Annotated in this window: 48 protein-coding genes and 1 pseudogene (2 of these 49 only partly in view); 27 read left to right on the forward strand and 22 right to left on the reverse strand. The window is 37.4% G+C overall.

Going from position 1 to position 57,671, the window contains the following annotated elements; translation table 11 throughout:
- Nucleotides 1-329, forward strand: the 3' portion of a protein-coding gene (locus M2R48_RS07015; RefSeq protein ID WP_262085566.1) for a hypothetical protein. The gene continues 106 nt to the left of window position 1, outside the view; 329 of the gene's 435 nt are visible here — the last part of the coding sequence; its start codon lies beyond the left edge, outside the window; it ends in the stop codon at nt 327-329.
- Nucleotides 330-438: 109 nt separating this feature from the next.
- On the opposite strand, the gene purN is transcribed toward M2R48_RS07015, so the two are convergent.
- A complete protein-coding gene (purN, locus tag M2R48_RS07020) occupies nt 439-1,071 on the reverse strand; it encodes a phosphoribosylglycinamide formyltransferase (protein WP_262085567.1) in 633 nt (210 codons plus the stop codon).
- A 9-nt stretch (nt 1,072-1,080) separates the two neighbouring features.
- Nucleotides 1,081-2,151, reverse strand: coding sequence for a phosphoribosylformylglycinamidine cyclo-ligase (gene purM / locus M2R48_RS07025; protein WP_004721761.1), 1,071 nt, complete (start codon nt 2,149-2,151; stop codon nt 1,081-1,083).
- A 135-nt stretch (nt 2,152-2,286) separates the two neighbouring features.
- Between purM and cxpE the strand changes: the two genes are divergently transcribed.
- The 7 genes from cxpE (at nt 2,287) to M2R48_RS07060 (ending at nt 11,729) form a co-directional block, all read left to right on the forward strand.
- Nucleotides 2,287-3,489 carry a chloramphenicol efflux transporter CxpE gene (cxpE, locus tag M2R48_RS07030; RefSeq protein ID WP_262085568.1) on the forward strand — a complete coding sequence of 401 codons (1,203 nt, stop codon included), beginning with the start codon at nt 2,287-2,289 and terminating at the stop codon, nt 3,487-3,489.
- A gap of 15 nt (nt 3,490-3,504) precedes the next feature.
- Nucleotides 3,505-4,212, forward strand: coding sequence for a DnaA regulatory inactivator Hda (gene hda / locus M2R48_RS07035; protein WP_004721759.1), 708 nt, complete (start codon nt 3,505-3,507; stop codon nt 4,210-4,212).
- Between the two features lie 171 nt (nt 4,213-4,383).
- Complete coding sequence (gene rbtA / locus M2R48_RS07040; RefSeq protein WP_262085569.1) at nt 4,384-6,195, forward strand: rhombotarget A; 1,812 nt, start codon at nt 4,384-4,386, stop codon at nt 6,193-6,195.
- 10 nt (nt 6,196-6,205) lie between these two features.
- Nucleotides 6,206-8,641, forward strand: a complete 2,436-nt coding sequence (locus M2R48_RS07045) for a CSLREA domain-containing protein (protein WP_262085570.1) — start codon at nt 6,206-6,208, stop codon at nt 8,639-8,641.
- A 208-nt stretch (nt 8,642-8,849) separates the two neighbouring features.
- On the forward strand, nt 8,850-9,632 hold the full coding sequence (locus M2R48_RS07050) for a tellurium resistance protein (RefSeq protein WP_262085571.1): 783 nt from the start codon (nt 8,850-8,852) through the stop codon (nt 9,630-9,632).
- Between the two features lie 9 nt (nt 9,633-9,641).
- On the forward strand, nt 9,642-10,766 hold the full coding sequence (locus tag M2R48_RS07055) for a toxic anion resistance protein (RefSeq protein WP_262085572.1): 1,125 nt from the start codon (nt 9,642-9,644) through the stop codon (nt 10,764-10,766).
- 45 nt (nt 10,767-10,811) lie between these two features.
- Nucleotides 10,812-11,729, forward strand: coding sequence for a hypothetical protein (locus M2R48_RS07060; protein WP_262085573.1), 918 nt, complete (start codon nt 10,812-10,814; stop codon nt 11,727-11,729).
- Nucleotides 11,730-11,831: 102 nt separating this feature from the next.
- Here the strand turns inward: M2R48_RS07060 and M2R48_RS07065 are convergent, their stop codons facing one another.
- A complete protein-coding gene (locus M2R48_RS07065; RefSeq protein ID WP_004721747.1) occupies nt 11,832-12,452 on the reverse strand; it encodes a DsbA family protein in 621 nt (206 codons plus the stop codon).
- Between the two features lie 408 nt (nt 12,453-12,860).
- Here M2R48_RS07065 and ahpF point away from each other — a divergent pair, with 408 nt between their 5' ends.
- The gene (gene ahpF, locus M2R48_RS07070) at nt 12,861-14,426 is read left to right on the forward strand and encodes an alkyl hydroperoxide reductase subunit F (RefSeq protein WP_262085574.1); all 1,566 of its coding nucleotides are present in this window, start codon (nt 12,861-12,863) and stop codon (nt 14,424-14,426) included.
- 177 nt (nt 14,427-14,603) lie between these two features.
- On the opposite strand, the gene M2R48_RS07075 is transcribed toward ahpF, so the two are convergent.
- A complete protein-coding gene (locus M2R48_RS07075) occupies nt 14,604-15,260 on the reverse strand; it encodes an FMN-dependent NADH-azoreductase (protein ID WP_004820284.1) in 657 nt (218 codons plus the stop codon).
- A gap of 153 nt (nt 15,261-15,413) precedes the next feature.
- Here M2R48_RS07075 and M2R48_RS07080 point away from each other — a divergent pair, with 153 nt between their 5' ends.
- Complete coding sequence (locus tag M2R48_RS07080) at nt 15,414-16,271, forward strand: LysR substrate-binding domain-containing protein (protein WP_262085575.1); 858 nt, start codon at nt 15,414-15,416, stop codon at nt 16,269-16,271.
- A 273-nt stretch (nt 16,272-16,544) separates the two neighbouring features.
- Here M2R48_RS07080 and M2R48_RS07085 read toward each other — a convergent pair whose 3' ends face one another.
- The 3 genes from M2R48_RS07085 to arsC all read right to left on the reverse strand — a co-directional run bounded on the left by M2R48_RS07085 (nt 16,545) and on the right by arsC (nt 18,800).
- The gene (locus M2R48_RS07085) at nt 16,545-16,796 is read right to left on the reverse strand and encodes a YfhL family 4Fe-4S dicluster ferredoxin (RefSeq protein WP_004721738.1); all 252 of its coding nucleotides are present in this window, start codon (nt 16,794-16,796) and stop codon (nt 16,545-16,547) included.
- Between the two features lie 9 nt (nt 16,797-16,805).
- Nucleotides 16,806-18,206 carry a tRNA 5-hydroxyuridine modification protein YegQ gene (gene yegQ, locus M2R48_RS07090; protein WP_262085576.1) on the reverse strand — a complete coding sequence of 467 codons (1,401 nt, stop codon included), beginning with the start codon at nt 18,204-18,206 and terminating at the stop codon, nt 16,806-16,808.
- Nucleotides 18,207-18,371: 165 nt separating this feature from the next.
- Nucleotides 18,372-18,800: an arsenate reductase (glutaredoxin) gene (gene arsC, locus M2R48_RS07095; RefSeq protein WP_262085577.1), complete on the reverse strand. Its 429-nt coding sequence runs from the start codon at nt 18,798-18,800 to the stop codon at nt 18,372-18,374.
- 98 nt (nt 18,801-18,898) lie between these two features.
- Here arsC and M2R48_RS07100 point away from each other — a divergent pair, with 98 nt between their 5' ends.
- Both M2R48_RS07100 and arsB read left to right on the forward strand, forming a co-directional pair.
- Nucleotides 18,899-19,222, forward strand: a complete 324-nt coding sequence (locus M2R48_RS07100) for an ArsR/SmtB family transcription factor (protein ID WP_151801968.1) — start codon at nt 18,899-18,901, stop codon at nt 19,220-19,222.
- A gap of 6 nt (nt 19,223-19,228) precedes the next feature.
- A complete protein-coding gene (arsB, locus tag M2R48_RS07105) occupies nt 19,229-20,305 on the forward strand; it encodes an ACR3 family arsenite efflux transporter (RefSeq protein ID WP_262085578.1) in 1,077 nt (358 codons plus the stop codon).
- 442 nt (nt 20,306-20,747) lie between these two features.
- On the opposite strand, the gene M2R48_RS07110 is transcribed toward arsB, so the two are convergent.
- Complete coding sequence (locus M2R48_RS07110; protein ID WP_262085580.1) at nt 20,748-21,152, reverse strand: Cd(II)/Pb(II)-responsive transcriptional regulator; 405 nt, start codon at nt 21,150-21,152, stop codon at nt 20,748-20,750.
- A gap of 171 nt (nt 21,153-21,323) precedes the next feature.
- Between M2R48_RS07110 and M2R48_RS07115 the strand changes: the two genes are divergently transcribed.
- On the forward strand, nt 21,324-21,959 hold the full coding sequence (locus tag M2R48_RS07115; RefSeq protein WP_096733672.1) for a cation transporter: 636 nt from the start codon (nt 21,324-21,326) through the stop codon (nt 21,957-21,959).
- A 72-nt stretch (nt 21,960-22,031) separates the two neighbouring features.
- Here M2R48_RS07115 and M2R48_RS07120 read toward each other — a convergent pair whose 3' ends face one another.
- Nucleotides 22,032-22,880, reverse strand: a complete 849-nt coding sequence (locus M2R48_RS07120; RefSeq protein ID WP_262085581.1) for a hypothetical protein — start codon at nt 22,878-22,880, stop codon at nt 22,032-22,034.
- Between the two features lie 261 nt (nt 22,881-23,141).
- Here M2R48_RS07120 and M2R48_RS07125 point away from each other — a divergent pair, with 261 nt between their 5' ends.
- Nucleotides 23,142-23,723 (forward strand): TetR/AcrR family transcriptional regulator, encoded by a 582-nt coding sequence (locus M2R48_RS07125; protein WP_262085582.1) that lies wholly within the window; start codon nt 23,142-23,144, stop codon nt 23,721-23,723.
- Nucleotides 23,724-24,746: 1,023 nt separating this feature from the next.
- On the opposite strand, the gene M2R48_RS07130 is transcribed toward M2R48_RS07125, so the two are convergent.
- Nucleotides 24,747-25,832, reverse strand: a complete 1,086-nt coding sequence (locus tag M2R48_RS07130) for a hypothetical protein (RefSeq protein WP_262085583.1) — start codon at nt 25,830-25,832, stop codon at nt 24,747-24,749.
- Entirely contained in the window at nt 25,833-26,534 is a 702-nt protein-coding gene (locus M2R48_RS07135) for a hypothetical protein (protein ID WP_262085584.1), read from the reverse strand.
- A 307-nt stretch (nt 26,535-26,841) separates the two neighbouring features.
- Here M2R48_RS07135 and M2R48_RS07140 point away from each other — a divergent pair, with 307 nt between their 5' ends.
- From M2R48_RS07140 to M2R48_RS07150, 3 genes are all read left to right on the forward strand, one after another.
- Nucleotides 26,842-27,486 (forward strand): RluA family pseudouridine synthase, encoded by a 645-nt coding sequence (locus M2R48_RS07140; RefSeq protein WP_004820305.1) that lies wholly within the window; start codon nt 26,842-26,844, stop codon nt 27,484-27,486.
- Between the two features lie 139 nt (nt 27,487-27,625).
- A complete protein-coding gene (gene rapA / locus M2R48_RS07145; RefSeq protein WP_262085585.1) occupies nt 27,626-30,463 on the forward strand; it encodes an RNA polymerase-associated protein RapA in 2,838 nt (945 codons plus the stop codon).
- A gap of 476 nt (nt 30,464-30,939) precedes the next feature.
- Entirely contained in the window at nt 30,940-32,634 is a 1,695-nt protein-coding gene (locus tag M2R48_RS07150) for an AMP-binding protein (protein ID WP_262085586.1), read from the forward strand.
- A gap of 162 nt (nt 32,635-32,796) precedes the next feature.
- Here the strand turns inward: M2R48_RS07150 and M2R48_RS07155 are convergent, their stop codons facing one another.
- The 3 genes from M2R48_RS07155 to fabR all read right to left on the reverse strand — a co-directional run bounded on the left by M2R48_RS07155 (nt 32,797) and on the right by fabR (nt 35,632).
- Nucleotides 32,797-33,813: an AI-2E family transporter gene (locus M2R48_RS07155; protein ID WP_105714264.1), complete on the reverse strand. Its 1,017-nt coding sequence runs from the start codon at nt 33,811-33,813 to the stop codon at nt 32,797-32,799.
- Between the two features lie 248 nt (nt 33,814-34,061).
- Complete coding sequence (dapB, locus tag M2R48_RS07160) at nt 34,062-34,892, reverse strand: 4-hydroxy-tetrahydrodipicolinate reductase (protein WP_262085587.1); 831 nt, start codon at nt 34,890-34,892, stop codon at nt 34,062-34,064.
- Between the two features lie 44 nt (nt 34,893-34,936).
- The gene (fabR, locus tag M2R48_RS07165) at nt 34,937-35,632 is read right to left on the reverse strand and encodes an HTH-type transcriptional repressor FabR (RefSeq protein WP_004721706.1); all 696 of its coding nucleotides are present in this window, start codon (nt 35,630-35,632) and stop codon (nt 34,937-34,939) included.
- A gap of 142 nt (nt 35,633-35,774) precedes the next feature.
- On the opposite strand from fabR, the gene M2R48_RS07170 reads away from it, so the two are divergent.
- The 4 genes from M2R48_RS07170 (at nt 35,775) to M2R48_RS07185 (ending at nt 39,176) form a co-directional block, all read left to right on the forward strand.
- A complete protein-coding gene (locus M2R48_RS07170) occupies nt 35,775-36,842 on the forward strand; it encodes a ferredoxin reductase (protein ID WP_262085588.1) in 1,068 nt (355 codons plus the stop codon).
- A gap of 12 nt (nt 36,843-36,854) precedes the next feature.
- Nucleotides 36,855-37,949: a fatty acid desaturase family protein gene (locus tag M2R48_RS07175; protein ID WP_262085590.1), complete on the forward strand. Its 1,095-nt coding sequence runs from the start codon at nt 36,855-36,857 to the stop codon at nt 37,947-37,949.
- A gap of 105 nt (nt 37,950-38,054) precedes the next feature.
- On the forward strand, nt 38,055-38,690 hold the full coding sequence (locus M2R48_RS07180) for an SMI1/KNR4 family protein (protein ID WP_004820316.1): 636 nt from the start codon (nt 38,055-38,057) through the stop codon (nt 38,688-38,690).
- A gap of 162 nt (nt 38,691-38,852) precedes the next feature.
- Nucleotides 38,853-39,176, forward strand: coding sequence for a hypothetical protein (locus tag M2R48_RS07185; RefSeq protein ID WP_016539042.1), 324 nt, complete (start codon nt 38,853-38,855; stop codon nt 39,174-39,176).
- A gap of 99 nt (nt 39,177-39,275) precedes the next feature.
- Here M2R48_RS07185 and M2R48_RS07190 read toward each other — a convergent pair whose 3' ends face one another.
- From M2R48_RS07190 to M2R48_RS07200, 3 genes are all read right to left on the reverse strand, one after another.
- Nucleotides 39,276-40,046: a sulfite exporter TauE/SafE family protein gene (locus M2R48_RS07190; protein WP_262085591.1), complete on the reverse strand. Its 771-nt coding sequence runs from the start codon at nt 40,044-40,046 to the stop codon at nt 39,276-39,278.
- A gap of 141 nt (nt 40,047-40,187) precedes the next feature.
- The gene (locus M2R48_RS07195; RefSeq protein WP_262087458.1) at nt 40,188-42,392 is read right to left on the reverse strand and encodes a TonB-dependent receptor family protein; all 2,205 of its coding nucleotides are present in this window, start codon (nt 42,390-42,392) and stop codon (nt 40,188-40,190) included.
- A gap of 185 nt (nt 42,393-42,577) precedes the next feature.
- Nucleotides 42,578-43,285: an SIMPL domain-containing protein gene (locus M2R48_RS07200; RefSeq protein ID WP_004721692.1), complete on the reverse strand. Its 708-nt coding sequence runs from the start codon at nt 43,283-43,285 to the stop codon at nt 42,578-42,580.
- A 499-nt stretch (nt 43,286-43,784) separates the two neighbouring features.
- On the opposite strand from M2R48_RS07200, the gene M2R48_RS07205 reads away from it, so the two are divergent.
- Entirely contained in the window at nt 43,785-45,158 is a 1,374-nt protein-coding gene (locus M2R48_RS07205; protein ID WP_004721690.1) for a diaminobutyrate--2-oxoglutarate transaminase, read from the forward strand.
- A 3-nt stretch (nt 45,159-45,161) separates the two neighbouring features.
- The gene (locus M2R48_RS07210) at nt 45,162-46,694 is read left to right on the forward strand and encodes a pyridoxal phosphate-dependent decarboxylase family protein (RefSeq protein WP_004721689.1); all 1,533 of its coding nucleotides are present in this window, start codon (nt 45,162-45,164) and stop codon (nt 46,692-46,694) included.
- A 168-nt stretch (nt 46,695-46,862) separates the two neighbouring features.
- Here the strand turns inward: M2R48_RS07210 and M2R48_RS07215 are convergent, their stop codons facing one another.
- The 4 genes from M2R48_RS07215 to mutS form a co-directional block, all read right to left on the reverse strand.
- Nucleotides 46,863-47,582 (reverse strand): D-Ala-D-Ala carboxypeptidase family metallohydrolase, encoded by a 720-nt coding sequence (locus M2R48_RS07215; protein WP_004721687.1) that lies wholly within the window; start codon nt 47,580-47,582, stop codon nt 46,863-46,865.
- A gap of 140 nt (nt 47,583-47,722) precedes the next feature.
- A complete protein-coding gene (gene fdxA, locus M2R48_RS07220; RefSeq protein WP_004721686.1) occupies nt 47,723-48,046 on the reverse strand; it encodes a ferredoxin FdxA in 324 nt (107 codons plus the stop codon).
- 349 nt (nt 48,047-48,395) lie between these two features.
- On the reverse strand, nt 48,396-48,926 hold the full coding sequence (locus M2R48_RS07225; RefSeq protein ID WP_410004177.1) for a GNAT family N-acetyltransferase: 531 nt from the start codon (nt 48,924-48,926) through the stop codon (nt 48,396-48,398).
- Nucleotides 48,927-49,348: 422 nt separating this feature from the next.
- Complete coding sequence (gene mutS / locus M2R48_RS07230; protein WP_262085593.1) at nt 49,349-52,003, reverse strand: DNA mismatch repair protein MutS; 2,655 nt, start codon at nt 52,001-52,003, stop codon at nt 49,349-49,351.
- A 436-nt stretch (nt 52,004-52,439) separates the two neighbouring features.
- On the opposite strand from mutS, the pseudogene M2R48_RS21610 reads away from it, so the two are divergent.
- Nucleotides 52,440-52,739 (forward strand): annotated as a pseudogene (locus tag M2R48_RS21610) (IS1595 family transposase); the annotation flags it as partial.
- A 556-nt stretch (nt 52,740-53,295) separates the two neighbouring features.
- Here M2R48_RS21610 and M2R48_RS07235 read toward each other — a convergent pair.
- Nucleotides 53,296-53,670 carry a DUF1090 domain-containing protein gene (locus tag M2R48_RS07235; protein WP_262085594.1) on the reverse strand — a complete coding sequence of 125 codons (375 nt, stop codon included), beginning with the start codon at nt 53,668-53,670 and terminating at the stop codon, nt 53,296-53,298.
- 403 nt (nt 53,671-54,073) lie between these two features.
- On the opposite strand from M2R48_RS07235, the gene M2R48_RS07240 reads away from it, so the two are divergent.
- From M2R48_RS07240 to M2R48_RS07250, 3 genes are all read left to right on the forward strand, one after another.
- Nucleotides 54,074-54,616 carry a fimbrial protein gene (locus M2R48_RS07240; protein ID WP_056515326.1) on the forward strand — a complete coding sequence of 181 codons (543 nt, stop codon included), beginning with the start codon at nt 54,074-54,076 and terminating at the stop codon, nt 54,614-54,616.
- Nucleotides 54,617-54,678: 62 nt separating this feature from the next.
- On the forward strand, nt 54,679-55,425 hold the full coding sequence (locus M2R48_RS07245; RefSeq protein WP_262085595.1) for a molecular chaperone: 747 nt from the start codon (nt 54,679-54,681) through the stop codon (nt 55,423-55,425).
- Between the two features lie 17 nt (nt 55,426-55,442).
- Nucleotides 55,443-57,671 carry the 5' portion of a fimbria/pilus outer membrane usher protein gene (locus tag M2R48_RS07250; RefSeq protein ID WP_262085596.1) on the forward strand. Its footprint extends 366 nt past the window's final position, so 2,229 of the gene's 2,595 nt are visible here — the first part of the coding sequence; its start codon is at nt 55,443-55,445; the stop codon falls past the right edge of the window.

Genomic DNA, 57,671 nt, shown 5'->3' on the forward strand with positions numbered 1-57,671 from the left:
AAAAGCCTAAATTTGATGATTTTGCGATGTTGCTTCAATCCGCTGGAAATGTGATAGGAAAACTGACCCAGCAGAAATTAAGTGAACTTCAATCTCAGATTGCTAAAGAACTTACCGACGCTGCTTATATTGATATGGAAGCCGAGATTAGGCATCAGAGTCAACAAGTCTTAAAGGCGCAGTTATGTTTATACAAAATTTGCTTTTTTATCGAAGGCGTAACGAGTTTAATTTTTATTGCGCAAATGGACTATCCTGACTTGTGGATTTATTGTCAAATCAATACAGCGTTTGAAATTGAAGATATAGAGGTTTCTGAACCGCGTTAAATTATCGTTCAACTTTTTGTTTAGATAGCAGATTATAAAATTTCGTTTAGCCATAAAAAATGCATCCGAGGATGCATTTTTTTCGACAGTATTTGAAATCAAGCAATACTTAAAGCTGGCAAAATTGAATTGGCTGTTTAAGTGCTTGTCCCTTAAATAAAACCTGACCATTTTCCAAGTGTTGAATGGTGCCATTACAGATCCATTCAACTGCTTGAGGATAAATTAAATGCTCAAGTACATGTACACGTGCTGCAAGGGATTGCACATTATCATGTAGATCGACTGTTAAAACACCCTGAGTCAACGCTTGTCCAGCGTCTAACTCAGCAGTGACATAATGCACAGTACAACCATGTAAAATATCACCTGTATTTAAAACACGTTGATGTGTATACATGCCTTTGTAATGGGGCAATAGTGAAGGGTGGATGTTGACCATTTTCCCTTCCCATGCTTGGACAAATTTGGCACTGAGAATACGCATAAAACCAGCGAGAATGACTAAATCAACATCCCAATCCTGTAATTGTTGATGCATGACAGCATCAAAAGTTTCACGATCAGGATAGTGTTTATGCTCAATCACCGTGGTTGCAATGCCTGCTTTTGTAGCGCGTTCTAAGGCAAATGCTTCAGGTTTATTGGAAATGACCCCCACGATTTGCCCTGAAAGATTGGCATCAATCAAGGCTTGAAGGTTACTTCCACTGCCTGAGACAAGTACAGCAATTTTAATCATGTGAGAGACTTATGCAAAAATCACACGAATTTTTTCATCTGCACCTTCAATAGAAGCCGCATTTTCTTGAATATGACCAATTGTCCATGCTTTTTCGCCTTGAGCAGTCAAAACTTCAATAGTTTTGTCAGCATCAGCAGCATCAACTGCGATGACCATACCCACACCACAGTTAAATGTGCGGTACATTTCAAATTGTTCTACAGCACCTTCACGTTGTAAAAGTTTGAACAATTCAGGCCATTGCCAAGAGGATTCATTAATTACGGCTTGAGCACCATTTGGAAGGACGCGAGGTAAATTACCAGGTAAACCGCCGCCTGTGATGTGTGCCATTGCATGGACATCAACTTGTTTGCACAGTTCAAGTACTGGTTTTACATAAATACGTGTTGGTTCCATTGCAACATCTGCAAGCGGACGACCATCTACAATTTGAGTTAAATCGACATTTTTTACGTCTAAGATTTTACGAAGTAAAGAATAACCATTTGAGTGCGCGCCAGAAGAGGCTAAGCCGATAAGAACATCACCTGCTTTTACTTTCGTACCATCAATGATTTTACTTGCTTCAACCACACCCACAGAGAAACCTGCGAGGTCATAGTCTTCACCTTCATACATTCCTGGCATTTCAGCAGTTTCACCACCGACCAATGCGCAGCCTGCAAGCTCACAACCTTTACCAATACCCGTCACAACATTTGCAGCAACATCAACATTTAAATGTCCAGTTGCGTAATAATCGAGGAAAAATAGAGGTTCAGCACCACATACAAGAAGATCGTTTACACACATTGCAACCAAGTCTTGACCAATCGTGTCATGACGATTTAAGTTCAATGCTAAACGTAATTTTGTACCGACACCATCTGTACCAGATACAAGAACAGGTTCTTCATAACCTTTAGGGATTCTGCAAAGTGCGCCGAAGCCGCCTAAACCACCCATTACTTCAGGGCGTGTTGTACGTTTAGCGACAGATTTGATTCGATCGACAAGTGCGTCGCCCGCTTCAATATCGACACCAGCGTCTTTATAGCTTAAACCAGTGTTTGGGGTAGAAGTTGAGTTGCTCATAATTGAAGTCTCCGCATTCGCGCGGGGATTATACCCGAATATACGAAACTCTTATGTTATTTCTGCACTAAAATGCTATCTTTATGAAAATATTTTCCCCTCCATAACGAATAAATTTGAAAAAGGCGTGATTCGATGCACGATCGGACTTTAAAACGAATTTTTATCCTTGCTGGAATTGCTTTAGTTTTATGGATTTTATATTTATTAAAACCTGTAGTGATTCCTTTTGTTGCGGCTTTTCTGGTTGCCTATTTATTTAGTCCAGTGGTGGATAAGCTGTCTAAATTTTTACCAAGGTGGCTCTCTATCTCAGTGGTATTTATTGGAATAGGTGTGTTACTGACTTGGGCAATATGGTTTGTCGTGCCCTTGGTTTGGAAACAATTAATTTATGCCCGTGACAGTATTCCTGCGGGAATCCATTGGGTGAATTCTACTTTCCTACCGTGGTTATCCAACAATTTCAATGTTGAACATATGGAATTGGATACAGACCAAATTTCTAAAGTAGTAATGGAGTATGTTCAGACCAACTATAGTGCGGACAGTATCCAAGCGATGGCTTTAAAAATTGCCCAATCTGGACTGAGTTTTATTTCGATCGGCGGAACAATTGTTTTAATTCCAATTATTGCATTCTATTTCCTGCTTGATTGGAATCGGATGTTGGAACACTTAAAAAGTTTTATTCCTCGTCAATATGAAAGCAATGTACTTAAAATTGTTGGAGAATGTCATAGCGTTTTGGGGGCTTTTGTTAAAGGACAGTTCCTTGTAATGATTTTATTGGGAATCGTCTATGCCGTGGGCTTGCAATTGGTGGGGCTAGAGGTTGGATTAATTATCGGTATGATTGCGGGGCTGTGCAGTATCATTCCATATCTTGGCTTTGGTGTCGGAATTATTGCGGCAGTGATTGCCTGTTTTTTCCAGTTTGGTCTAGATCCAAAACATTTATTAATGGTTCTGGCCGTATTTGGTGTAGGGCAGCTCATCGAAGGATATATTCTTCAACCGTTCTTATTGGGTGATAAAATTGGTTTATCTCCTGTAGCTGTGGTATTTGCAGTACTTGCTGGGGCTCAGTTGGGGGGCTTTGTGGGGATGTTGATCGCACTGCCAGTTGCCGCTGTTATTGTGGTTTTACTCAAGCATCTCAAAGATTTATATCAAGAAAGTCAGTTCTTTAAAGCAGAGGATACTTTAGTGACCATACAAAATAATGGCACTACTGAAACAATTTCAGTCGAAAGCGACAAAGTTGATCTTGATATTGAAGTTAAAAACACGCAAGATACTGATCAATCGATTAAAAATGATCAAAATCCACTTTAGGAATGATTTGAATATATGCGTCAATTACAGTTGGATATAGAACCACAACTGGATGCCAGAATTAGTGATTTTTCTGGGCCAGGTTGGGGACCTGTAATTGATGCTGTGCGTCAGCTTCATGCAGGGCTGATGAATCGTTTCTACATCTATGGTGGTGCTGGAACTGGAAAAAGTCATTTACTCACGGCGATTTGCGATTCTTATTTAGAGATTGGCAAATCTGCGATTAAAGTATCGCTCTTAGAATTACTTGATGCGCCCATAGAGGCAATTACCTCATTAGAAAGCTATGATTTGGTTGCCTTGGATGATATCGAGGCCATTAGTGGTGTACCGCATTGGCAAAAAGCGGTATTTCATCTGATTAATAACAATAACGAAGATGGCGGACAGTTGGTGTTTTCATCAAGATTTGCGCCGATAGAATTAAAGCTAGAATTACCAGACCTACAATCTCGCCTTACTCAGGCAGTCAGTGTAAAAGTACCGAGTGGACAGTCCTATGCAGATCGACATGCTTTATTGCATTCTGTGTTGGAACGTCGGGGTGTACATTTTGACCCACAAATAACGGAATATTTGCTATTACATGGGCCACATCAAACGAGTACACTACTTCAGTCTGTTGAACAGCTAGAAAAGTTATTAAAGGGTGAGAAGACTAAATTATCTCATGCAACTTTAAGACAGCTCTATGCATTGATTGATGAATATCGACAATAGTTGATTTTTACTATTGTTGAGTGCGCGTAACACAAGAAGTGAAGTCAATAGATCGGCCGATGAAAATTCTTGAGAATTTTTATCGTGTGTGACAAAGTACGCAAAAAGGACTGATAGCAAAGCGTAATGCTGGCTAATAAGAAATAATTAAAAGAAATCAAGGAGACTATAATGCTCAAACGGGGCATAGGCTTAGGATTATTATGTATTACTGGTCAGGCATTTAGTGCAAATATTACTGTGACTACCACAGACGATATTGTAAAAGCTGATAATCAGTGTTCATTAAGAGAAGCAGTTGAATACGTCAATCAGGGAATGCCTGAAGCTGGCTATAATGGTTGTGGTGGCGGCAAAGAGGTGACTGCAAAAATTATATTACAAGGCAATAAAGAGTATTCACTGAATAAGCAAATCCGAATATTAAAGGATGTCGCATTTGGTTCGACCTATGAAAGTAACGTAAATAATACACAAACGCTTGTAGGTAAAAACAATGCCATTATTAAAATGGTTGGAAAAGAACGTTTATTTCAGATCGAAAAAGATATAGATGAGAAAGCAGAGACACCACCTGCAATGCTGAAGGTTTCATTTGATGAAATTACCTTAAAAGGTTGTGGTCAAGAGCTATGTGCTAAGCAAGGCGGTCTGATCTATAACAAAGAAGCATTGGGGATAAGTAATAGCCAGCTTTTAGATGGTCATGCTGAAGAAGGTGGTGCAATCTATAATGCAGGCATTTATGCTGCGAATACCGCATTAAGTATCGTTGCTATTAACAAGACCTTAATCAAAGGCAATAAAGCAGAAAAAGGTGGTGTAATTTATACTGAATTACCTGCATTTGTTATCACACAATCATTGATTCGAGATAATGAAGTTACTGATGCTACAAGTTCAAACTTTGAAACACAAAATCAATTTTCTGAAGATGCACTAAAAGCCTTTGGTTCTACTGCGCCCTATGGGATTGAAAATAGTACGATTTTTAACAATAAAGGCTATGTGGTTAAAGTCTACGATGCTATGCAGCTCAATAATATCACCATGATCCTCAATAGTATGGGCCTTATTGTAGACGCCCCTCAAAAGAAAGGTTTTGTTGCAAATAGTATTATTGCCAAAAATGGTACACAAGATTGTACGATTGTGTCTGGTGGTGAAGCAGAACAGATCAGTAATAATCTCTATTCTTCAGGATGTACTGGTTTTAAATCTACAGCCTTAGGTAATGCACAACTGATTGCTGGAAGTACCACAGAAGGCAAGTGTGACTATAGTACCAATGGGATTTTATGCCCATTTGCTGAGGCGCCTACGGTAGCTTTAGGTTATTTCTTACCACGAATTTTACCAAGTTATAATTCAGCTGAAGATTCTCTACTTATTAACCATGGCCCAGAACCTCAAGATAAGATAACACTTTGTTCATCTGTTGATCAGCGCGGGAAAAATCGAGATGTTAATTCAGAATTATGTGATCGTGGTGCTATTGAGTTGGTGATTAACACCTCAGATATTTCGACGGTGGGTCAAGATATTTTATATGGAGAAACAGCTAAATTTTCAATTTCAGATCAATTACAAGATGGCGAACTTGTCAGTGCTGAAAAGTGTAAACAAATTTTTAATCGTGAATTGGATGACAATGGTAAGCCTTGGCAAATTGGTTGCTTAAAAGTTATTCAAACCAATACCCCATCTAAAGGCACCATGACGATAAATCAGGCTGGTGATATTGTCTACACACCAAATAGTCGTTGGCAAGGTTCAGATGAATTTAAAATCAATGTAGTGACTTCAACTACAAGTTTTAATAAATCAGATAATCCTTATATTACGATCCCTGCGAGAATTGTACAAAGAAAACCTGATGACTTTAAGGACTATAAAGTAAAGACTTCTGGCGGAAGTTTAGGATTTCTTTCAATCATTGGATTGATCGGTTTAGCAGGCTATCGACGGATCAAATATAAGTAAAGGATTGCACATGAAAAACTATAAAAAAGGATTTCTGACACTTGTTGTATTGTCGACCATGTCATTGATGGCGGCAGATGATAAAACGATTTATGTGACCACCTTTGATGATGAAGATGGGACAAATCTTGATAAGTGTTCGTTAAGAGAAGCATTACGCGCTGCCGCCACACATAAAGCTTATGGTGGCTGTAGTGCAGGACAGGTTTATTCAACAGTACCCAATGTGATTCAGTTAGAAGCAGGTGAATATAAGTTGACTAAAGAGTTAAGACCTAACTCAGATGTTTCCATTGTTGGTAAAGAACCTGGTGACTATAGTCGCCCAGATGTATTGACCAATAATTTCCCTGCGGCAACCCCATTAAAAACCACAATTTCAGGTCAAGGAAACTCGCGTATTTTCAATACCATTTATGAAAATAAGCCGAGTTTAACGCTGAATGATTTGATTCTAAAAGATGGATCAAGTTTAAATGAGACCAATAACAGTGTGGGTGGTGCGATTTATGCTGGTGGTGCGACAACTTTAAATAACGTATCTATTCTGAATTCCAAAGCGAAAATTGGTGGTGCGATTTATTTAAACGATGTATCGAGCTCCCTGACTGTAAGTTATGGTCTATTTGATGGGAATACTGCGGACCAAGGCAGTGTACTTGGAATGACGTGTGCGGATAACTTGGTTTTTACAACACGAAATATTGCAGTGAGTGGTACGACTTTCATGAATAATGGTGCTGCAAATAGCTTAAGTATGTTTAGCTTTTGTGGGCAACCAGCAGTAACATTTACTGCAAATACCATGACCAAAAATACTGCAAGTGCCAGTCAAGGTAGCATCATCCAATTTAGCCAATTGACGCCACAAGGAAAGGTTAATTTTAGTGATAATTCTTCTTTGTCATTGGTCAGCAATACCATTGTAAAGAATGATGCTTGGGCAACCCTGCTGTATGGATTCAATGGTATAAAAGCATTGAGTAATAATATCTTGGCTTACAATACTGGGAAATCTTGCCGTTATGCAAATGGTGATGTGAGTAAGGTGGAAGGTTCAGGTGTTGTACTTGTTTATAATGCTTTAAAATTGGCTGCTGGTGATGATCAGTGCGAAGTTGCAGAGGCTGTGACTAAAGAGGGCAAGGACCATTCACTGGATCTGGCTAATATTGAATTTTCAACTATTTTAAATGAATTAGAAGCACCAAGTGAATCTACAGGCTTTATGCCAATGTATTTTCCTAAAAATTTAGGTACAGACAAAGATCTTGTCGATATTGGTTATACAGGTTGTAGTGGCGTTGATCAGCGTGGTGTCACACGCGTGATTGCAGAAAACTCAAATGGTCAAAACGATGTAGCAAATTCATGTGATATTGGCTCTACAGAAGTGTTACGTTTAACCGCAAATAACTTAAGTTCAACCAATACCTCGGTCGTTGCTGCACTTAGCTCTTATCAAAACATCTTGGATAATTACAATAAGTTGATTGCTGACCCAGCAACCAAGCAAGATTATATTCCCTTTTATAAATTTCAGTCAGAGTTGTATAGTAATTTAATCAAATACACCAAATCAGATCAAAAGTATCGCACGATTTTTGTCGATCCTTTTGTAGCCAATCTGCCTGCAGAAATTATAACTAAAGATGCTACTGGTAAAGATGTTCGGGTGGTAAAACATTTAAGTGTGGACAATTATGACGTGATTGTAAAACCACTTGGTGTGGGTTTGTTGGATGGCAATAAAGTCTTTGCAGGTAAGGAAGATCCAAACTTTAAATGTGAGTGGAATCCGAACTTAAAGAGAATTATGTTATGGCGTATAGATGACAGTGTTACACCATCGGGCGATAATGAATTCTGTAGTTATCAACTTAAGTTAAAGACAGATCCAAACATTAGCTCTTCAGCCTATGTGATTGGAAGCTTTACTAATATTGCACCTATTGTAGAGGATAGTAGTTTTAAAATTGAATATAGCTCAACCAAAGCAATTGACGTAGATTTACTGCAATATGCCAATGATGATGGTGATGGTAATGCGGCTGCATTAACAGCGAAGCCGAATAAACCAAAATTTTATGTCAATACAGATGGGGTTGAATTACCTATTCGTATTGGAACAAATATCGATCCTGTCGTGATTACTGCTGATCGTAGCGGCCCTTGTCCTGGTAGCGATAGTAAATATACCTGCTATGGTGGTAAAGTCCATATTCAACTTAGAAATACACTTGATCCATTTAGCTATAAATTTACCTACTATGTGTATGATGCGGATGGTGTTATTTCTAATGCTGCAACTGTGAAATTAGAAAACTCAGGTACAGCGCCAGGAAGTACACGTACAAGTGGTGGTGGTTCATTGGGGTGGTTGAGTATTCTTGGATTGTTCGGGTTAACAGCTTATCGTTGTATGAGTAGACAACCAAAGCAATAACAGTCAAATCAATACATTTAAAATAATCATTTTTAACACATTGTGTTATAGCAAAAAGCCAGTTTCTAAAAACTGGCTTTTTGCTATCTGTATGTTTTTTGCTATTTGTATGGGCTTTCTTCCTAATTTGTATTATAAGTTTTAAATAGAAAGGGTTTGTTGATTGATTTCCCTTAAATCATTGAAAAGTTATTCATTTTGAACTGATATGAAGCAATTTACTGTACTTACACCGCTTGAACAGATCCCATGTAGTTCTGATGAATTACTTTCGATTAAAAGAAATGATTTGGTTCCACTACTCGATAATCAAACACGACTGAATTTGTATGCTGATCAGTTGATTCAAGCACAATCGGTACTGTTAAAAGCCATCGATCCAAGTTTGACGCAAAAGCTGAGTCAAATTATTGCACATATTATTCAGCAATTATCTGCATCCAAGAAAAAGCTAAATCAACGTAAATTCAATGCGATACAAAAATGGTTAGGTTTGGATTTGGAATTTAGTGTTGGACAAGTCAAATATTTAAATGATTTAGAAAGTTTAATTGATGAAGCCAAACATTTGAGTCAAAGATTACAAATCGAAATTCAAAAGTCGGAAGCAAGATTCCAACAAGCCAATGGCTTAAGAGAGCAAATGGCGAAATATATTCGTGCAGCGCAGGAATTTTTACATGAATATCCTGCTTTTGTACAACATCGTCATCCCTTGGATAATTTTGCAGATCGGCTGTCTAAGAAAGTCAATACGCTACAAACGCTACAAGCCAGTAATGATATTGCGTTAGCACAAATGCAGTTAACACAACAGCTTTCGTTGAGCTTACTTGATCGCTTTAATGAAGCTCAGCATGTCCTGATTCCTGCATGGCAATATCATGTCAAACAGAGTAGTGCGCAGAATTCTTTTACAACGACTGAAGAATTGGATAAAAGTCGTGATAAATTAATTCAATCATTAAAGAAATCATTAGAAAATAAATAGGATAGAAGTATGAGTGATTCGAATCATCAAGCATTAACTGAAAAATCCAATACGCCGTTGGAATTACAAAAGTTTGAACAATTGAATTTGAAAGAAATAGGTTTAAACACCGAAGATTTTAATGAGGTTGTTAATGCGCATAAAGACCTAGCCAATATTAATCATGCATCCGTAGCTGAATATGGTAAAAATATTGCGACCAAAACATCTTCATATACAGATGAATTACTCAACTTAGTCAAAAATAAAGACTTAGATGTGACTGGACAAAAATTAAATGAAGTTGTGCAAGTTGCTCAGCAATTGAATACATCCAGCATTTTGAATCAATCAAAAAACTCAGGATTTATTGGAAGCATACTCAGTAAGTTTAAAGGTGCTAAGCAAAGTTTCGATCAACATTTTAATACCACTAAAGAGCAAATAGATTCATTGGTCAAGGAAATTGAAACATCGCAAACAGGTTTAAAAGCACGGGTGGACACATTAGATCGTATGTTTAATGGAGTGCAAGAGGAATATCGACAACTGGGTATTTATATTGCTGCAGGCCGAATCAAGCAAGTTGAAGTGCAGCAAGAAATTGCGACTTTATCTCAGCAAGAGCAAGATCCTAAAATCAATCAGCGTGTTTATGACCTCAACCATTTAGCCAACAATTTAGAAAAGCGGGTCAGTGATTTACAAGTCTTGCAACAATCTGCAATGCAAACCTTACCGATGATTCGTATTATTCAATCCAATAATATGATGTTGGTTGATAAATTTTATGCCATTAAAAATATTACTTTACCTGCATGGAAAAACCAGATCAGCTTGGCGATTTCACTAAATGAGCAACGAAATAGCGTACAACTTGCCAACACGATTGATGATGCAACCAATGAGCTATTAAAACGCAATGCAGATTTACTTCATCAAAATTCTGTGGATACTGCCAAAGCCAATCAACGTTCAGTGATTGATATTGAAACACTTGAACATGTTCAAAATACCCTGATTAAAACTGTAAATGATGTCATTCAAATTCAGAAAGAGGGCATGCAAAAACGTGAAGAGGCTTCGACTCGGATTAAAGCGCTTCAATCGAATTTGCAACAGTTGGTATTAGATACCAGTACACATCAATCCTAAGCCAAAGCTTAAATCTTGGCACAATCTCATCTAAAGGTGTAAAGGTTGACTGAAAAAACTCAATATCCTGTAGATATTCAACAGATCGAACATGGATTAAAAATACTTCAGCGTCGAAAACGGAATTTGATGGTTTCGGCTGTGGTTTTATCCTCTGTGGGTATCGCAAGTTTAGTTTCTGTTTTTTTTCAACAGGAATTGGTTTTTAACTTATTTGGTGTGGCACAACAGGTTCATCAATTGCACTTGCCATATATTCTAGATCAGCAGTTAAGAGAATATATCCATCAACCAGACTATCTGATGAATGCATTGTCATGGTTGGGTTGGTTGATCTTAAAATTAATAGTGTCTTTTATTGGCGCATTTATTATTGTGGGTGTATTAAAAAAAATTCGCTTTTTTAAAGTGCGCTTTCAATCTTTTATCCTTAAATTTGTAGCATGGCTTTTATCCTTGATTATACTCTGGTCTGGTTTGACTTATGTGCAATATGATCTGAAAGATGATGAAGACAAGGAGTTAAAATCATTTATAAAGTATGATCAAAACATTCAGCAAAGCGCTATTTATCAATATCTGCAAAGATCGGATGCGCCGGAAACAGTACAAAGCTATTTATTGGCACAAACCGCGTTGATGCATAAACCTGTTGATAAGGTTGTGGCGACGGTTTACGCAGAAAAATTGATTAAAGCGGAGCAATCTGATTCGCGCTTTTTGGAATACGGCTTTAAACCTGAGCAATTATGGACAATTCAACATCAGGTATTTAATCGAGCGCTTTCCCCGATTGCGCAAGGTGTTGAAGCGCAAGTGGGTCGTGCAAGCTTTTGGTCGAACATTGTTGAAAAGGTTTTATGGGGAATTTCAGCACTCAGTTTATTTTTTAGCTTGATGATTTATGGGGTGGCAAGCCGAATTGCGAAACGTTTACATCGAATTGGTCATCGTATCGGTTAGTGCAACATTTTAAAGCTTATACTTTGTAAAAATACTGATAAAAAGCACTTTTGTGATGAGCAAAAGTGCTTTTTTATTGCTGTAAAATTAAATCTCGTTGTCCTAAGCGACATCTTTCGCTCGGTTGGTAATCAGGTCTTTCAGTTCTAAGGTATCAAAGGTTTTATCCCAAATTTCACCATCCACAATATAGTAAGGCGTTGGGTGTTTACCGAAACCTTGTACATAGTGGGTGATCTCAGTTTGTTTATCTGCGATTTCCTTATGTTGAATAGAACGTAGAACTTTCGTGCCATCCAAGCCCATACCTTCGATGATTTGTTTCAGTACTTCTGGGTTGGCAATGTCTTTACCATGGGCGAATATGGCGTGGAATAAAGCCTGCGTTAATGCGAATTGGTCAAAGATATTGTCTAAAGCCAATATCGCTTGATGGGCTAAACGGCTATTGGGCATACGCTTCATATGCTCAATATCTACGGTTAAATCTTGACTATAAGCCGCAAATTTTGCCATATCAAGTTTGCGATTGGCTTCTTTGGTTCCATATCTTTCAGTCAGGTATTGATAAACATCTAAGCCTTGTTCTGGAATTTCTGGTAAAACTTGCACAGGTAATAATTCGATTTTTTTCGCCATGGGTTGATTCCAATGTTGTTTGAGTTTTTCAAACGCCACATAACTCATTGGATAGACGATATCGAATACGAACTCTATTTTCATTGTTTTACCTCTTCACTTATTTATACAGGAATTGTGAATAAGTACACCTTGTTGTACTTAATTGGAGAAACCACAACATAAATTTAGCTTAAAACTTTGTGGCTTGGCTGCGCATGATTTTTTGTAGAGAGATGGTCGAAGAAATATTATTTTTGTTGAAAATTAATCTAATTTTAAGTTTCGAGGAAGTCGGAGGATGTCTATTGATTTTCTAGCCAATGCCCATATATATACCAGCATTAAAGAATTTAAATTTGAGAATAGGGGGATATGCTGATGAGAACGTGGCTGATTTTTGTTAAACTAAAAAACCGATTGATTTAATAAAAACAAACTGTTTTATCTATTTTTTAAATAGACGTAATATACATTCAACGAAAGAAATTTACTCCCTTGGAGATTGTTAGCATGTTAGATACAAATACTTCTGCTCAATTAAAAACATTGTTAGAGCGTCTTGAGAGCCCAATTGAAATTGTTGCTTCTTTAAATGGTTCTGATAAGTCAGACAAAATTAAAGAGTTGGTGACTGAAATTGCTGCGCTGTCAGATCAAGTGACTGCACGTTTCGATGGTCAGAATGATCGTAAACCGAGCTTTGGTATTGCAAAAGTAGGTGAACAACCTCGTGTATTCTTTGCTGGTTTACCGATGGGGCATGAGTTTACCTCGCTAATTTTAGCTTTATTACAAGTATCAGGTTATGCGCCAAAAGTTTCTGATGAAATCTTGGCTCAAGTCAAAGGTTTAGACCTGACTGCGAATTTTGATGTATTCGTTTCTTTAAGCTGTCATAACTGCCCAGATGTTGTTCAAGCACTTAACTTGATTGCAATTAATAATCCTGGCACTACAGCGACCATGATCGACGGTGCATTCTTCCAAGATGAGGTTGAAGAACGCAAAATCTTGGCTGTACCTATGGTTTTCCAAAATGGCGAACATATTGGTCAAGGTCGTATGACTTTGGAAGAAATCGTTGCGAAATTGGACAGCGGTGCTGCGGCTAAAGATGCTGAAAAGCTGAATGCTAAAGAAGCGTTTGATGTATTGGTGATTGGTGGTGGACCTGCTGGTGCAACATCTGCGGTATATGCTGCACGTAAAGGGATTCGCACAGGTATTGTTTCTGAGCGCTTTGGTGGTCAGGTCATGGACACCATGGATATTGAAAACTTTATCTCAGTACAAAAAACACAAGGTCCTAAGTTTGGTTCAGATATGGAAGCGCATGTACGTGAGTACGGTGTGGACATTATGAACTTACAAAAAGTGAAAAACATTGTTGGTGCGGATCAAACAACTAATGGTTTAGTTGAAGTTGAACTGGAAAATGGTGCAAAACTTGAATCAAAAACGGTCATCTTATCTACAGGTGCACGTTGGAGAGAGATGAATGTACCAGGTGAGAAAGAGTACAAAACACGTGGTGTTGCATATTGCCCACACTGTGATGGTCCATTATTTAAAGGCAAGAAGGTTGCCGTGATTGGTGGGGGTAACTCAGGTGTAGAGGCCGCAATTGATCTTGCAGGTATTGTTGAACATGTCACATTGATCGAGTTTGATACTCAACTTCGTGCTGACCAAGTGCTTCAAGATAAATTGAATAGTTTGCCAAATACCACGGTGATTTTGAATGCACTCTCTACAGAAGTGATTGGTGATGGCTCGATTGTGACAGGGTTGAAGTATAAAGACCGTGCAACAGACGAACTGCATACCATTGAACTTGCGGGAATCTTTGTGCAAATTGGTTTATTACCAAACACAGATTTCTTAAAAGCAACTGCTGTAGAGCTTTCAAACCGTAATGAAATTGTGGTAAATGATCGTAATGAAACTAATGTAAAAGGTGTATTTGCTGCGGGTGACTGTACAACAGTGCCTTATAAACAAATCATCATTGCAGCTGGTGAGGGTGCAAAAGCGTCTTTATCTGCATTCGATTACATCATTCGTTCAGGTCAATAATCTTTCAATGATTGTATGTTGAAAAGCAAGCCAAAGTGTCGCAATGACAACTTTGGCTTGCCTTAACATTTATCTCATGTTTTACCCTTGATAGGAATTGAGTTGCTAACAGCTCAATTCCTTTTTTTGTGTTGGAGATTGAATACTATTGAAGAGATTTTGCGAAAATAAGCTTTGTTAATGTTGCAAATCTTGAACAAGCGCAATGGTTTTTTGTTCTGCGGCTTGGATCGATTGCGCTAACAACTCGCCACCAAATTCCTGATACTCAATTGCGATTTCATGAAATTTTTCGATACCTATAAAATTGAATGCTGTTTTTATTGCGGGTTCAGCATGATTGGGAAATGGCGCATCAGCTGAATCGAAGTCATGCCCACCACGGGCAGAAAGGATAATCATGGTTTTTTGATGATCCAAAAGCCCTGAGTACGGTTGCTCTTTACTAAGATCAAATGAGTAGGTTTTATTCATTCTCACGATGTGATCAATATAGGCTTTTAGATGAGCAGGTGTGCCAAAGTTATACATCGGTACGCCAAGCACAATAATATCTGCCCAATGTAATTCTTCGATAAACTCATTGCTCAGTTGTAGGCGTTGTTGTGCCTTTTCTTCAGATTCTGCATAACCAAATTCAGAAATGATCCACTCTTCATCAATATAAGGGGGTGGATTTCGACCTAAATCACGATGTTTAACTTGCACAGATGAATCAATTTCATTCCATTGATCAATAAATAATTCGGTTAAGCGTCGGCTTAAAGAACCATGTGGGTGCGTACCTGAAATACCTGTTCTTAAACTAGTATCTATTTTTAGTATATTTGCCATGATCATTACTCAATTTGTTGTTTGTTCAAATTGATTTTTATAGAATATGAAAAAAACAACAAACGATAAAAATACATGTTATAACTGAATCTAATTCATTTATATTTTGCACGGTGATCTTCGGTGGTTTTGCATAATTCCTTGGAGCAATTGTTGGCTTTTCAGCATGTCGCTGAACAACTCAGTTTTAAAAAAGCAGCAGACCAATTGTTTTTAACACCTACCGCCTTAAGCCATCGTATCAAGAAGCTGGAACATCAATTGAATATACAGTTATTCGAACGACGTACACGCTCGATTAGCCTAACGCCAGAAGGAGAGTATTTGCTTAAGCATGTACAGTCAGGTTTTGGACAGATTCAAACTGCTTTGTTTCAACTTGAGCAAAATAAACAAAGATTATTTACCATTACAACAACACCATCCTTTGCAAGTGAGTGGATTATTCCCTATTTGCCAGAGTTACAAAGTCGCTTTCCCAATATTATGTTTCGGGTACATGCGAGTTATGACCTCATCAATATGACGTCTGGTCTCTATGATTTAGCGATTCGGTATGGTTCAGGGGGCTATCAAGATGTTGATGCAGAATTATTTGCAGTTGATGAATATGTAGCTGTCGGGCATCCCTCTTTGGATATTGCAACTATGAACTGGACGACTGTGCCATTGATTCACTTTACCTGGGGAGACGAATACTGTCCAAATCGAGTCAATTGGCAGAAATGGTTTGAAAAACAAGGCTTACATATTCAAGCAGGGCAAGCGCAGGTATTTTATACGCAAGAAAGTCATGCAATTCAGGCTGTATTGTCTGGACAGGGTATTGCATTATTAAGCCGCATTTCGATTGCCAATGATTTACAACAAGGGCGGCTGAAAATTGTATCCCCATGTGTTGAAACGGCATGGAATTACTATTTTTTAACTTTGCCAGATGCTGATTTTATTGTGAATGAAGTCAAACAGTGGTGTAAGGAGAAGTTTTTGCAAAATTTTGCCCATGAATGAAGATCTGTGATTTTTTATCATCGCTTAGCTTTTTGCTTATATTGCCTATCTTGAAATTAAAGATTAAATCAAACAGAAATTTTTAAATAAGAAAAAAGCCAAAGTGTTCCCCAAATACACCTTGGCTTTTCCCTAATGTTGTTGTTTTCCCCTTTTCATGAGCTGTGTTGCCATACAGCTCAGCTCCATTTTCTTTATTGTTATTATTATCTGAACCTATGCGTTAACTAAGCAAAATACGTTCCAAGATTAGAATTGGTGTGGCATTTTGTCTTAGCCAAACAAACTTAGATAATGAAAGCGATTTAATAATTGTGCTTTGCTTTCTATATGTTGTGGATTTTGAACAATACATTCAATTGGACAGACATCCACACAGGTTTGATGTTCATAAAATCCGACACATTCAGTACAACGCTGTGTATCAATTTCATAGAACTTTTCGCCTTCAAAAATTGCCTGATTGGGGCATTCTGGTACACACATATCACAATTGATGCACTGGTCTGTAATCATTAAAGCCATTTCGATATCCTAAACTGCTTGGTAAGCCAATGATGATGCTGAAATATCAGCAGTCGAATTTGGTAAGTTTCTAATTAATAAGGCATATTGCATATCAATATCGGCAGGAATTGGAATTTCTACAATATATCCTGAGCCTTTTGCATCTATGATCGGTTGTCTGTTTTTATCTAAAATTTCATGAAGAATAAATGTGATGTTGCCAGATGTGGTCATGAGTTCCATAGAGTCACCCACAACAAAACGATTTTTCACCTCAATCTTGATGTAATCATCGTTGCGTTCAAGCACTTCACCAACAAATTGCTGATGGTCAAACTGAGAGGATCCCGATGCATAGTTTTGATATTCAGCATGGACATGACGGCGTAAGAAACCTTCGGTATAACCTCGATTGGCTAAACCTTCGAGTTGTGACATTAACGCCCGATCAAACGGTTTTCCTTGTAGCGCATCATCAATCGCTTTGCGATAAATTTGTGCTGTTCTGGCGCAATAAAAGTAAGATTTGGTGCGTCCTTCGATTTTTAAGGAATGAATGCCCATCTTGGTTAAACGGTCTACGTGCTGAACTGCACGTAAGTCTTTAGAGTTCATAAAGTAAGTGCCATGTTGGTCTTCTTCAGCAGCAAACATGTCTTCTTTATGACGTTGTAATAAAACCGGTTCGCCAAATTGATGTTGTTGTATGGCGTGTTGCTCGTCGGCATCTTTATTGTTGCAACAGTCTGATGCTGTCTCCAGTTGTTGGACTGGAATGACATCCCCAGATGCATCTTCTGTTGCTTCGTGAATATTGTATTCCCAGCGACATGCATTGGTGCAAGCGCCTTGATTAGCATCACGTTTATTCATATAGCCTGAAAGTAAGCAACGACCGGAATAAGCCATACAGAGTGCACCGTGTACGAAAACTTCGATTTCCATATCGGGTACATTCTGTTTAATTTCTTCAATTTCCTCGATAGATAACTCACGTGACAAAATGACACGGGTGAGTCCCATATTTTTCCAAAATTTTACGGTTGCCCAATTGACCGCATTTGCCTGTACAGACAGATGGATGGATATTTGTGGGAAGTTTTCTCGAACCAGCATGATCAAGCCAGGATCTGACATGATCAGTGCATCAGGTTGCATGGCGACCACAGGTTCAAGATCACGAATAAAATTTTTTAATTTAGCATTATGCGGTTGAATATTTACCACAACATAAAATTTTTTGCCTAAGGCATGCGCTTCAGCAATCCCTATTTTTAAATGATCATGATCAAACTCATTATTACGAACTCGCAAGCTATAGCGAGGTTGACCTGCATATACCGCATCGGCACCGTAAGCAAATGCATAACGCATATTCTTCAATGATCCAGCTGGTGATAGGAGTTCAGTAATGTGTGAGATGCTCATATAAATTTAAAAGGCATACTAAAAATATGGTTTTATTGTAAGGGTTTGAAAATAAGATTCAACCTAGTAAAACACTCAGGATTAATTGAGCTGATTTTTGTTAAAATATTTAATATTCAATATCTTATGTTTAATTAATCGGGTTTTTTGAAAAACCCTAAAAAATTATTTAAGCCTTTTTAATTGCTGATCGATAATAATTTCACCATCTTCTTTACTAAAAGCAGCACGTTGTGGCGCAGATAAGAGATCTAAAACCAATTCAGAGGGCCGACATAAACGTACACCCAATTCAGTCACCACAAAAGGGCGGTTGATTAAAATCGGGTATTGCAACATGAAATTAAGCAATTGATCGTCAGTCCATTCTGTTTGATCTAGTTTTAAGGTTTTATAAACATCAACATTTTTACGTATTGCATCTCGTACCGACAAAGTAGATTGCTGAATCAACTCGATGAGTTGTGCCTTGCTTGGTGGGTACTGTAAATACTCGATCACTTCAGGTTCGATACCTGCATTTCGAATGAGTGCAAGGGTATTGCGTGAAGTCCCACAGGCAGGATTATGATAAATCTTAATTTGAGATGACATCGATCGACTCTCTGTTAAAAAGCAATATTGCATTTATATATGGATATACGTATATTCGCAATAGTGAATATACTAAACCATAAAATTGAGTAATTGCGATGGATCAACCCGATTTCTTTAAGTGCTTATCTGACCCAACTCGTTTGGATATTTTAAAAATTGTGTTGGCACAAGGTAACGTTTGTGTTTGTGAAATCACCGAAGCCTTAAATTTAAGCCAGCCAAAGATTTCTAGACACTTGGCCTTGTTGAGGAATTTGTCCATTTTACTTGATCAACGCAAAGGCCAATGGGTGTATTACCGTTTAAATCCTGAATTACCAGAATGGGCCAATGCAGTATTAAACATAATTGCAGCGCAAACTGCGAATTCAGTTATGGGTGGTTCAGACTTGATCCAAATCAACAGCTGTTGTGAGTAAGCAGTTATGAACTCAAATCAGCCAACTTCGCGGCTTTCTTTTCTAGATCGCAATTTAACTTTATGGATCTTTATTGCGATGGGATTGGGGATCTGCATCAGCGTATATTTCCCACAGGTAGCAGTGGCTTTAAATCGTTTAAGCCTTGAGTCAGTCAATATACCCATTGCGATAGGTTTAATTTTGATGATGTATCCGCCACTTGCCAAAGTGGATTATGCGACCTTAGCTGTAGTCTTCAAAGACAAACGAACGTTAACTTTGTCTTTGCTACAAAACTGGTTAATCGCGCCGTGCCTGATGTTTGCTTTAGCGATCGTGTTTTTACATGCTTATCCTGAATATATGACGGGTTTAATTCTTATTGGTTTAGCACGTTGTATTGCGATGGTCTTAGTATGGAATAACTTAGCAGGTGGTGACAATCAATATGTCGCAGCTTTGGTTGCTTTTAATAGTATTTTCCAAATTGTCTTTTTTAGTACTTATGCTTGGTTGTTTTTAACAGTTCTACCACCGTATTTTGGTGTGGCAGGAAAAGTTATTGATGTTAGCTTTTGGACGATTACACATGCGGTTTTAATCTATTTAGGTATCCCATTTTTATTGGGCTTTCTAAGTCGGATTATTCTGGTTAAACGCAAAGGATTAGACTGGTATCAACAAATGTTTATCGCTAAAGTCAGCCCGCTGAGTTTATTGGCATTGTTATTTACCATTGTGGCGATGTTTAGTTTAAAAGGGGCGGATGTAGTTAGCTTACCATTCGATGTACTGCGAATTGCCATCCCATTAACCCTGTATTTTGTGGTGATGTTTTTCCTGAGCTTTTTTATGAGCAAATGGATGGGCAATGATTATCCTAAAACTACGGCGATTTCTTTTACCGCGGCAGGAAATAATTTTGAATTGGCACTTGCTGTCGCGATTGCAACATTTGGATTGGCTTCACCTGTCGCATTTACCACGATTATTGGTCCTTTGGTTGAAGTCCCTGTATTGATTGCGTTGGTCAGTGTTTCGCTATGGCTGCGCAAAACTATTTTTAAATCAGCGCATGGGCTCAATCAGCAGAGGGAATAGCCGAAAGACCTATTCAACACAACGTATAGTCAATCTGTCAAAAAATTTAGGTACAAGAATATAATTTTTATTAATAAATATTTTTAGTTAAATCAATTGCATGGGGTGATTTTTTAGCTTGTAAAGCTTGCAATGCCGCACCTTATATTCAAAGTTTAAATACCTTTGCGTAGGCGATTGCCTCCCTTTTTAGAGATAAAAAGGGACAAAAATCTTACGTTTAACAGGGCTCTTGCGCTGCAAACAAAGCAGTGCTTTATTTTTGCTCATATACCCCCGCTCAACGGCGACATCCATGTCGCCATGCGATAGCTACACCTTGTATGATTTAAAAGGACAAAAAACGAGTTGATAACTAATGGTTTTTTAAAGTTCATGCAAAAATATACGTTTCATTTGTGACCAATGACTTGTATGAATAAATAGATGGTTTGACTATAAATTATTCCGATCCTTCAAGTTTTTTGACAATCTGACAATGATCAATAGTGGTGTTCGAGGAGCAGGATTGACGTAATTCATGCAGTTGTGATTTAAAATGTTGTAATTCATATATTCGAGTTTCTACATGTCGAATATGTTCTTCAATCAATTGGTCAATGATTTTACAGCCTTGTTCAGGATGTTGTAGATGCTCTAAAAGTTGAGTAATTTCATGTAAGGTCATATCTAATGCGCGGCAACGTTTAATAAAAATAAGCCGCTTTAATGTTTCATCATCATAATATTTATAATTATTATCTGCACGATAACTGGATCTGATCAGATTTTTTTTCTCATAAAACCGCACAGTATCCGTCGACAGCTGAGTTTTTTTAGCGAGATCACTAATTAAGTATTGCTGCATGGTTTATTTTCCTGAATCAACTTGACCTTGGACTAACTCCATAGTTTTAAATAGCAGTATAGCTGAATTTTTCATCATTGTTGAAGCATGTGCTGATTTTCTGTAAAGCACCAACTTGACTGAAAAAAATAAGCAGAGAAGCCCATTTATATTGAATCAAGGAGAAGTGTCATGGCGTGTACATGTAGTCATGAACCTGCACCACAGAAACCGAATAGCAAGTTTAGAACGGCTTTGTGGATTGCACTGTTTATTAACCTTGCCATGTTCTTTGTTGAATTGATTGGTGGGGCGTATGCACATTCTTCTGCACTTTGGGCCGATTCTCTGGATTTCTTTGGTGATTCCATCAATTATGCCGTTTCTTTAGCGGTATTAGGCGCAACGCTGTATTGGCGAGCGACTGTTGCCTTGTTTAAAGGGGCAATCATGGCAATTTTTGGTTTTGTCGTGATCGGCAAAACGATCTATGCCTATACGAAAGGGATTCCGCCAGAAGCGATTACCATGGGAGCGATTGGTATACTGGCTTTAATCGCCAATGTGATTTCAGCCCTTGTGCTTTATGCTTTTAGAGATGGCGACTCCAATATGCAGTCTGTTTGGCTGTGTAGTCGTAATGATGCGATTGGAAATGTCGCCGTAATCTTTGCAGCTATTGGGGTTTTTGGTACAGGAAGCATGTTGCCAGATATTATTGTGGCCGTGATTATGGCGACTTTAGGCTTAACTGGCGGTTATCAGGTGATGAAGAAAGCACTACAAGAACGTAAACAAAATATGCCGACTCAACACGTCTTACAATGACCCTCAACTACTCAACAATAAAGTATTTTTGATCTCAGCAATGGGATCAAAAAAACATCATGAAGTAAGCGTTTAAATTTCAGTTATACGCGTTGACATTTTGCTCCAGAAATTATTCCAGAGTGCTAAATACTCAGACTGGACTTGGTCCAAATACTGTTGGTCGTTTTGATCATAACATTGTATCAGTAGGGTCCAAATGTCATCTTGATGGTTGTCATCATTGGCAAGGGTCGCGTCATTTTGATCAGCCAGCCCATGACAAGCATAATAACCTTCAATAAATTTACTGTTGTAAATCGACATGTTGTTACGGAGTGCTTCACTAAACTTTATGACTTGCAGCTCTGTACAAGCCAAAATGAGCAATAATTCTGTATAAGAATTGATATGTTGGTGAATAAATTGGGCTAATGCAAAAGCTTCTATTTCAGTCTGTTGCTGATCCAATGGATCTAATTCCAACTGCTGCATCAATTTTAAAAAATAAACCAGATGTGATTTGGATGCAGCGCTTTTTTCGAGTTGGTGTGTATTGAAACCCAGTTCATCAATTAAGTTTAGCGACAGTAAATAGCGTGCATATATTTTAGCTGCAATCCTATTTTCTGGATGAATATTATGGTTTTTTTCGAGGCTAACGGCTTGATAAATTACCATGCTAAGTGCATCTGTAAAATTTTTAACAATCGCCGTAAAATAATTAATATGAATAAATTTAAGTTGTTCAAGTGTCAGCTGGCTTTGATTCAACTGGACTAATATTGGGTGCTTAAATAAAACATGACAGTGTGTTTGTCGCTTTAAATTTGCGATAGCTTGAGTATTTTGCTGCCATAATTCAGGTTGCAAGGAATTTTGAATGAAATGCAGCAACTCGAAACGAGTATGTTCAGATTGCGTGAAAGATAATATGCTCATATGCTGCATTAAAATTTTAATTTTGCCGTTTTTATAATAGTAAAAAACAATTTGTTTTGCTAGTATTTATGCAGGTTTAATATTTTATATTTCATATACTTGCCTTTGTAGCCTTGATGTTTTTTTATAAAAACTCAGTATTCATATGAATTTAAGATATAATTCTTAGCATACACTTGAAGTAATTCGTATTTATGTGCTGTTCTTATAAGCTAATGCTTTAATTTTAATCTTAAATTTTTGTACATCAGGTAAAAACAAATGTCAAAAAAAGAGGACATCATTAATACAGCGTTGAATCTCTTTAATACATATAGTTATAATTCTATCGGTATAGACCGAATTATTAGTGAGTCTGGCGTTGCAAAAATGACTTTTTATAAATATTTTCCATCTAAAGCCAAATTGATTGAAGAATGTTTGGTCACGAGAAATCTCAATTTGCAAGAATCATTAGATGCTGCAATCGCTAAATGTGATCCACAAGATTATTTATCTCATATTAAAGCCATCTTCACATGGTACAACGCATGGTTTCATAGTGAAGATTTTAATGGTTGTATGTTCCAAAAAGCCGTAGAAGAAATTTCAAAAGTTTATCCGTCATCACTCCAACCTGCAACTGACTATAAAGAGTGGTTAAAAGGGCATTTGAGTAATGCGTTGCGTCATTTAGGTGTTAAACAAGATATTCAACTTGCTTCTTTCTTGTCGAGTCTTCTTGACGGAATGACGATTCAGGCGCAAATAGATCCTCAGCAAGTGTGTTTAGATGATTATTGGAGACGGGTAGAAACCCTGATTCAGATAGAATTGGCTTTAGCTCAACCGAGTTCAGTTTAACCTTTAAGTTTGTTGAATAATCGCAGATTGCAAGCGTAATCAATATTTGCGCTTGTTGATCTGTTTAGGGGCTGTTGAGATTTCATAAATGGCTTGCGTTGTAGGTTAAAATTGAGCAGGCAAGGCATGAAACGAAGAGAATAGCGAGACTATTTTCGAGTTTCATAACGAAGGCTGAGATAATTTTAGCCACAACCCTTCGGGACTAGTGTGTTTTTTGCCGCTACGTCGTTACGAACTACTCATTTAGAATGACTAAATTTCGTATTTCGCGCCTAGTATCGCCTAAAAAACACACGTAGTCGCAAACGAAGGCTGAGATAATTTTAGCCACAACCCTTCGGGACTAGTGTGTTTTTTGCCGCTACGTCGTTACGAACTACTCATTTAGAATGACTAAATTTCGTATTTCGCGCCTAGTATCGCCTAAAAAACACACGTAGTCGCAAACATAGACGAATTGTCAACAGCCCCTAATTTTCCTTAAAACTTGAAAATAAAAAAGCGCGATCACTTGAAGTGAATCGCGCTTTGCTGATAAGTTTTTTATATACCTGATGATTTATTGTCATAACAATAAATCATCAGGTAAAGAGATGCTTGAAGCATCTTCTTATATTTATTCTTATACCCTCTGAATGCACATGTCATTCGTTTTTTCAGCAAATTATACAGACTTGTCTGTTTAGTTGGATTATAAAGATTTTGTTGTTTTTTACAACAGAATCTTTGTGAATTTGTTTGTTTTTTTATCAAACGGCTTAAAAGTTAAAAAAAATGTCTAATTTTGGGTACTTTGCGTTTAATTTTATGAGTGCTGATCTATTTTAAAAGCCAGTTCTTGACCTTGTTGATTAGGCTAGCAGACTTCTATTTATCTTTAAATGGCAGTAAATTGTTATATGCCAAGCATGTGGTCAAGGATTTGAAAATTGAAATGAATAATTGTAAATAAATATTAGAGATAAAAAGTAAAAGACCATGAAAAGTGCCTATGCTGTTTGGAATATTAATATTTAAGCATTAGTGATTCATTCTTCGGACTAAAATTCTAGGATCATTACTATTGAGGATTTGTTCAATTTTGCCATTAGGGCGCTGAACAATCGTTTGATCATGTGTGTAGACTTTGCCATTGCGAGTAACCGCATTTTGATCATTGGGCGGGGTAAATAACCATGTTTCATTTTGTGTTAAAGGATGAACCAATAAATTGAATTCAGTATTTGTTGGATATTGGATATCACCTAAGGTTAATTTTTCTGTCAGTGTGCCATTTTCAATCCCGATGAGTTGTTTATTTTGATCCAAATAGACGTTTGCCCATTGTAGGGAAACAGCTTTGTATTGGGTGAGAGGATTGTGAATCCGCCAGTAATCTGTAGAAACAAAGTTGTCTGGATATTTTTGATATTTAGAACGTTCAATATCTGCCTGTGCCACAAGCGTAATATTTGCTAGCTGCATATCTTGAGCAAGATTACAGTGTTCTAAACCAATGATGTTGCCAGCATCATCTAAATAGACTTGAATATAGCTCATCAGCTGACAATTCCAACCTTCGATCGTATCCTCGCCTGTCCCCATTAAGGTGGTGGAACGATCATCAAAAAGTTCCAAATCAATACCACGAGGAATTTTCATGCTGTTAATTTGCAGCTTTCCAAATAATACGGGTTGGGGAAATTTGGCTTGTCTCAATGAGGTCAATTGATCAGGTTCAAATAATTCAAGTTCAGTCCCTTGTGGCATTTGAATGCCTAAAATTTTCTCAGGCGAACTTAATGTTTTATGTATGGAGTGATGCTCTTTTTCAATCTCATTTTTTGTATATAGAACAAGGAAATAGAGTGCCAAGCTCAAAAAAACGCAGAGTACACTACAGACAAATAAAGACTGAATAAAAATATTGCCATGCCTAAGGGTATTTCTGAATTTCGAGCTAAATATTAATCCAATCGTAAATAGACTAAAAATAATGCTCCCAAAGCCAGCGACAAAGAAAATCCAAAGATAGTTAAAAGAAAGTGGAATCATGCTATTGGGAATCGTATTTTTATATTTGCTAAGTTTCAGGATATTGTATGCAATATCCTGAATTATTTTCAATCAATCAAAAATCTTATGAAGCGCTTGGAATGGTAAAGTCACTACATCAAAAGCGACAGCAAAAGGGAATAACACCAGTTTATCTGCAGTTTTACTGCCAGCATTTGAGTAATCTTTTACCTCTTGAGTGGTATAGATACTGACTTGATAGGGTTTACTCAGTGCTTTTAGTGATGAAATATTAGAAGCAGAAGGGTAAACCAGACCAGATAAAGCAATGTTAAAACAGAAACGTTGTGCTTTTAGACGTTGATCACTTGAGGTGGTACATTCTTCTGCACCATTTTCAATAAAGAATACACGATCTTGTTTAGTGACATCTTCAGAAAGTTTGACATATTTGAGTGGTAGGGTTCCTGAAAAATGCCCATCATTTTTTTCTGAATTGAAAGTCAGCGCTTTATCAATTTGAATAAATTTTGGATCAAGTCCTGTGATCACTTTGACAAATCGGGCACCACCACTGGTGATGACATAACTATTTTTTTGTCCTGCAATGACAATGCTGTCAGAAGGTAGTGCAGAAATTGCTTGTGATGGTTTGCCAAATGCTAAAACCGTATCATTGACCAATACAGTTTGAACATTACGGGTACGGACACCGTTGTCTTTCTTTAAAAGGGTTGAAGTTGCACAGCCGGTCATGGCAAATACGGAAATAATACAAATGGACAATGTAGATTTATAATTTAATTTATTCATATTTTGCTCATTTAATCTTAAGGTATTGTTTATACCATTAAAAAAATAGGGTGTTAAGTTTTTAGCCTACCAAAAAATAGACAATAATTTATTTTTTCAATGAATTAATCCAATTTCTCCACAATTGATTGGCAAAATGTATCTAAAGTTTTTGATTGCTTTGTAAATTACCAATGAATTTAAAGCAATTGTACGATTTATTATTCTTTCTTTAGAATAATCGAATAAATCAGATAATTTTGATTGTAATTTCATTCCAAGATTCTTAGAATTGCCTGCTTGTTTGCGTGATCATTGGAACTGAACTTTGAGTAATTTTCTAACCGAACACCTGATCCATCGTGATGATGATTTTATGGTGATCCATAAGCCAGCAGGTATACTCACAGTTCCAGGAAAAACAGCAGATTTACAAGATTGTGTTATCAACAGATTATTAAAAATCGAGCCTAAGACTTTACTCATTCATCGTTTAGATCGTGATACCTCTGGGATTTTGGTATTTGGACTGAGTAAATGGGGACAAAAAAGTATTTCTAGACAGTTTCAAGAACGTCAAACCTCTAAAACCTATCAAGCTGTTGTTGCTGGAACTTTACATGGTGAAGGCACAGTTGATGTTCCTGTGATTTATGATCCAGAACATCCACCCTTACATATTGCTGATCCAGAACATAACAAGCCTGCATTAACACATTGGAAAGCAATCCAACATTTTCAAATTCAAGGACAGGCTGTAACCCGTGTTGAGTTAACCCCAATTACAGGACGGTCACATCAGTTACGCGTGCATATGCAATATTTAGGACATCCTATTATTGGTGATACTTTATATGCAACTGTAGAACAACAGCAGCTTATGCCGCGACTTTGTCTACATGCACAACAACTGAGTTTTCATCATCCTAAAACAGAGGAGCTTGTACAATTTGATTGTCCAGTTCCATTTTAGTTTAGATTTTTAAGTTGAAATTAAGTCGCTCAAAATTTAATGAGCTTTATGTCAAAAAGTATTGCGTAATGGGTATAAACTTTGTTCAAATATTCTCCTGATTTGAGCAACCGTGTTTTAGCCCTAACATGAGATAAAGGTGGAAAAATTGCAACAATTTGCTATAGGTCAACGTTGGTTATCGGACACAGAAACTGAGTTAGGTTTAGGTGTATTGATTGACGTCGATGAACGTTCAATCAGTATTCTTTTTCCAAAAAGTGACGAAACTCGTGTCTATGCACGTAATAATGCCCCATTATCTCGTATTGTTTTTAATATCAATGATGAAGTCCAAGACCAAGAAGGCATCAAGTGGATTGTCGAGTCTTTAGACGATCGCAGTGGTGTGATTCGTTACAATGTTATTCGTACATTGGATAGTGGTGAACAAGAGAAGAAAGCGTTAAACGAAACGCGTATTGGCGCACAAATTCAATTGTCAAAGCCTTTAGAACGTTTATTGGCAAGCCAAATTGACTATAAAGAATGGTATGACTTACGTATTGAAGCGATGCAAATGCAAGCCAATATGCAAACGTCACCATTACGTGGTTTGGTTGGCGCGCGTGTAGGTTTGATTCCACACCAGTTGTATATTGCCCATGAAGTGGGTAAACGATTTGCCCCTCGTGTATTACTTGCAGATGAAGTCGGTTTAGGTAAAACAATCGAAGCGGGACTCATCATCCATCAACAACTCAAAACGGGTCGTTCTGAGCGAATTCTGATTCTTGTGCCAGATTCATTACAATATCAATGGATGATTGAAATGCGTCGTCGTTTCAATTTGAATTTCTCATTGTTTGATCTGACTCGTACAGCTTCAATCAAAGAGCATGATCCTGAACTCAATCCATTCCTGACTGAACAATGTATCATTGCTTCAGTAGATTTAATGATTGACCATGATGATTTGCGTGAGCAAGCCATAGACGCTGGTTTTGATCTGTTAGTGGTCGATGAAGCGCATCATTTGATGTGGAGTGAAGAGGAAGGCGGTAATGACCGTTATGATCTGGTTGAAGAGCTTGCTGAAAAAACTGAAGGTGTGCTGCTTTTAACGGCAACGCCTGAACAGTTAGGCGTAGAAAGTCATTTTGCCCGTTTACGTTTACTTGATCCGCAACGTTTTAGTTCGCTTGATCGTTTCCTTGATGAAGAAGAGCAATATCATCACACTGCTAAAATTGCTGAAGTGTTGATGTCAGATTTGCCACTTGAAGCAGAACATTTGGCAGCGGTTGAAAAATTATTAGGTCATCCGATTGAAGATCAGCCTGAACATCGTTTCCGTGCAATTCATGAACTTTTAGACCGTCATGGCACTGGTCGTATCTTGTTCCGTAATACCCGTGAAGCAATTCAAGGTTTCCCTGGACGTGATTGCCAACCAGCACCATTGCCAGCACCAGAAAACTGGTCTAAAGATGGAAAATTACGCGAACAAATGTGGCCAGAAGAGCTGCAACTTGATGGCGCATGGATGGAAACAGACCCACGTGTCATGTGGTTGATGGAACGATTACGTTCTGATTTAAAACATAAAAAAGTACTGCTGATTGCACGTAGTGGTCCAGTTGTTGAAGCACTTGAAAATGCTTTACGCATCCACGCGGGTATCCGCACCGCAATGTTCCATGAAGGCATGAGCTTATTGGAACGTGACCAAGCAGCGGCTTATTTTGCTGAAGACTCTTATGGTGCACAGATTTTACTGTGTTCTGAAATTGGTTCAGAAGGGCGTAATTTCCAGTTTGCTTCTGATCTTGTGTTGTTTGATTTGCCAGCAAATCCAGATGTACTTGAACAGCGTATTGGTCGTTTAGACCGTATTGGTCAGGAAAATCGTATTCAGATTCATGTGCCTTATCTTGTCGGTACAGCGCAAGAGCGTATGTTCCGTTGGTACAATGAAGCGCTAAATATTTTCAGTAATATTTCGCCTACAGCACAAACCTTACAAGAAAACTTTATTGTCGATTTAAAAGATTGCTTATTGGATGATAAAGGCCAAGCCTTTGAAGAGCTTCTTGAAGCGGTCAATGTGCAGCGTCAAGCACTTGAAGTTGAATTGCAAGATGGTCGTGACCGTTTATTGGAATACAATTCATGTCGTCCGATCGTGGCACAAGAAATTGTTACTGCGCTTGAAGACTATGATGACAATACTTTGTTGCCAATGTTTATGAAGCGGTTTATGGCATCGACTAACATTGACTTTGATGAGCAAAGCAATGGAACGGTGATTATTAAACCCACCGATCAAATGCAAGTGCAAGGCTTGGATATCGACGAAGAGGGCATGACTGCAACCTTCTATCGTGATCAAGCACAGATCCGTGAAGACGCGCAATATTTAACACTTGAACATCCGTTTACTGAAAGTGTGATGGAAATTATCCGTACTCAATCTTTTGGTAGTACCAATGTTGCGATTCTAAAAACCAATGCACTTAAACAAGGCACGATTTTGTTGGAAGTTTGGTTTAAAGTGGATGTGGTTGCACCTAAGGCATTAAATTTACCTTCAAGTTTGCCGACACAATTGATTCGAGTGTTATTGACTGAAACGGGTCAGGATATTACTGCCAAGCTTGATCCGGAAATTATTAAGCCGTATTTGCATCATTTAGATAGCAATAGCTGTCGTCAAGTGGTGAAAGCACGTCGTGAAGTGATTGAAGAACGCTATGCACAAGCTTTAGATATTGCTAAAGGTGTTTTACCGCAGTTAAAAGAGCAAGCTAAAGAAATTTATGGTAGCAAATGGCAATATGAAATTGATCGTTTAAGTTACTTAAAGCAATTTAATCCAAGTATTCGTGCAGATGAAATTGAACGTTTACAGAAATTCCAGAAAGAAGGTTTAAGCCTATTGGAAGGTGTTTCTGTAACGCCAGAGGCGATTCAGGTATTGGTCGTGGTTAAACCTTAATTTAGTGCAATTTTATCTAGATTCTAAAAGCTCCTTCGGGAGCTTTTTTGATGTATACGTTATGCATATTTAAATAATCAATTATTGGGTTGTTTTTATTTATTTGATTTTAAATGTAAAAGTTATACCCATTTATAAAAATTAATTCCTATTATTGCACCATTTATATGGTCATATCTTGTATGAGGGGCTATAGACCATGCATCAATGTCACCACACGATAGAAACGCCATGTATCATTGGATGAGATCTACTTTACAACAATAATCAATGAAGGATTTACAGGGAGTTTGTTGTATACATCGCAACCGTTTTTATGCTATTAAAATAGTGTACTTTGATCTCAATTTGTTCCTTAGAGATAAAGTTTACCCACCCATGTAATTTGATCATTCAGTATTGTGTATCCAAATAGACAAGTTCGAAAGCAACCGTCTATAGCCAAGATAAAAACTTAAAATAATGGAAGAAATGATATGGAAAACAAGGATTTTGTTGAGTTTCATGATACCCATGTGCACTATCTACTTCATTGGGAAAAGCAATTACCGCAAAAAGATGTGTTTGTACAACCATTGGCCAATGGCAATGTGGTGCATTACACATGGTCGGAAGTTGCACAACAAGTTCGCAGTATGGCGAGTTATTTACAGTCTTTAAACTTGCCTGAAAAGAGTGCGATCGCAATTTATGGTAAAAATAGTGCGCATTGGCTTATGGCAGATTTAGCGATCTGGATGTCAGGTCATATATCAGTCCCGCTCTACCCAACACTCAATGCGGAAGGTGCGGCTTATGTACTCAACCACAGTGAAGCCAAACTCTTATTTATTGGAAAATTGGACGGTAAAGCGGATAGCTGGAATGAGGTAAAAACAATCATTCCACAAGATCTAGCTTGTGTGCGTTTGGCATTATCACCTGAATTCGATGCACCGCAATGGAATGATATTGTACAATCTGTTGCGCCACTAGAAAACCCGGTATTACCCAATAAAAATGATTTAGCGACCATCGTTTATACGTCTGGTAGTACTGGTGTACCTAAAGGGGTTATGCAAAGTTTTGCGACGCTTTTATCTGGCGCTCGTGAACTCAGATTGACTTATCAAGTGACAACATCTGATCGGGCCTTATCTTATTTACCACTTGCACATGTTGCTGAGCGTATTTTTATTCAATCTTCATTGATGGTGTGTGGTTTTACCGTGTATTTTGCAAATTCAATTGAAACCTTTGTCGAAGATTTGAATCGTGCCAAACCCACACTATTCTTTTCGGTACCACGCTTATGGACCAAGTTTTATTTGGGCGTTAATGAAAAAATACCCCTCCATATACAAAAGGTTTTATTTAAAATACCGGTGTTGGGTAAGTTGGTTAAAAAGAAATTACTCACTAAACTCGGGCTAAATCATGTCCGTTATGCATTTACTGCTGCGGCACCGTTACCTACAGATATTATTTTATGGTACCGGAATTTAGGTTTAGAGTTACTTGAAGTCTATGGTATGACTGAAAATTGTGGTTATTCGCATGTGACACGTGTGGGGCAGTTTGCCAGTGGTTATGTGGGGCATGCCCAACCTAAAGTGGAGTGTAAAATTGATGAAAATGGTGAAATTTTGGTAAAAAGCCCAGGAACAATGTTGGGCTATTATAAAAATCCAGAAAAAACCGCAGAAGATATGACCGAAGATGGATTTTTACGTACTGGGGATTTGGGCGAGATCGATGCAGAAGGGCGTTTAAAAATTACGGGTCGAATTAAAGATATTTTTAAAACAAGCAAAGGCAAATACATCATGCCAGTTCCGACTGAGCAAAAAATCGGAAATCAGGCCTTAATTGAATCTGTATGTATTGGTGGTTCAAGCCAACCACAACCAATTGCCTTTATTATGTTGGCTGAAGATATTCGTAACAGTCTGAAGCAGAACCCTAAGCGAGATGAAATTGAAAACACCTTGAAAGCATTAAGAGTGAAGATCAATGAAGAACTTGAGCCCCATGCAAAAATCAGCTTCTTTGTCGTAGTCAATGAAGCATGGACCATGGAAAATGATTTACTTACCCCAACAATGAAAATTAAACGTAATAAAATTGAAAGTCGCTATGAGCCATTTTTAGATGCTTGGGCACAACAGAAACGAGAAGTGGTCTGGGAATAAAAGTTTTTAACAGTATTCGTATTATTAGCAAAAAAGCCTGAATTGTAATGCTGATCAACTCAGGCTTTTTTAATTTTCTTCTTTTACAGTGTAATACTTCACACCTTTAAAAGAAGGGTTTCTTGATGACTCAAATGAACTATGCTTTAAATCATTTCAGCTTTAAATCATTTCGGCTTGTTTAAGTTCTAACTTGATATAGGCATAGAAGATGGGTGCAACAATTAGACCCGCTAAGCCAAAGAATGACTCAAAGACTAACATTGCCAATAACACTTCCCATGACGCTGCATGGATTTTTGTGCCAATAATTTTGGCATTAATAAAGTATTCCAGCTTATGGATAAAAATCAGATAAAGTAGTGCGATACCTGCGGTAGATACTGAAATGGTTAAACCTGCCATAACAATAATGGTATTGGAGAGTAAGTTTCCGACAATTGGAATTAAGCCAAAAATAAAAGTCAGGATCACTAAGGTGTTGGCAAAAGGTAAATGTATATCAAATACAGGAAGGATCAGGTGAGAGAAAATCAAAAATAAAAAAGTATTGATTAACGAAATTTTAAACTGAGCAAACACCACATTTTTAAAAGATGACGAAAGATTCTCAATACGTGTGATCATGGCACGCTTAAATTCTGGCTGATCTGGCTGTGGACGCAGTTGGTTTAATGAGACAAGGATCCCTACAATCATACCAATCAGCATGGTGGCTAAATTATGTAAAAAGCCTGTTCCGGTACTTTTTAAGGTTGATAAATTATCTTTGATTAAATCAAAGGTTTGATCTTTTAATTCAGTGAGTGAATAAGGAATAAATCCGGGAATATATTGTGCCACTTCAAGTTGTAGCTTTTGTAAGGTTTTATCGACTTGGTCACTGATGGCATTGATTCCCGCACCTTGCAAATCATGTTGAACAAAGCTGATTAACCCTGTGATGCTGAGCACAATCAAAGAAATAATAAAGATGGCTAGAATAATGCTAATGGTCAGGCGAGCTCTTTGACCATCAATATATCTTTCTGTAATGCTACCTAAACTATTGATGATTTCAAAAACAACAAAACCTGCAAAAAATGACGCTAAAAGATGCAAGGGAATCAGTAAAGACAAAAAGATCAGCATGAGTACGTAACTTGCAATAATACTTTGACGATCATTTAACAGTTTCATGTGAATAGAGCTCAATTATACAATTGATGTATAGGGGAATATAAAAATACCAAGTTAGATTTATATCACTCTAACTCGCGGCGAGATAGCTATTTTTAAATACAAAGCTTAATTCAATGTGAAAATATTTGGCCTGAATACAGGGTGAAAAGTCTTTAAAAAACGTTATAGAAAGATAAAAGATCACTATCGTGGGATTGAGCAAAAAAAAATAATGCTGCGTACATTGAGCAGTACATAGAGCGCTATTAAAGTGAGTGATTCAAATGAATCACGTCATGCATATTATATAAGCCAGCGGGTCGAGACATACACCACATTGCGGCACGAATTGCACCTGTCGCAAAGTTCATCCGATTGCTTGCAATATGTTTGATTTCGACCTGTTCCCCATGACCATAAAATATCGTGTTATGTTCACCAACAATGTCACCACCACGTATAGCTTGTAAACCGATCTGTTGGGGTGCTCGCTCAGTAACCTGAGCATGGCGTTGATAGACCGCTAAATCACTGAGCAATTGCGTTCTGACTTGAGCAATTGCTTCTGCATACATCAATGCAGTACCTGATGGTGCGTCTATTTTTTGTCGGTGGTGTGCTTCGATGATTTCAGCTTCAAATCCTGTACCTAATAATTGGGCAGCAACTCGAACCAGATCAACACTAAGATTGACGCCAATGGAATAATTGCCAGAATGCACGATAGCAATATTTTGCGCGGCTTGAGCAATGTGTTGATTTAATTGCTCAGATAAACCAGTGATACCAATAATCATCGGCTTTTTAGCGTGCTGACAAATTTTTAAATGTTGCGATAATGCTTCTGCTGTAGTGAAATCAATCACCACATCACAATGCTGAATGACATCTTCCAAACGATCTGAAATAAGCACATTTAATGGTGCTAGATTGAGATATTGCCCTAGTTCATGACCAATCGCTGCACTTGCAACTCTTGCTGTAGCAACAGTAATGTTTAGTCCCGCATTGAGACAGGCCTGAACTAGCATTTGACCCATGCGGCCAGTCACACCAAGTATGCCTACACGAATATTTTGTTGATTGTGACTGATCATTGGGTCTTGATACTTATATTTAATCGGCTATGAAAGAATTGGTATTATTTAATTTGCGCTTCGTCTAAATGACGCGAACCTTCGAGTAACATGCGAATCATCACCATGGTTTGTTCAGCGACTTCTTTACGTTCAGCAATCGGCAAATCAATCACCTTGGCACCCATATTAAATACCAGCTGAGTAATGGCTTTGGCGACTAAATCAGGATGGGTTAATTTACTGTGATTGATGCGTTCTATTCGAATCAAATCCTCTTGGAGTTCTTGTTGGAAATAATTAAGTTGTTTGTCTACAGCAAGTTTATATTGCTTTGATCCTGTATAACCTTCACGCAGTAGTAAACTGAGGTTACCTTCATCGGCATCTAGTTGTTCAATAAATACTTCAACTGAACTACGAATAATACTGCTTTGTCTAATTGCCTTAATTCGAGCTTCATGCAAAATTTGACGGAGCACCACACCTGAACGATCAATCAGTTCAATCGCCAACTCATCAATATCTTTAAAGTGACGATAAAAACTATTTGGAGCAATCCCAGCTTCACGAGCAACTTCTCTTAAACTTAAAGAGGAAATACTTTTTTGCGGTCCAATCAAATTTAACGCGGCTTGGAATAATTCTTCTTTGGTAATTGTCGCTTTGCGTCCAACAGTACGTACAGAAACTTTTTCAAGCTCATGAATTTGATCTTGAAGGGTAGCTGGGTTCTGAGGTAATACGGACGTTGGATTCATAAAGTATCAAATAGTTAAAATATTTTTTTCATTATAGCCTTTGTCATTACATAAATGAAATGTCTAGATACAATACACGCGTATATACAAATATATATACATGTGTATAATAATTAAAAATCACTCAGATGGTGAGCCTAGTATGCACGCTATTGAAAAGCAAAAATCTCCCGTAAACGCTATATTTGATATGGTGTTAGGTACTCATACGACTAATTTTTGGCTACAGAAAATTAATCCATTGTGGTCAGTTCAACAAGCTTTGGGGAAAATAGTTGAAAAAGAACAATCCTCCGCAGAAACGATCAGTTTAACCATCAAAATTAACCGTTTGTTTAAAATGGGGTTGGCTGGGCAGCATCATCCGATCACTGTCGAAATTAATGGCCGTCGTTATGAACGTACCTATAGTCTGACTCAATTAGATACGCAACATGTATTACTCACAGCAAAAAAAGTAGAAAAAGGCATTGTGAGTAACTGGTTATTTGAACATGCCCAAGTGGGTGAAGTGATTGAATTTGGTCGACCTTATGGTGATATGTTATTGCCTCAAGTAGTCAGTCCATTGATTCTGGTCGCAGCGGGAAGCGGTATTACACCGATGTATAGCTTGATTCAGGCCTTGGCAGCCAACCAGCAACTTGATCGTCAGCCAGTACATTTGATGTATTGGGTTAAAAAAAATGCAGACGTTGCCTTTAAACAACAGTTTGAGCAATTAGCCCAACAGTATCTCGATTTTAAATTTGATGTGTTCTATACCCAAGAAGTACCCGCAGACGCACGTTTAAATAATGAATATTTACATATCATTAAAAATCTTGAGCAAAGTACGGTGTATGTATGTGGTCCTTCAGGTTTTGTGGCAACAGCTGAACAATTGTTTGAACAGGCCAAGGTACTTAAAAGCGAAGCATTTAGCCTAAGCCCAGTGATTTCTGATGACACCGGTTTTATCAATGTCACATTAACCAAATCCAATAAAGTGATTGCAATTCCTAAAGGTCAAGCCATTTTAGTTGGCTTAGAACAACAAAATATCAAACCAGAACATGGTTGCAGAATGGGGATTTGCAATAAATGCGCGTGTAATAAAGCACAGGGTGCCACAAAAAACTTAGTCAATGGTCAAGAAAATTTTGAACCGAATAATTTACTGAGAATTTGTGTGAATACTGCCAAAACTGATTTAGTTATTGATCTTTAAGCGAGTTTTATCATGAATATGCCAGTTAAAATTCAATATTTTAAAAACATCAAAAACCGTGAATTGACCGAGACTGAGCTGGATGCTTTAGCGCGCGAGCTGGATGCGATTAAGCAAGAAGTCTTAGATGATATTGGTGAAAAAGATGCCAAATATATCAAAAAAGTATATGCCGCTATTCGTTATAGCAGTATTTTAGGCCGAGCATGCTTATTTGCGGGTTGGTTCCCACCAGCATGGTTACTTGGTACTGGTTTACTGAGCTTTGCCAAGATCATGGAAAACATGGAACTCGGTCATAATGTCATGCACGGACAATATGATTGGATGAATGATCCACGCTTTAAAGGTACAACTTACGAATGGGATATTGTTGGAACCTCTGACAACTGGCGCCAGACCCATAATTATAAGCATCATACCTATACCAATATCAAAGGGATGGATGATGATATTGGCTATGGTTTATTGCGTTTATTTCCAGAACAACGTTGGAAACCGGGTTTTTTATTGCAGCCTTTATATGCAATTCCGTTCTGTCTATTGTTCCAATGGGGCGTTGCGATTCAAAACCTTGAAATTGGTAAATTGGTTTATAAACGTAAAACGTGGGCGCAATTTAAAGAAGAGTGGAAGCCAACTCAAAAGAAAATTGGTAAACAGTTTTTTAAAGATTATCTTTTCTTTCCCGTGATTGCAGGCCCCGCAGCTTTACCTGTATTTACAGGTAATTTAGTTGCCAATGGTATCCGTAATATTTGGACATTTAGTATCATTTTCTGTGGTCACTTTACTAAAGATGTCGAAGTGTTCCCTAAAACTGTTTTACAGGATGAAAGTCGTGGACATTGGTATATGCGCCAGATCCGCGGTTCTTCGAATTTAACCGGTTCAGAAGCATTTCATATTTTGACAGGTCATTTGAGCCATCAAATCGAGCATCATTTATTCCCTGAAGTACCTGCTCGTCGCTATCGTAAAATGGCACCTAAAGTTGAAGCGGTATGTAAAAAGTATGGTTTAAACTACAACAATGCAAGTTTGTTTAAGCAGTATGGTCAAGTCCTTGGACGTATTGTGAAATATGCATTTCCATTTAAAAAGTAGTTGATTTGCTAAAGCTAAAGCCACTTTTAAGTGGCTTTTTTATTGTCAATGATTGGGTTTTTCAGTAAAGTTTATTTGACTGTTATAAGGGTTAATGAGAAGAACATGATTCAAAAACAATTAGAAAATATACAAAATTGGTTAGTGCAACATGCAGCAAAGATCGCAAATCAATCACTCAATCCCGCGGCAAGTATTTCAGATATAGAACAATTTGAACAAAGGCTTTCTAAACATTTACCTGATGATTTTAAACAGTTGTACTGTTGGCATAATGGAATGAATGAAGAGGAAAATTTAGGCAGTTTATTTTATGGTATGGAATTTTTATCGCTCACCAATATTGAAAATAAACGTGCCGATCTTGCGGATCTCGTTGATGAGTTGTTTGTTCTTCAACATGCTGACCCACAAATCAATCCAACCAATGCCCATCATCGAGATTGGGTTCAGTTTGCGCACGATGGTGGGCGCACAGGTTTGTATGTGGATTTAGCACCCACCGCCGTTGGTCAAATTGGCCAAGTAATCTTTATTGATCATGAATATGATGTTGGTATTCTAGTCGCCAACTCGATTACCGATTTACTTCAACAATTTTCAGATGATTTAGACAATGACTTATATCAACTGAATGAAGATGCTTTAGAAGATGAAAATGAATTTTTAGAAAGTGATGCAGCTATTGATCTGGTCAATTGGCATATGAGTGAACGCTGGGCGCGTCCTGATTTTACTTAGCTTTTTTTAGACAAATCATTTTATAAAATTATGTTTGAACGCTTCACTCATAAAAAGTGTATCAATAGCGATTATTGTTACACACTCAATTTTGAACGCATTACATTTCTAATCAAATCAATTTTACAAAATCAAGTAAGCTCTAATTTTTAAACGAGCAAAATGATGGATCATAAAATAACGGTTGATGAGGTTGTAGCACGTTCAGTAAAAATCAGAGAACGTTATCATGAGCTAGAGCGAATAAATCATCATGCTGAATGGACAGTGCAAGAGGATGCGTTGGCATTTTTATCTGATGCTGGATTGGTTGGGAGATTAGTGATGGCGCAGACGGGGAAGTGGTTACACAAAGGCGATGCTCAGCAAGAGTTGCAGCATAAGCTAGGTGAATGTGTTTGGTGGTTAGCCATTATTGCCAATGAATTAGATATGGATTTAACTGAAGCCACACAATACTTTTTAGATAAAGCTGAAAAGATTTAAATTTTTGGAAAAACTTCCATAGGAAGTTTTTTTATAATCTTAGTTTAGAAGCCTGCATTTTGGCGGGCTTCTTTCAATTTGTATATTTAGTATGAATGACTAACTGATAAATAAGTCATAGCCCATTCGGCCAATTAAAAACACCAGTAAAATTAAAAAGAAAATACGAATAAAACCACTTCCATATTTAAATGCTAAAGCTGTACCCGCAAGTGAGCCTAAAATATTGCAAACTGCTAAAATGATGCCAGCCATCCATAAAATATGCCCAGAAGGGATGAAGAAAAACATGGCAGAAATATTGGTGGCGACATTGACCAATTTGGCAGATGCAGACGCATTTAAAAAATCAAAAGCAAATACTTTCACAAACAGAAAGAGTAAAAAACTGCCTGTCCCTGGGCCAAAAATTCCATCATAAAATCCAATTAAGGCGCCAAAAAATAAACCTAACGCAATTTCTTTCTTACCCGTCTGTAGCACAGTATGGATTTTACCTAAGTCTTTTTTGGCAAAGGTGTAGATTGCAATCAAGATCAGCAGAAAGAATACGATATAACGCATCAGTTCTTTCGGAATCAACGAAACTGACATTGCACCTAAAAAAGAAAATATAAATGCTGCCAACATTGTGGGTAGTATAAGTTTCCAATTGATCGTAACTTTCTTAAAGTAAGCAAATGCAGAAGATACAGTGCCTGCCATGGCAATGATTTTATTGGTTCCAAAAACTGTGGCGAGACTTTGATTGGGAAAGGCATGCATTAGTGCTGGGAGTAGAACTAATCCACCTCCACCCACCGCAGCATCAATTAAACCCGCACAAAAAGCGAAGAAGCCTAAACTCAGAAGTATTGTCTCGTATTCCATTACAGATTGTTCTAACTGTTATTTTAAGAGAATAATCATAGAATATATTCAAATAAAAGTAATTAAAAAGCGCTAATCTCAATCCATGAGATTAGCGCTTTAGTTTTAAATGCTTTGTAAATCTACAAATTTTTCAAAAAATTAGAAATCAACAGAAGTTTGTAGATAGAAAGTACGCGGTTGCCCTACGTATTTACCACCTGTAGAGTCAGATGAACGAGTAAAATATTCTTGATCAAATAGGTTTTTAATCCCACCAGCAACTTTCAAGCCGTAAAAATCTTGTCCAAAATCATAACCAGTACGTACCGCAAAAGTTGAGTAACCTGGGATATCACCAGTACGACCATCTGCCGTTTCAACGGTTTGGTAAACATTGCCTGAACCCGGCGCATGTTGTTTAGATTGAGCAAACATATCTGCATTGACAGACCATTTGTCAAAGCTATAACCAAGCCCTAAATTTCCAACATGTCTTGAATAATAAGGTAAGTCCTTACCAGCAAATTTACCTGCCTCAGACACTGCTTTGGTAAATGTATAGTTACTATAGACTTTTAAGCCTTGCAGAGAGTTGTAGATATTACCAAAGTCATAACTTAGGCCAAGCTCTACACCTTTATGACTGGTTGCACCTAGATTGGTCCAAATGCCTGTACCAATATTGTCAGGGCGTTCAAGTAATAATTCTTTATCAAAGTCTAAATAGAACACTGTAAATTCAGCATTTAAGCCATTGCCGAGATATTTAGTCCCAATTTCGTAGTTGTTGGATTTTTCAGGATGTAAACCATCTAAAGTGGTTATCGCTTTATTTCCTTCAACTTTAGCCAATTGGTTATATTGTTGAGGACCAAAAGAAACCGCTGCATTGGCAAAGATATTCCATTGTTCATTGAAATTGTATTGCACTGCAAGGCTTGGTAAAAATTCATCAGAATTTATTTTTGGATGTACTGTATTGATGAATTTACCATTTTGATAAGCGGTATAATCATTATGGGTTTTAATTGACTCAAAACGTACACCTGGAGTGATGGTCAGTGCACCGAGACCAAAACGGTTATCAATATACACGGCATGCGCTTTGGTTCCACCTTCACTAGTGGTGTTGGCAAGACGCTCACCTGGCGTCCCTGTTACAGTATTATATGGCGCTGTACGGCCCGAAAACTCTGAACTGTCTTCTTGTAAATAGCGATAACCAACTGTGACTTCATTATTCATACTGCCTAAAGTGTAGGCACGTGAATAACGTGGTTCAATGCCAAAATATTTATAATCACGTGGAGAGTTACTAATTCGACTATTTGCAGTACCTTCTACAGCTGACTCTAGATCACTGGTACGGAATGAATCGACATAATAACCAAGGATTTCAAAGTTATTGCGTTCATCTTTATGGCTATATTTAACAGAAACATCTGAACGACGCCCTGCAAAATAGTTACGGTATTGGTTCGACTGGTATGGGTTTTTGGCATAATCCGCAGTCGTTAAGCCTTCTGGCATTTCGCCACGACCTTCATAATGATGCAAATTAAGTGCAATCGAATCTGCATCTGTAAACTGATATGACGACTTTAACATGACGTCATCAATATCTATGTCGTTATTGGCTTCGCGATAGCCATTTCCTTTGGTTCCTGAATAAAGTAGCGCAAGACCTAAACCATTATCCATAGTACCGCCGATAAATAGGTTTGGGCTGTACTTGAGTTGGTCGGTACCTGTGGTGAATTCTGTGGTTAAACCAACAGAGCCTGATAGTTTTTCAGGGATTGCACGGGTATTAAAGTTGATGATTCCCCCCACGTTTTGAGGCCCAAAGCGGACTGAACCTGCGCCACGAACAACGTCTACAGATTCAATATTGCCCATTGAAACAGGTGCCATAGACAATTGTGGTTGACCATAAGGCGCGAAGGATAATGGAACACCATCCATCAAGACAGTGGAGCGCGGTGAGAGGCGAGAGGTTAAGCCACGTACACCCAGATTGAGTGAAACATCACTCCCCCCTGTACCATTGCTGTCCTGAACCTGAACCCCTGGCACTTGTTTTAGCGCATCACGGATAGAGGTCACCGCAGATTCGTCCATTTTTTTACGATCGATAATGGTACGTGCACCTGCATGCTTGTGAACTTTTTCAGCATTGGCTGCTTCAAGCCAGTTTCCTTCAGCTTGTACGGTGATTGTTTTAAGTGTTTGCGTTGAAGTTTCTTGATCGTCTTCGGCAAAGGCAGCATTGGATATAAAGCTAAGTGAAACAGCAATTGCAAGGCTGAGATGTGAGGGTTTAAACAGGGTGAAGTCAGGTGTTCTATGGCTTGAAATTTTCATAAAGAGATAGGCATTTGAAATTGTGCGTATCTTAATCTCTTCAAGCATATTTTTAAATCAGGATGATTATCATTTAAAACTATTGTTTAATTCAAATTAATAGATTTTTTAATCAAATATTCACTCTTTTATATTGCAATAGTAAAAAACCGTGCATAAGCACGGTTTATATAATAATCAAAAACTTACTTAAACTGGATTGAACCATTGGCATTGACTGTGATTTTTGACTCTCCCGCTGCCATATTTTGACCACCAACGGCATCAGCAGCTTCGAACTTAGCCATAGATGCGCGTGCTGCATAAACAGGTTGCGGATAAGAGTTGCTGGTATTGATGTTGATATTGACCAAGTTATAAGACGATTTATTCCATGCTTGCGTTAAAATTTGCGCGCGTTGTTGGAAGTTCTTCGAAGCCTCAACCATCAATTCATTTTCAACTTTTTTACGTTGTTCATCAGACACTGTGAAATTAATCGATTGTGTTTGGAAGCTGGTTTGCAACTCGTTGATTAACTGGCTTGCCGCTTTAAAATCTTTACTTTCGATTTGAATTTCTGCACGACCACGCCATTCTTTCAATTTTTGGTTGTCATTGTCATAAACAGGATAAGTGGTTTGTGAACCTGTTTCGACTTTAACTTGTGGATACTTTTTCGAAATGCTAATAGCTTGATTCATTAACTGGGTGATTTGAGAAGATAACTCAGCAGGTTGCTTGTTGTTTTTCTCAATAAAAAGTACAGCATGCATTTCATCATTAGACACTTGACGTGTCGCATCTGCTTGAACGTTGACAATATTGTAGTTTAACGGGTCATTTTCTGCTGCCATCGTCATTGTGCTCAGTGTGGTTCCCAAGAGTAAAGTAGTTAAAGCTAAATAACGCATAATGAATCCTTAAAATTGTTTGACTAAATTTTATGACCGAAAGATATATTGTATAAATTGAATCTGTTTTTAATCATAAATCTGGTTTGCGGAAAACTATGGCAGATTTTGTGGTGCATTTGTAATAATTTGCATATGAATTGCAATTTTATTTTGAGTAAAATGTTTTAAAAATTAAAAGCTTATCGAGTTTGATTGTGATAAGAAATGATCAGAATGGTTAAGATTTATAAAGTGATTTTAATTATCGGCTTTTCTTTGCTTTGTCACATAGTATGATGATAATAACGAATTAGATTTAGCTAAATGTTTTTTTCGATAAATGGAGTGTGGATAAGTACATAAAAGATATTTATTTTCTTGTAAAAAACTGTATTATCGCGCTCCTAGTTATGAAGATTAAAAGCACTCTAACTAGATTTCTATAAAGCACCGAGTCAAAGGACCACAAGTCACCCGACTTATTTCTTTCAACCCATATCAGAGATGGTAATTCGATATGAGCGTTACTTCTGTAAATCCTGCTGCCACTTCCACAAACGAATACTACTTGACTCGCCAAAGTCAGATGGAATCGAATGTTCGTAGTTATCCACGTAAATTACCGTTAGCGATAGCGGAAGCACATGGTTGTTGGGTTACCGATGTTGAAGGTACAAAGTACCTCGATTGTTTAGCTGGGGCAGGAACATTGGCATTAGGCCATAACCATCCTGCGGTGATTAAAAGTATTCAAGACACTTTAGCGAGTGGTCTCCCTTTACATACTTTAGATTTAACAACGCCTTTAAAAGATGCTTTCACTGAAGCACTGCTTGCACAACTTCCGGGTGGGCAAGAAGAGTATTGCTTACAGTTCTGTGGCCCATCTGGTGCAGATGGTACAGAAGCAGCGATTAAATTGGCGAAAACCTATACAGGTCGCAATACAGTTATCAGTTTCTCTGGCGGTTACCATGGGATGACTCATGGCGCGTTAGCGATGACAGGTAACTTATCTGCTAAAAATGCGGTAAATGGCTTAATGCCAGGCGTACAATTTATGCCATACCCGCATGAATACCGTTGCCCGTTGGGTGTTGGCGGTGAAGCAGGTGTTGATGCCTTAACTTATTATTTCGAAAACTTCATTGAAGATGTCGAAAGCGGTGTAACTAAGCCTGCAGCTGTGATTCTTGAAGCAATTCAAGGTGAAGGCGGTGTGGTTACAGCACCGGCGAAATGGTTGCAAAAAATCCGTGAAGTGACTGAGCGTCATAACATTGTGTTGATTTTGGACGAAGTTCAAGCGGGCTTTGCACGTTCAGGCAAAATGTTTGCTTTTGAACATGCTGGTATTGAACCTGATGTTGTGGTGATGTCAAAAGCAGTGGGTGGTAGCTTACCATTGGCTGTTTTGGGTATTAAACGTAAGTTTGATGCTTGGCAACCTGCAGGTCACACAGGTACTTTCCGTGGTAACCAACTTGCAATGGGTACTGGTCTTGCAACGATCAATACCATTAAAGAGCAAAACCTTGCACAAAATGCGCAACAACGTGGTGATTTCTTACAAGCTGAATTGAAAAAATTAGCGCAAGAATTCCCATGTATTGGTAATGTTCGTGGTCGCGGTTTAATGATCGGTATCGAAATTGTGGATGAGCGTAAGCAAGCGGATCATATGGGTTCTCTTCCTGCGGATTCACAATTGGCTGCTGCAATTCAAACGGCATGTTTTAACAATAAATTATTGTTAGAAAAAGGCGGCCGTAGCGGTACAGTGATTCGTTTACTTTGCCCATTGATCATTACTCAAGAAGAATGTGAAGAAGCTATTGCGCGCTTTAAGAAAGCGGTTGCAGAGGCTCTTATTGCAGTTCGAGGCGCTTAATTCATGGTAGATTTTGCAGAACATCGTAAAGCGTTACTCTGCAATGATGCTCAATCTATTGCTGACTATGAGTCAGCAATGGGTGAGGCGACTAAAGCGGTCGCAGCATGGTTGCAAAATGACAAAATGTATACAGGTGGGAGCATTAAAGAACTTCGTGAAGCGATTTCTTTTGCACCGTCTAAACAAGGTCTAGGTTTACACCAATCGCTTGAACGTATGGTTGAGCTTTTCCTGAACAAAAGTTTAAAAGTACATCATCCGCACTCTTTAGCACATTTGCATTGCCCAACCATGGTGACAAGTCAAATTGCTGAAGTCTTGATTAATGCGACCAACCAATCAATGGACTCATGGGATCAAAGCCCAGCAGGTTCTTTGATGGAAGTTCAATTGATTGACTGGCTGCGTCAAAAAGTAGGTTATGGTGCAGGTCAGGCAGGTGTGTTCACCTCTGGCGGTACTCAATCTAATTTAATGGGCGTATTGTTAGCGCGTGATTGGTGTATTGCCAAGAACTGGAAAGACGAAAATGGTCTGCCTTGGTCTGTGCAACGTGATGGCGTTCCAAGTGATGCCATGCGTAATGTCAAAGTGATCTGCTCTGAAAATGCACATTTTTCTGTGCAAAAGAACATGGCGATGATGGGCATGGGCTTCCAATCTGTGGTGACTGTTCCAGTCAATGAAAATGCACAGATGGATGTTGATGCGCTCGAAAAAACCATGGCGCATTTACAGGCTGAAGGTAAAATCGTTGCTTGTGTTGTTGCTACTGCTGGGACAACCGATGCAGGTGCGATTGATCCATTGAAGAAAGTGCGTGAAATCACCAATAAATATGGCGCGTGGATGCATATCGACGCAGCATGGGGTGGTGCACTGATCTTATCGAATGACTACCGTTCAATGCTTGATGGTATTGAATTGTCTGATTCGATTACATTGGATTTCCATAAGCATTATTTCCAAAGTATTTCATGTGGTGCGTTCTTGTTGAAAGATGAAGCGAACTATCGTTTCATGCATTATGAAGCTGAATATTTAAATTCTGCTTATGATGAAGAACATGGTGTACCGAACCTAGTGTCTAAATCTCTACAAACTACACGCCGTTTTGATGCGTTGAAATTGTGGATGACGATTGAAAACCTAGGTGAAGAGCTTTATGGCTCAATGATTGACCATGGCGTTAAGCTAACTCGTGAAGTAGCAGATTACATCAATGCTACTGCTGGTTTGGAAATGCTGGTTGATCCACAATTTGCATCGGTATTATTCCGTGTAATACCTGACAATTATCCAGTTGAATTACTTGATACTTTGAATCAAAACGTTGCAGATGAATTATTTGCGCGTGGTGAAGCCAATATTGGTGTAACTAAAGTTGGACAGGTTCAATCTTTGAAAATGACCACTTTAAGTCCAGTTGCAACTTTAGAAAACGTCAAGAATCTTCTTGCCTTGGTGTTAGAAGAAGCGGATCGTATTAAAGATGCAATTGCTGATGGTACCTATACGCCTGCAATTGACTAGATTGATATCCAGTTGATTGACGTTTGAAATAGATTGATTTTATTTCAAAAAACGCCCGATGAATTTCATCGGGCGTTTTTATTTAAGGGTGTTTTGATCTAAAATATGATCAAATACTTGGTCATAAAAAAGAGATCTTATTGATCTCTTTTAAATTGAATGTAAGTATTAAAAATTACACATTGAGCTATTACGGGTGAGATCAGGTCCCCAAGTACGATATCCTTGAGTATCAATATGGATTTGCCCTGAAGCATACAGTCCTAAGCCCATGTTTAAGCTTTGACCATACTGCGACCAGAACTGGCATAATTTGAATTTGGTATGTTCAATATACGCATAATCTTGAGGTTGAGGATTTTCTGGCCCAATACGGAAATCAATGGCTGAATTGAATAAGTGACGTGAAGATCCAGCACCACCGGCACATTGGTTTAAAGGTAAGTCTCGATATACCGAGGTTACAGTAAAATCAGTCAGAACTTTAGAGGCAACCAAGTATTTAAATACTTTTAATGTTGGTAATTGATTACTCCAAAGCTCACGGCTTGGAATCATATATTCAGACTTACCACACTTGTCCCAATCCCGTGCAGTTTTAAATAACTCAAAACTAGGAATAATATTTCCAGCATTATTTTGTTCAAGAAAACGTTCATAATCACGTGCACGTGACTGATTGTCTCCATAGATCAACCATTGGCGATAAGATGAAGGCATCGTTTTAGGAGGAATGGGGCGCTCAATCGTAATTTTTTCTTCGGGGATGTAAATACGCTGACCATGCGACGTGCTAATTGTTGGATTCTTTTGAGGGGAAGATGTACATCCAGCCAGAATCATTGTAGTAACACCGACAGCAAGTAAACCTTTCAAAATAAATTTCATTCTCAATATTAGCTAAAGCAAGTAACGGGCTATTTTAGTCTAGTTTGGCGCGTGTATTATGGATAAATTGCAAATAAATGTACAATTTACATATTAAAATGCAAAAAGATCAGCCTAAGCTGATCTTTTTTATACAATACTTATTTTTCTAAGTATTGTAATTTATCGGCTTTACCATTCCACTCTTCACGATCTTCAGGTTGATCACCGATTTGAGTAATGTTTGGCCATTTTTGAGCAAGTTCAGCATTTAGTTCAATAAATACTTCTTGACCTTCAGGGAGTTCATCTTCAGAGAAAATTGCATTTGCAGGACACTCAGGTTCACATAGCGCACAGTCAATACATTCGTCTGGACTAATGACTAGGAAATTTGGACCTTCATAAAAACAGTCTACTGGACATACTTCTACGCAGTCTTGATATTTACACTTAATACAATTTTCAGTGACAACAAAGGTCATGGCGTCAGCTACCTAAAAATATGGTTCTAATTAATAATGCTGTATTTTAGGGAAAACGCCGCAAACTAACAATTGCTTTTATTGATATTTAATATAGAAGAACCTGCTAAATCAATTTTTTTTATAGAAAATTCTCCTAACTTGTGATGAATTATGCATTTTTTAAAATATGCGCTGTTATTTTGATGTGGCCATAGGTGAAAAAATGCTAAACATATTCAAAAAAGAACATAAATATGAGACTAAATCACAGAAGCGAAATGGGGTTATTACCTTCGTGTGCTGGTTTTTTAGTCAGCCACCATCTTTAGAATTATTTAGACCTGTATTTTTAGTATCCGTTAGATCATCACAATATATAGATAAGATGAATATCTTCGGGTTCTAATTCCCATAATTGCTGATCAGGTTTTTCTAAGACCATCGCACCTTGTTTAAGATAAAAGTCGACAGTACGCTGGGTTGGTGTTGCTGAAATATACAGTTGTTGTGCACCAAGTTGCTCAGCTGATTTTATCGCAGAGTGCATGAGCTGTGTACCAAGACCAAGAGCTTGATGATTTGCATCGACATAAAAATATTGTAATAGCTTCGCATCTGGATAATCCCTGATGACTTGATTAGATACCAGTTGCACACCAATTAATCGATTCAATTGATTAAATGCGCCCACACATCGCCCACCTTGAATAAGATGCTGCTTTAGCAGCGGGGGATCATTTTCTAAATGATATTCATCCCAGCTTTGCACATCATAAAAACAATCAACCAAATGTAATTTTTGTTTTTGTTGTAGATACATTTGAGTGATTAATTCACGTCGATCAATATGTTGCCAAATGAGATCTATATCGGAAAGTTGCAGGGGCTTGAGTGAAATATTGATATTATTCTCCTAAAACTTAGAGGGTCTGTAGACATTTCATAAATGGCTTGCGTTGTAGGTTAAAATTGAGCAGGCAAGGCAGGAAACGAAGAGAATAGCGAGACTATTTTCGAGTTTCATAACGTAGGCTGAGATAATTTTAGCCACAACCCTTCGGGACTAGAGTTTTTTTTGCTGCTACATCGTTACGAACTACTGATTTAGAATGACTAAATTACGTATTTCGTGTCTCGTATCACCTAAAAAACACACGTAGTCGCAAACATAGACGAATTGTCAACAGACCCTATTTAATCACCTATTATGGAGTGCTTTAAATTATCGTCTAGATTGCTCTTTAAAGATCAATATACGCAAGTTATTTCCAGCCTAAGTAGAGAATTTTAAACTTACTTAGACTGGATAGCTGTTACTGCTTATGCATTTAGTGCTGCTTTTAATGCATAGAGGTGATCTAGCGCTTGGCGAGGCGTTAAATCATCGACATCAATATTTGCTAAAGCATCGAGTACAGGTGATGATTTTTCAACTTCAATGACTTTTTCAATTTCAATGATGTGTTCAAACTTTTCAGGTTCAACGGTTTCAACTTCGGCAAATAAGTCATTTTGCACAACGGATTGCAATTGTTGCTGTTGTTGTTTCTCTAAAATTTTTAAACGCTTTTGCGCTTCTTTAATCACTCCAGCAGGGATCCCAGCAAGTTTTGCAACTTGTAAACCATGACTTTGACTGGCAGGACCTTGTTGCACTTTATGCAATAGAATCAAATTACCATTTAACTCTTTGGCCGTCACATGGTAGTTATCAATTGCCACTTCTTTTGAAAGCTCAGTTAATTCAAAATAGTGTGTGGCAAAGAGGCATAGACATTTGATTCGTTTGGTCAGATCAAGCACACATGCCCAAGCTAGGGATAGCCCATCATAAGTGCTTGTACCACGACCAACTTCATCCATAAGCACCAAAGACTGATTGGTTGCATGGTGCAAAATTTGAGATGTTTCGGTCATTTCCACCATAAAGGTAGATTTACCCGTAGATAAGTCATCAGCAGAGCCTATTCGAGTAAATATACGGTCAATTGGTCCTAACTTCGCTGTTTTAGCTGGGACGAAACTACCACAATACGCCAGCAAACTAATCAGAGCAGTTTGACGCATAAAGGTCGATTTTCCGCCCATGTTTGGCCCTGTAATGATCGCCATACGATGATTGAAATCGAGTAGGGTATCGTTGGGGGTAAATGGCGTTTTACTGAGTGATTCAACTACAGGGTGTCGACCAGCGGTAATTTTAATCCCGATTTCTGGGCTATATTCAGGTCGGTTCCAATTATTCAAACGGGCTTGATGGGCAAAGTTTGCCAATAAATCGATATGGGCAATCGATGCACTCATCATTTGTAAATTGGCAATATCCGCTCTTAATTCTTCAAGTAACATTTCAAAGAGTAGTTTTTCTCGCGCAAGTGCACGTGATTCACTGGACAGTACTTTATCTTCAAAAGATTTTAATTCTGGGGTGATATAACGCTCGGCATTTTTCAGCGTCTGACGACGGATGTAATGATCAGGCGCTTGTTCTGCTTGGGCACGGGTGAGTTCGATATAGTAACCACTGACACGGTTATAACCAATCTTCAGGGTATTGATGCCCGTGTTTTCTCGCTCTTTGATTTCTAAATCAATCAGGAATTGGCCTGCGTGATCACGGATTTTACGCAGTTCATCAAGCTCATCATCAAAACCTTCTGCAATTACATTGCCATCACGCAATAGTACAGGAGGATGTTCAACAATCGCAGACAATAAACGTTGGTGTAATCCATTAAAATCGCCCAATTCTTCATTCAATTGTACAATTAATTTAGATTGTTGAGTTTCAAGAATCGGTTGGATTGCATGTCTTAAGAATGGGATTTGTGCACATGCTTGACGAAGCTGCACCAAATCACGAGGACGTGCACTGCCAAGTGCAACACGGCTTAAAACCCGTTCAATATCGCCAATTTCTTTTAAGACTAAGCGAACAGGACTTTCATGGTAGCCTTTGAGTAAAGTATCCGTTGCATCTAAACGTGCATCTAAGATTTGAGTATCACGAATGGGCTGCATCAAGGTACGTGCCAGCAATCGTCCGCCCATTGCAGTTTGGCAATCATTGATTAAGCTAAACAGCGAAGTGCCGTGCTCAAATAAAGGATCAATAATTTCTAAATTACGCCGTGTAACAGGATCAAGTGCAATAAAATCTGAGCTTTGTTCTAATTTAATTGAACGAATATGTGGTAACGCAGTTTTTTGAGTTTCTTTGGCATAGTGAATCAGTGCAGCAGCAGCAGCTTTAGCCAAGGGTAGATGGTCAATACCAAAACCAGAAAGTGTGGAAACTGCGAATTGGTCACATAAGGTTTTTTGTGCGTTATTTAAATTAAAATCGACATTAGGTCGTTTGGTAATTGGACATTCAATTTGTCGTTTAATATCTTCAATAATATTCGGGTCGACAATGTCCTCATCGACCAATATTTCGCTTGGCATTAAGCGAGCTAATTCAATCGCCAAGCTTTCAGATTTAAACTCTTGTTGTTGAACTTTAAAAATACCCGCACTTAAATCCAACAGTGCCATACCAATTTGGTTTTGTTGAAAGCAGATCGCAACAAGATTCGATGCTTGTGTTGCGGTTAGCAGGGCATCATCGGTCAATGTTCCAGGGGTAATAATTCGCACTACACCGCGTTCAACAGGTCCCTTACCTGTGACTTCACCAATTTGCTCACAGATGACAACCGCTTCGCCTTTTTTAACCAAACGCGCCAAATAACCTTCTGCAGCATGGTATGGAACACCTGCCATTGGAATAGGTTCACCATTGGCTTTACCACGATGAGTGAGGGTAATACCCAAAAGTTTTGCGGCTTTTTTAGCATCGTCAAAAAACAGTTCGTAAAAATCGCCCATGCGATAGAACATTAAAGAGTGTGGATGCTGCATTTTTACTTTTAGATATTGCTGCATCATAGGGGTGTGGGAGGATAAGTCAGCCATTGTTTCCATGCTATTCATGTATGTTAAATCTCTAAATTTAAATAATAAATAAGTTTATTTTGAAAGTTTGGCAATCTAACCAATTCTAACAACTTCTGTGCAAATCTGACCTAAGCAAAGGAAAAAGCATAGCTTTAGTGTACTTTTGTTCGTGCCAAAATTGAGTCAACAATGTGTGAGGAAACAAATTGGTTTCTCTCGGCCGTCATCTTAACAAATTGAGGCTGATTCACAAAAAGGAATCCGAAGATGAGTGCGGAAATTAGCAACAAAAAGAAAATGGCATGATCTGCTCGTGCTATTGATAAGATGAAGATAGGGGATGTCGTAAAAGAGGTGGGTTATCTCTATTTAACTAAAGTGATTATTGTTTTACGCTCTGAAGTTAAGAAAAATATACAAGGTGTGCGAAATTTAAAAGGACAACTTGAAGCAAGACGAACTATATACTTATGTAATTACAGATAAAATAACATCTGATAGCATCGTCTATACTGATTAATGGCGTAGTTACAATTCTCTAGATATAGCGGGTTCTGCCATCATAAAATTTATCATTCTACGCACTTTGCAAATGGTCAAAATCATTTTTATGGAATCGAAAATTATTGGAATTAAAATCAAAGGTTAGTATGAAAATAATAATATACCGAAAAAGATTATTTCCCTTATTTTTGAAGGAAAGGGGGGCAAGATTTACTACGGAAGTCCAAAACCACTGTTGAGAATTTTGAGATCATGGATTGAAATGTAAACCTCATCGAGTACGGCTTCGTTTTTTATTATTAGATGATTAATATTCTTTAAAAACAATTAATTAAGATAAATTAAAGTATCTATATATGTTTACAAATTCAATAATTGATTGCTTGGTTTGAAATAATTATATGATTAATTTTTTTAATGTAAAGTGTTTATATTTATAGAATTTTTCTGAGTATTTGGCATTTTTGTTTTATATGATAAACAAAATGTTTAAGATGTAAAGAAAACAATAATCAATAATTTTAAACTTTAACGTCCAGTTTTTTTAAGTAATTATTGTTTTGTCAAAATCAAGCACAAAGGTTAAACGAAAATATAATCGAACTTATCTAAGGAAAGGTGATCATGCATTTATTCTCATTTCTATCTTCTTAACGAGAGTTAAATATCAAGGTTGGAATGATGGACAAATTAAAAAAGTATTGAAAGAAGCGAAAAGTAAAGATTATGAATATTTATATTTTACTTTAAAAATGAGTTTAGATAAGGAAAATATTTAAGGTATATTGGAAATTCAGTTCAAAGGAACTGAATTTCCCTTTTAATTATTGAGATTTTAATGTTTTTATTTCATTTTCTAAGGCTTCAATTTTACGTTCTTTCTTTTTAATCTTATTTAAATTTCCAGATTTTTGCTCTAGTTGTATTTCTGATTTAAGTTTCTGTATTTTAATTTCTTTTTCTTTGGTTTTAGTGTCTGTTTTTTGCTTTAATGTCACATTGTTGCAATGTATCTGATTTTCTTTTAGTGCTTTTTTAAGACCATTTATTTCGTATGTATTATTATGTTGTATTGCAATTTTTAATTTACTTTCGATTTCTTGTTGTTTTGATTCGCATGATTGGAAATTTTGAGCATTTGAAGTGTTAATTGATATGAAGATTATTGAGGTTGTGGCAATACATTTATAAAAATTCATTCAGGTTATTTCCTTTTTAGCGTTTGATTGTTTTTATTTTAGTTTGAAAAATATTTATTTATCAAGTTATTTGATAAATAAATTTGAATAATAAACTTGATAAATATGATTGATTTCATTTTATTTCTTTAAGTCATTATTAAAATTCAATAATTTGTCTTGTATTGGGTATTTTATTATTTTTGTTAAACTTATCACTATTTTTCTTGTGAATTTTGAGTAAATTTATTTAATTGAATTTAATAAATAATTTTTTGAAATAATAAATTTATATTTAAATTTTTAAGAAAATTTGTTTTAAATGTATAAGTAATTTGTGTGAAATGTAAAGAATTGTTTGTCGCTTAAAGATTATTATCCTCATAGTTTCATTTGGTTTTATTTATCATTTAAAGGTGTATTTATGAAATTAGTAAATCGTTTTCTAGCAATAGCAACTATGAGCATTATGGTTACAGGCGTTGCAAATGCTGCGCCTACAGTAACATTTCAAGGGGAAGTTACAGATCAAACTTGCCAAGCTTCAATCAATGGTGGAACCAATGGCGTGGTTTTACTACCTACGGTATCAGCAAATACGCTAACTTCTTCTGGTGCCACAGCAGGTTTGACACCTTTTACAATTAATGTCACTGGATGTACTGCACCTAGCTCAGATCTTGATATTAAAACAAAATTTTTAGGTCACTCAGTAACTACGAGTGGCAATTTAGGCAATGTAGCAACAGTTAATCCTGCTACTAATGTTGCGATTCAGTTGACTAAAGAAGCTGCTGGAACAACTTCAGTTGTTCTAAATGGGCCAACAGCTGTTGAAGGTCTGAAATTACTCAATGGTGCAACAAGTGCCAGCCATGATTTTGGTGCGCGTTATATTTCTGAAGCTGGTGGTGCAACACAAGGTGCTGTGACCTCAGTTGTTGAATACACCTTAAGCTATCAATAAGGTTTTATCTGATCTGCTACTTAAGTAGCAGATCAATCAATTTTTTGGTTGGAGTGGTAAAAATGAGTAGGTGGATCGTCAATATTATAAAAAGTCATATTTTTATTGGTGGCTTAACCATAATGTCCGCTGCCTTCTCAGGTGTAGTTCTTACAGGAACACGTGTAATTTTTCCTGATGGCCAAAATGAAAAAACGATTTACTTACAAAATAAAGATCAATATCCAAACCTTGTACAAATTTGGCTAGATGAAGGGGATGAAGATTCTACTCTTGAAAAAAGCAAAGCTCCCTTTGTTGTTAGTCCACAGATTTTTCGGATAAATCCAAATACTGGACAAACTGTACGCTTAATATTTACGGGTGAGGAAAATGTCTCAAAGGATGTTGAGTCACTGTTTTATTTGAATTTTTCTGAGTTTCCTGCGCTAAAAAAACAAGACAGCGATAGTAGCCGTTTAATGATTGTATTTAAGAATCGTGTCAAGGTTTTTTACCGTCCTAAAAATTTGAAAGGTTCTACAGCTGATGCTTATAAAAAAGTTCAATTTGCCTTGGAAAATGATGGAACAAAAAAACAATTAAACATTCAAAATTCGTCTGAATATTATGTGAATATTAAAGAATTAAGTTTAGTTGCTGGAAATAGCGAAATCGTGGTGAAAAAAAATGACTTAATTGCTCCAAAAGCTAAAGTTAATTGGGTAATAAATAATAATACGCATAGTTTAAAAGATTCAAAAATTAAACTTACCCTTGTTAATGATTATGGTGCTTTAGTCGTCCACGAGATTCCTCTGAATAAATAATAAGCGAGTATAATATTATGTTTGCTGAATATTTTGGCCGTAGAAGCTTATTGTCTATATTTTTAGTAGGTTACTTGATTGGTGGTTATAATTCTGCCGATGCAAATGATCATGTTAATAACGATGGTGAATATATATTTGATCAAGCATTATTCCGTGGGCAATCTGATCATCAAATTAAGCTATTAGAACGTTTAAGTGAAAAAGAAGATATATTGCCAGGATTTTACAAAGTGGATGTTTTTGTTAACAAGCAAATTATTGAACGTATGGATTTAAAGTTTGTAGAAGACCAACAAAAAAATATTTCACCATGTTTTGATTTAGTTGCTATAGAAAAATTAGGAATTTCAGAGCAAATTTTGATAAATATTAAAAAACAGCAAGATCAATGTGTTCTCTTATCAAATTATATTCAATCCAGCTCAATAGATTTTAATTTTGAAAAGCTTCGACTTGATATTAGTATCCCTCAAAATGATATGCATAATATTCCACGGGGCTATGTTAATGCATCCCAATGGGATGCGGGTGAAAGTATTGGCTTTATCAATTATCTGGGTAATTATTATCATACTTCATATCAATTACAGGATCATTCGCAGACTCAATCTGCTGCATATGTATCATTAAATGGTGGTGTAAACATTGGAAAATGGCAATATCGTCAACAGTCTAATATTAATTATAGTCCAGAAATAGGGACAAAATGGACCAATATTCGTAGTTATATTTCTCGCCCTATAGAACCTATTCAAGGTGTACTGACTTTAGGGCAGACGTATAGTTCTGGAAAGTTTTTCTCAGGGTTAAGTTTTAATGGATTGAGCCTTAGTTCCGATGAAAGGATGTTACCTGATTCATTACGAGGCTATGCACCAACAATTCAAGGTATAGCTAAAACCAATGCAAATGTTTCTATATTGCAAAATGGAAAGGAGATTTATCAGACAACAGTAGCGCCAGGCGCGTTTAAAATTTCTGATTTATATCCTACAAATTTTAATGGTGATTTAATCGTTAAAGTTAGAGAAGCTGATGGAACGATTTCTCAGTTTAGTGTTCCATTTTCAGCTGTACCTGAGTCTCTACGTTTAGGTGCTTCACGTTATAACTTAGATGTAGGGAAAACTCGTGATATTGGAGAGGACACTTTTTTCTCTAATCTTACTTATCAACGAGGAATAAGTAATAGCGTCACATTAAATTCAGGATTACGGCTAGCAGATGGTTATCAAGCTGGCCTCTTAGGTGGAACATATGCATCAAATATCGGTGCTTTTGGTGCTAACTTAACTTACTCTAGAGCAAATTTACCTGATGAAAATATAATAACAGGTTGGATGACTAACCTGACCTATAGTAAGACTTTTCAGCCTACCAACACGACAGTATCTTTAGCAGGCTATCGTTATTCAACTGAAGGATATAGAGATCTAGGCGATGTTATTGGGCTGAGGAATTCTTATAAACATGGTTATCGTTGGGAGTCATCGACTTACCAACAACGCTCCCGTTTTGAAATTACGCTGAACCAAAGCCTTGGTGATTACGGGATATTATTTTTATCAGGATCAGCACAAAACTACCGTGATGGTCGTGATAATGATGTGCAGGCACAAATTGGATACGGCAAAGCATTTCAAAATGGTTTGACGCTCAATCTGGCTGTAATGCGACAACGTTATGCTTATGACAATATCATCAACAATAGATTTGATGAAATAGATTCAAAACTACTTGATAATCGTCAAGATACCTCAGTGAATCTTTCCTTGAGCTTTCCTTTAGGACGATACAAAAAAGCAAATTTACCGAATTTAGATTTAGCTTACTCATATGCTGAAAACGCTAAAGAGTTTTATCAAAGTACATTGTCTGGTTCTTTAACTCAGGATCAATCACTGAATTATGCAGTAGGCCTCAGCCATGATCGAAATATGCAAGTGACGACTTGGAATACAAATCTCAATAAACGTTTAGACAATAGTAATTTAGGTCTAAATGCTTCAATGAGTGATAACTACTGGCAAGTTTCAACTAATCTGCAAGGCGCATTAGCGGTGCATTCTGGAGGGATCACATTTGGTCCATACCTTGGTGAAACTTTTGCTTTAGTTGAAGCCAAAGGCGCTGAAGGTGCACGACTCTTCAATGGTCAAGGTACACGAATTAATCATCAAGGCTATGCACTTATTCCTGCAATTACACCTTATCGCTATAACAATATTTCATTAGAACCAAAA

It is taken from the genome of Acinetobacter sp. I-MWF (assembly GCF_025433935.1).
Classification (GTDB): domain Bacteria; phylum Pseudomonadota; class Gammaproteobacteria; order Pseudomonadales; family Moraxellaceae; genus Acinetobacter; species Acinetobacter guillouiae.

Bases quoted from the DNA above. Each gene is read 5' to 3' on its own strand.
- dapB (WP_262085587.1), bottom strand. From the start codon at position 34,892: ATGATCAGTCACAATCAACAAAATATTCGTGTAGGCATACTTGGTGTG.
- M2R48_RS07055 (WP_262085572.1), top strand. From the start codon at position 9,642: ATGAGTGATTCGAATCATCAAGCATTAACTGAAAAATCCAATACGCCG.
- M2R48_RS07205 (WP_004721690.1), top strand. From the start codon at position 43,785: ATGAGCGTTACTTCTGTAAATCCTGCTGCCACTTCCACAAACGAATAC.
- ahpF (WP_262085574.1), top strand. From the start codon at position 12,861: ATGTTAGATACAAATACTTCTGCTCAATTAAAAACATTGTTAGAGCGT.
- M2R48_RS07240 (WP_056515326.1), top strand. From the start codon at position 54,074: ATGAAATTAGTAAATCGTTTTCTAGCAATAGCAACTATGAGCATTATG.
- rbtA (WP_262085569.1), top strand. From the start codon at position 4,384: ATGCTCAAACGGGGCATAGGCTTAGGATTATTATGTATTACTGGTCAG.
- M2R48_RS07235 (WP_262085594.1), bottom strand. From the start codon at position 53,670: ATGAATTTTTATAAATGTATTGCCACAACCTCAATAATCTTCATATCA.
- M2R48_RS07175 (WP_262085590.1), top strand. From the start codon at position 36,855: ATGAATATGCCAGTTAAAATTCAATATTTTAAAAACATCAAAAACCGT.
- cxpE (WP_262085568.1), top strand. From the start codon at position 2,287: ATGCACGATCGGACTTTAAAACGAATTTTTATCCTTGCTGGAATTGCT.
- M2R48_RS07120 (WP_262085581.1), bottom strand. From the start codon at position 22,880: ATGAGCATATTATCTTTCACGCAATCTGAACATACTCGTTTCGAGTTG.
- M2R48_RS07200 (WP_004721692.1), bottom strand. From the start codon at position 43,285: ATGCGTTATTTAGCTTTAACTACTTTACTCTTGGGAACCACACTGAGC.
- M2R48_RS07170 (WP_262085588.1), top strand. From the start codon at position 35,775: ATGCACGCTATTGAAAAGCAAAAATCTCCCGTAAACGCTATATTTGAT.
- M2R48_RS07045 (WP_262085570.1), top strand. From the start codon at position 6,206: ATGAAAAACTATAAAAAAGGATTTCTGACACTTGTTGTATTGTCGACC.
- arsB (WP_262085578.1), top strand. From the start codon at position 19,229: ATGAACTCAAATCAGCCAACTTCGCGGCTTTCTTTTCTAGATCGCAAT.
- mutS (WP_262085593.1), bottom strand. From the start codon at position 52,003: ATGAATAGCATGGAAACAATGGCTGACTTATCCTCCCACACCCCTATG.
- M2R48_RS07150 (WP_262085586.1), top strand. From the start codon at position 30,940: ATGGAAAACAAGGATTTTGTTGAGTTTCATGATACCCATGTGCACTAT.
- M2R48_RS07065 (WP_004721747.1), bottom strand. From the start codon at position 12,452: ATGAAAATAGAGTTCGTATTCGATATCGTCTATCCAATGAGTTATGTG.
- M2R48_RS07075 (WP_004820284.1), bottom strand. From the start codon at position 15,260: ATGGCAAATATACTAAAAATAGATACTAGTTTAAGAACAGGTATTTCA.
- M2R48_RS07210 (WP_004721689.1), top strand. From the start codon at position 45,162: ATGGTAGATTTTGCAGAACATCGTAAAGCGTTACTCTGCAATGATGCT.
- M2R48_RS07135 (WP_262085584.1), bottom strand. From the start codon at position 26,534: ATGAATAAATTAAATTATAAATCTACATTGTCCATTTGTATTATTTCC.
- purN (WP_262085567.1), bottom strand. From the start codon at position 1,071: ATGATTAAAATTGCTGTACTTGTCTCAGGCAGTGGAAGTAACCTTCAA.
- M2R48_RS07155 (WP_105714264.1), bottom strand. From the start codon at position 33,813: ATGAAACTGTTAAATGATCGTCAAAGTATTATTGCAAGTTACGTACTC.
- M2R48_RS07180 (WP_004820316.1), top strand. From the start codon at position 38,055: ATGATTCAAAAACAATTAGAAAATATACAAAATTGGTTAGTGCAACAT.
- M2R48_RS07050 (WP_262085571.1), top strand. From the start codon at position 8,850: ATGAAGCAATTTACTGTACTTACACCGCTTGAACAGATCCCATGTAGT.
- hda (WP_004721759.1), top strand. From the start codon at position 3,505: ATGCGTCAATTACAGTTGGATATAGAACCACAACTGGATGCCAGAATT.
- M2R48_RS07245 (WP_262085595.1), top strand. From the start codon at position 54,679: ATGAGTAGGTGGATCGTCAATATTATAAAAAGTCATATTTTTATTGGT.
- M2R48_RS07215 (WP_004721687.1), bottom strand. From the start codon at position 47,582: ATGAAATTTATTTTGAAAGGTTTACTTGCTGTCGGTGTTACTACAATG.
- M2R48_RS07085 (WP_004721738.1), bottom strand. From the start codon at position 16,796: ATGGCTTTAATGATTACAGACCAGTGCATCAATTGTGATATGTGTGTA.
- fdxA (WP_004721686.1), bottom strand. From the start codon at position 48,046: ATGACCTTTGTTGTCACTGAAAATTGTATTAAGTGTAAATATCAAGAC.
- fabR (WP_004721706.1), bottom strand. From the start codon at position 35,632: ATGAATCCAACGTCCGTATTACCTCAGAACCCAGCTACCCTTCAAGAT.
- yegQ (WP_262085576.1), bottom strand. From the start codon at position 18,206: ATGAGCATCTCACACATTACTGAACTCCTATCACCAGCTGGATCATTG.
- arsC (WP_262085577.1), bottom strand. From the start codon at position 18,800: ATGTCATCTCAAATTAAGATTTATCATAATCCTGCCTGTGGGACTTCA.
- purM (WP_004721761.1), bottom strand. From the start codon at position 2,151: ATGAGCAACTCAACTTCTACCCCAAACACTGGTTTAAGCTATAAAGAC.
- M2R48_RS07115 (WP_096733672.1), top strand. From the start codon at position 21,324: ATGGCGTGTACATGTAGTCATGAACCTGCACCACAGAAACCGAATAGC.
- M2R48_RS07100 (WP_151801968.1), top strand. From the start codon at position 18,899: ATGGATCAACCCGATTTCTTTAAGTGCTTATCTGACCCAACTCGTTTG.
- M2R48_RS07195 (WP_262087458.1), bottom strand. From the start codon at position 42,392: ATGAAAATTTCAAGCCATAGAACACCTGACTTCACCCTGTTTAAACCC.
- M2R48_RS07110 (WP_262085580.1), bottom strand. From the start codon at position 21,152: ATGCAGCAATACTTAATTAGTGATCTCGCTAAAAAAACTCAGCTGTCG.
- M2R48_RS07190 (WP_262085591.1), bottom strand. From the start codon at position 40,046: ATGGAATACGAGACAATACTTCTGAGTTTAGGCTTCTTCGCTTTTTGT.
- M2R48_RS07185 (WP_016539042.1), top strand. From the start codon at position 38,853: ATGATGGATCATAAAATAACGGTTGATGAGGTTGTAGCACGTTCAGTA.
- M2R48_RS07125 (WP_262085582.1), top strand. From the start codon at position 23,142: ATGTCAAAAAAAGAGGACATCATTAATACAGCGTTGAATCTCTTTAAT.